Origin of the sequence: Aeromonas sp. R2-2 (assembly GCF_040908355.1) — a bacterium.
GTDB classification, from domain to species: Bacteria; Pseudomonadota; Gammaproteobacteria; order Enterobacterales; family Aeromonadaceae; genus Aeromonas; species Aeromonas veronii.
Genome location: NZ_JBFODQ010000103.1, coordinates 54,664 through 111,168 on the forward strand (window position 1 = coordinate 54,664; position 56,505 = coordinate 111,168).

At 57.6% G+C, this 56,505-nt stretch carries 49 protein-coding genes (2 of these 49 cut by a window edge); 24 read left to right on the forward strand and 25 right to left on the reverse strand.

Annotated elements, in window-relative coordinates; all coding sequences use genetic code 11:
* Window positions 1–1,041 carry the 5' portion of an amino acid aminotransferase gene (locus tag AB5Z09_RS22045; protein ID WP_323070134.1) on the reverse strand. Its footprint begins 156 nt before the window's first position, so 1,041 of the gene's 1,197 nt are visible here — the first part of the coding sequence; it begins with the start codon at window positions 1,039–1,041; the stop codon falls past the left edge of the window.
* 127 nt (window positions 1,042–1,168) lie between these two features.
* Window positions 1,169–1,444 (reverse strand): metal/formaldehyde-sensitive transcriptional repressor, encoded by a 276-nt coding sequence (locus AB5Z09_RS22050; RefSeq protein ID WP_368196293.1) that lies wholly within the window; start codon window positions 1,442–1,444, stop codon window positions 1,169–1,171.
* A gap of 71 nt (window positions 1,445–1,515) precedes the next feature.
* Between AB5Z09_RS22050 and dmeF the strand changes: the two genes are divergently transcribed.
* Window positions 1,516–2,481, forward strand: a complete 966-nt coding sequence (gene dmeF, locus AB5Z09_RS22055; protein WP_368196296.1) for a CDF family Co(II)/Ni(II) efflux transporter DmeF — start codon at window positions 1,516–1,518, stop codon at window positions 2,479–2,481.
* 47 nt (window positions 2,482–2,528) lie between these two features.
* On the opposite strand, the gene AB5Z09_RS22060 is transcribed toward dmeF, so the two are convergent.
* A complete protein-coding gene (locus AB5Z09_RS22060; RefSeq protein WP_108611855.1) occupies window positions 2,529–2,942 on the reverse strand; it encodes a hypothetical protein in 414 nt (137 codons plus the stop codon).
* A 262-nt stretch (window positions 2,943–3,204) separates the two neighbouring features.
* Between AB5Z09_RS22060 and pulA the strand changes: the two genes are divergently transcribed.
* Window positions 3,205–7,239 carry a pullulanase-type alpha-1,6-glucosidase gene (gene pulA, locus AB5Z09_RS22065; protein ID WP_368196298.1) on the forward strand — a complete coding sequence of 1,345 codons (4,035 nt, stop codon included), beginning with the start codon at window positions 3,205–3,207 and terminating at the stop codon, window positions 7,237–7,239.
* Window positions 7,240–7,434: 195 nt separating this feature from the next.
* Here the strand turns inward: pulA and AB5Z09_RS22070 are convergent, their stop codons facing one another.
* Window positions 7,435–9,888, reverse strand: coding sequence for a zinc/cadmium/mercury/lead-transporting ATPase (locus AB5Z09_RS22070; RefSeq protein ID WP_368196301.1), 2,454 nt, complete (start codon window positions 9,886–9,888; stop codon window positions 7,435–7,437).
* A 184-nt stretch (window positions 9,889–10,072) separates the two neighbouring features.
* Here AB5Z09_RS22070 and tpx point away from each other — a divergent pair, with 184 nt between their 5' ends.
* Window positions 10,073–10,573 (forward strand): thiol peroxidase, encoded by a 501-nt coding sequence (gene tpx / locus AB5Z09_RS22075; protein WP_005341463.1) that lies wholly within the window; start codon window positions 10,073–10,075, stop codon window positions 10,571–10,573.
* A 58-nt stretch (window positions 10,574–10,631) separates the two neighbouring features.
* On the opposite strand, the gene AB5Z09_RS22080 is transcribed toward tpx, so the two are convergent.
* Window positions 10,632–11,459: a transporter substrate-binding domain-containing protein gene (locus AB5Z09_RS22080; RefSeq protein ID WP_368196303.1), complete on the reverse strand. Its 828-nt coding sequence runs from the start codon at window positions 11,457–11,459 to the stop codon at window positions 10,632–10,634.
* A gap of 144 nt (window positions 11,460–11,603) precedes the next feature.
* Here AB5Z09_RS22080 and AB5Z09_RS22085 point away from each other — a divergent pair, with 144 nt between their 5' ends.
* Window positions 11,604–12,824: a DEAD/DEAH box helicase gene (locus AB5Z09_RS22085; protein WP_368196304.1), complete on the forward strand. Its 1,221-nt coding sequence runs from the start codon at window positions 11,604–11,606 to the stop codon at window positions 12,822–12,824.
* Between the two features lie 2 nt (window positions 12,825–12,826).
* On the opposite strand, the gene AB5Z09_RS22090 is transcribed toward AB5Z09_RS22085, so the two are convergent.
* From AB5Z09_RS22090 to AB5Z09_RS22100, 3 genes are all read right to left on the reverse strand, one after another.
* Window positions 12,827–13,612: a hypothetical protein gene (locus AB5Z09_RS22090; RefSeq protein WP_368196306.1), complete on the reverse strand. Its 786-nt coding sequence runs from the start codon at window positions 13,610–13,612 to the stop codon at window positions 12,827–12,829.
* Window positions 13,609–14,925: a sphingomyelin phosphodiesterase gene (locus tag AB5Z09_RS22095; RefSeq protein WP_368196309.1), complete on the reverse strand. Its 1,317-nt coding sequence runs from the start codon at window positions 14,923–14,925 to the stop codon at window positions 13,609–13,611. The genes AB5Z09_RS22090 and AB5Z09_RS22095 overlap by 4 nt, the downstream gene beginning before the upstream one ends.
* Before the next feature lie 203 nt (window positions 14,926–15,128).
* On the reverse strand, window positions 15,129–15,959 hold the full coding sequence (locus tag AB5Z09_RS22100) for a lysostaphin resistance A-like protein (protein ID WP_368196311.1): 831 nt from the start codon (window positions 15,957–15,959) through the stop codon (window positions 15,129–15,131).
* 120 nt (window positions 15,960–16,079) lie between these two features.
* Here AB5Z09_RS22100 and AB5Z09_RS22105 point away from each other — a divergent pair, with 120 nt between their 5' ends.
* Window positions 16,080–16,817: an ABC transporter substrate-binding protein gene (locus AB5Z09_RS22105; RefSeq protein ID WP_127006980.1), complete on the forward strand. Its 738-nt coding sequence runs from the start codon at window positions 16,080–16,082 to the stop codon at window positions 16,815–16,817.
* 68 nt (window positions 16,818–16,885) lie between these two features.
* Here AB5Z09_RS22105 and AB5Z09_RS22110 read toward each other — a convergent pair whose 3' ends face one another.
* Both AB5Z09_RS22110 and AB5Z09_RS22115 read right to left on the reverse strand, forming a co-directional pair.
* On the reverse strand, window positions 16,886–17,182 hold the full coding sequence (locus AB5Z09_RS22110) for a hypothetical protein (RefSeq protein ID WP_005340323.1): 297 nt from the start codon (window positions 17,180–17,182) through the stop codon (window positions 16,886–16,888).
* Between the two features lie 66 nt (window positions 17,183–17,248).
* On the reverse strand, window positions 17,249–17,623 hold the full coding sequence (locus tag AB5Z09_RS22115; RefSeq protein ID WP_026034971.1) for a YacL family protein: 375 nt from the start codon (window positions 17,621–17,623) through the stop codon (window positions 17,249–17,251).
* 209 nt (window positions 17,624–17,832) lie between these two features.
* Between AB5Z09_RS22115 and AB5Z09_RS22120 the strand changes: the two genes are divergently transcribed.
* From AB5Z09_RS22120 to AB5Z09_RS22130, 3 genes are all read left to right on the forward strand, one after another.
* Window positions 17,833–18,948 carry a sugar diacid recognition domain-containing protein gene (locus AB5Z09_RS22120; protein WP_005340325.1) on the forward strand — a complete coding sequence of 372 codons (1,116 nt, stop codon included), beginning with the start codon at window positions 17,833–17,835 and terminating at the stop codon, window positions 18,946–18,948.
* Window positions 18,949–19,066: 118 nt separating this feature from the next.
* A complete protein-coding gene (locus tag AB5Z09_RS22125) occupies window positions 19,067–20,329 on the forward strand; it encodes a GntP family permease (protein ID WP_368196313.1) in 1,263 nt (420 codons plus the stop codon).
* 9 nt (window positions 20,330–20,338) lie between these two features.
* Window positions 20,339–21,472, forward strand: coding sequence for a glycerate kinase (locus AB5Z09_RS22130; protein WP_368196314.1), 1,134 nt, complete (start codon window positions 20,339–20,341; stop codon window positions 21,470–21,472).
* A gap of 122 nt (window positions 21,473–21,594) precedes the next feature.
* Here AB5Z09_RS22130 and AB5Z09_RS22135 read toward each other — a convergent pair whose 3' ends face one another.
* Complete coding sequence (locus AB5Z09_RS22135) at window positions 21,595–22,074, reverse strand: MarR family winged helix-turn-helix transcriptional regulator (RefSeq protein ID WP_013723454.1); 480 nt, start codon at window positions 22,072–22,074, stop codon at window positions 21,595–21,597.
* A 163-nt stretch (window positions 22,075–22,237) separates the two neighbouring features.
* On the opposite strand from AB5Z09_RS22135, the gene AB5Z09_RS22140 reads away from it, so the two are divergent.
* Together AB5Z09_RS22140 and AB5Z09_RS22145 are read left to right on the forward strand one after the other, a co-directional pair.
* Window positions 22,238–22,765 (forward strand): hypothetical protein, encoded by a 528-nt coding sequence (locus tag AB5Z09_RS22140; RefSeq protein WP_368196360.1) that lies wholly within the window; start codon window positions 22,238–22,240, stop codon window positions 22,763–22,765.
* Between the two features lie 9 nt (window positions 22,766–22,774).
* On the forward strand, window positions 22,775–24,373 hold the full coding sequence (locus tag AB5Z09_RS22145) for a BCCT family transporter (RefSeq protein ID WP_005335834.1): 1,599 nt from the start codon (window positions 22,775–22,777) through the stop codon (window positions 24,371–24,373).
* A gap of 118 nt (window positions 24,374–24,491) precedes the next feature.
* Here the strand turns inward: AB5Z09_RS22145 and AB5Z09_RS22150 are convergent, their stop codons facing one another.
* Window positions 24,492–25,730: a multifunctional CCA addition/repair protein gene (locus AB5Z09_RS22150; RefSeq protein ID WP_368196315.1), complete on the reverse strand. Its 1,239-nt coding sequence runs from the start codon at window positions 25,728–25,730 to the stop codon at window positions 24,492–24,494.
* Between the two features lie 237 nt (window positions 25,731–25,967).
* Here AB5Z09_RS22150 and mutY point away from each other — a divergent pair, with 237 nt between their 5' ends.
* From mutY to mltC, 3 genes are all read left to right on the forward strand, one after another.
* On the forward strand, window positions 25,968–27,020 hold the full coding sequence (mutY, locus tag AB5Z09_RS22155) for an A/G-specific adenine glycosylase (RefSeq protein WP_042052456.1): 1,053 nt from the start codon (window positions 25,968–25,970) through the stop codon (window positions 27,018–27,020).
* Between the two features lie 8 nt (window positions 27,021–27,028).
* Window positions 27,029–27,301 (forward strand): oxidative damage protection protein, encoded by a 273-nt coding sequence (locus tag AB5Z09_RS22160; RefSeq protein ID WP_005335828.1) that lies wholly within the window; start codon window positions 27,029–27,031, stop codon window positions 27,299–27,301.
* A gap of 117 nt (window positions 27,302–27,418) precedes the next feature.
* Entirely contained in the window at window positions 27,419–28,522 is a 1,104-nt protein-coding gene (gene mltC / locus AB5Z09_RS22165) for a membrane-bound lytic murein transglycosylase MltC (protein ID WP_005354839.1), read from the forward strand.
* 85 nt (window positions 28,523–28,607) lie between these two features.
* Here mltC and AB5Z09_RS22170 read toward each other — a convergent pair whose 3' ends face one another.
* Complete coding sequence (locus AB5Z09_RS22170; RefSeq protein ID WP_368196316.1) at window positions 28,608–28,994, reverse strand: YgiW/YdeI family stress tolerance OB fold protein; 387 nt, start codon at window positions 28,992–28,994, stop codon at window positions 28,608–28,610.
* A gap of 254 nt (window positions 28,995–29,248) precedes the next feature.
* Between AB5Z09_RS22170 and AB5Z09_RS22175 the strand changes: the two genes are divergently transcribed.
* Entirely contained in the window at window positions 29,249–30,286 is a 1,038-nt protein-coding gene (locus AB5Z09_RS22175) for an SGNH/GDSL hydrolase family protein (RefSeq protein ID WP_219264740.1), read from the forward strand.
* Window positions 30,287–30,551: 265 nt separating this feature from the next.
* Window positions 30,552–31,589 carry a porin OmpA gene (gene ompA / locus AB5Z09_RS22180; RefSeq protein ID WP_120415394.1) on the forward strand — a complete coding sequence of 346 codons (1,038 nt, stop codon included), beginning with the start codon at window positions 30,552–30,554 and terminating at the stop codon, window positions 31,587–31,589.
* A 131-nt stretch (window positions 31,590–31,720) separates the two neighbouring features.
* Here the strand turns inward: ompA and AB5Z09_RS22185 are convergent, their stop codons facing one another.
* Window positions 31,721–32,743, reverse strand: coding sequence for a GGDEF domain-containing protein (locus AB5Z09_RS22185; RefSeq protein ID WP_019445736.1), 1,023 nt, complete (start codon window positions 32,741–32,743; stop codon window positions 31,721–31,723).
* 134 nt (window positions 32,744–32,877) lie between these two features.
* On the opposite strand from AB5Z09_RS22185, the gene rnr reads away from it, so the two are divergent.
* Window positions 32,878–35,277, forward strand: a complete 2,400-nt coding sequence (gene rnr, locus AB5Z09_RS22190) for a ribonuclease R (RefSeq protein ID WP_368196319.1) — start codon at window positions 32,878–32,880, stop codon at window positions 35,275–35,277.
* Between the two features lie 413 nt (window positions 35,278–35,690).
* Here rnr and AB5Z09_RS22195 read toward each other — a convergent pair whose 3' ends face one another.
* The 3 genes from AB5Z09_RS22195 to AB5Z09_RS22205 form a co-directional block, all read right to left on the reverse strand.
* A complete protein-coding gene (locus AB5Z09_RS22195) occupies window positions 35,691–36,200 on the reverse strand; it encodes a hypothetical protein (RefSeq protein WP_368196320.1) in 510 nt (169 codons plus the stop codon).
* Between the two features lie 421 nt (window positions 36,201–36,621).
* Window positions 36,622–37,296: a hypothetical protein gene (locus AB5Z09_RS22200; protein WP_368196322.1), complete on the reverse strand. Its 675-nt coding sequence runs from the start codon at window positions 37,294–37,296 to the stop codon at window positions 36,622–36,624.
* Between the two features lie 105 nt (window positions 37,297–37,401).
* Window positions 37,402–38,121 carry a hypothetical protein gene (locus AB5Z09_RS22205; RefSeq protein ID WP_268031672.1) on the reverse strand — a complete coding sequence of 240 codons (720 nt, stop codon included), beginning with the start codon at window positions 38,119–38,121 and terminating at the stop codon, window positions 37,402–37,404.
* Window positions 38,122–38,981: 860 nt separating this feature from the next.
* On the opposite strand from AB5Z09_RS22205, the gene AB5Z09_RS22210 reads away from it, so the two are divergent.
* A complete protein-coding gene (locus AB5Z09_RS22210; RefSeq protein ID WP_368196323.1) occupies window positions 38,982–40,313 on the forward strand; it encodes a tetratricopeptide repeat protein in 1,332 nt (443 codons plus the stop codon).
* A gap of 113 nt (window positions 40,314–40,426) precedes the next feature.
* Here AB5Z09_RS22210 and AB5Z09_RS22215 read toward each other — a convergent pair whose 3' ends face one another.
* Window positions 40,427–42,340, reverse strand: a complete 1,914-nt coding sequence (locus AB5Z09_RS22215; RefSeq protein WP_368196325.1) for a tetratricopeptide repeat protein — start codon at window positions 42,338–42,340, stop codon at window positions 40,427–40,429.
* 850 nt (window positions 42,341–43,190) lie between these two features.
* Between AB5Z09_RS22215 and rlmB the strand changes: the two genes are divergently transcribed.
* The 3 genes from rlmB to AB5Z09_RS22230 are packed head-to-tail and all read left to right on the forward strand — an operon-like array spanning window position 43,191 to window position 45,027.
* The gene (gene rlmB, locus AB5Z09_RS22220; RefSeq protein ID WP_368196327.1) at window positions 43,191–43,940 is read left to right on the forward strand and encodes a 23S rRNA (guanosine(2251)-2'-O)-methyltransferase RlmB; all 750 of its coding nucleotides are present in this window, start codon (window positions 43,191–43,193) and stop codon (window positions 43,938–43,940) included.
* A 2-nt stretch (window positions 43,941–43,942) separates the two neighbouring features.
* Window positions 43,943–44,515 (forward strand): Crp/Fnr family transcriptional regulator, encoded by a 573-nt coding sequence (locus tag AB5Z09_RS22225; RefSeq protein WP_368196329.1) that lies wholly within the window; start codon window positions 43,943–43,945, stop codon window positions 44,513–44,515.
* 56 nt (window positions 44,516–44,571) lie between these two features.
* Window positions 44,572–45,027 (forward strand): GNAT family N-acetyltransferase, encoded by a 456-nt coding sequence (locus AB5Z09_RS22230; RefSeq protein WP_069530022.1) that lies wholly within the window; start codon window positions 44,572–44,574, stop codon window positions 45,025–45,027.
* A 72-nt stretch (window positions 45,028–45,099) separates the two neighbouring features.
* Here AB5Z09_RS22230 and srmB read toward each other — a convergent pair whose 3' ends face one another.
* Window positions 45,100–46,323 carry an ATP-dependent RNA helicase SrmB gene (gene srmB / locus AB5Z09_RS22235; RefSeq protein ID WP_113739847.1) on the reverse strand — a complete coding sequence of 408 codons (1,224 nt, stop codon included), beginning with the start codon at window positions 46,321–46,323 and terminating at the stop codon, window positions 45,100–45,102.
* A gap of 119 nt (window positions 46,324–46,442) precedes the next feature.
* Here srmB and AB5Z09_RS22240 point away from each other — a divergent pair, with 119 nt between their 5' ends.
* From AB5Z09_RS22240 to brnQ (AB5Z09_RS22250), 3 genes are all read left to right on the forward strand, one after another.
* On the forward strand, window positions 46,443–47,153 hold the full coding sequence (locus AB5Z09_RS22240; RefSeq protein ID WP_252412551.1) for a tRNA1(Val) (adenine(37)-N6)-methyltransferase: 711 nt from the start codon (window positions 46,443–46,445) through the stop codon (window positions 47,151–47,153).
* Window positions 47,154–47,344: 191 nt separating this feature from the next.
* Window positions 47,345–48,649, forward strand: coding sequence for a branched-chain amino acid transport system II carrier protein (gene brnQ / locus AB5Z09_RS22245; protein WP_041236099.1), 1,305 nt, complete (start codon window positions 47,345–47,347; stop codon window positions 48,647–48,649).
* 452 nt (window positions 48,650–49,101) lie between these two features.
* Entirely contained in the window at window positions 49,102–50,379 is a 1,278-nt protein-coding gene (gene brnQ, locus AB5Z09_RS22250) for a branched-chain amino acid transport system II carrier protein (RefSeq protein WP_368196362.1), read from the forward strand.
* 73 nt (window positions 50,380–50,452) lie between these two features.
* Here the strand turns inward: brnQ (AB5Z09_RS22250) and AB5Z09_RS22255 are convergent, their stop codons facing one another.
* The 3 genes from AB5Z09_RS22255 to zur are packed head-to-tail and all read right to left on the reverse strand — an operon-like array spanning window position 50,453 to window position 51,597.
* Window positions 50,453–50,683 carry a hypothetical protein gene (locus AB5Z09_RS22255; protein ID WP_005335809.1) on the reverse strand — a complete coding sequence of 77 codons (231 nt, stop codon included), beginning with the start codon at window positions 50,681–50,683 and terminating at the stop codon, window positions 50,453–50,455.
* A gap of 4 nt (window positions 50,684–50,687) precedes the next feature.
* Window positions 50,688–51,149, reverse strand: coding sequence for a chemotaxis protein CheX (locus AB5Z09_RS22260; protein ID WP_005335807.1), 462 nt, complete (start codon window positions 51,147–51,149; stop codon window positions 50,688–50,690).
* Window positions 51,139–51,597 carry a zinc uptake transcriptional repressor Zur gene (gene zur / locus AB5Z09_RS22265; protein WP_005335805.1) on the reverse strand — a complete coding sequence of 153 codons (459 nt, stop codon included), beginning with the start codon at window positions 51,595–51,597 and terminating at the stop codon, window positions 51,139–51,141. The genes AB5Z09_RS22260 and zur overlap by 11 nt, the downstream gene beginning before the upstream one ends.
* A 137-nt stretch (window positions 51,598–51,734) precedes the next feature.
* Here zur and dusA point away from each other — a divergent pair, with 137 nt between their 5' ends.
* Entirely contained in the window at window positions 51,735–52,721 is a 987-nt protein-coding gene (gene dusA, locus AB5Z09_RS22270; protein ID WP_106844089.1) for a tRNA dihydrouridine(20/20a) synthase DusA, read from the forward strand.
* A 69-nt stretch (window positions 52,722–52,790) separates the two neighbouring features.
* Here the strand turns inward: dusA and AB5Z09_RS22275 are convergent, their stop codons facing one another.
* The 3 genes from AB5Z09_RS22275 to AB5Z09_RS22285 all read right to left on the reverse strand — a co-directional run.
* Complete coding sequence (locus tag AB5Z09_RS22275) at window positions 52,791–54,350, reverse strand: methyl-accepting chemotaxis protein (RefSeq protein WP_368196331.1); 1,560 nt, start codon at window positions 54,348–54,350, stop codon at window positions 52,791–52,793.
* Window positions 54,351–54,487: 137 nt separating this feature from the next.
* Window positions 54,488–54,787, reverse strand: a complete 300-nt coding sequence (locus AB5Z09_RS22280; RefSeq protein ID WP_216956401.1) for a hypothetical protein — start codon at window positions 54,785–54,787, stop codon at window positions 54,488–54,490.
* A gap of 118 nt (window positions 54,788–54,905) precedes the next feature.
* Window positions 54,906–56,505: the 3' portion of an ABC transporter substrate-binding protein gene (locus AB5Z09_RS22285; RefSeq protein ID WP_368196333.1), read on the reverse strand. The gene runs 5 nt beyond the window's last position; only the last 1,600 of its 1,605 coding nucleotides appear in the window; its start codon lies off the right edge, out of view; its stop codon occupies window positions 54,906–54,908.

Consider the following 56,505-nt stretch of genomic DNA (forward strand, 5'->3'; position numbering starts at 1 on the left):
CATGCCGCGCTGGTTGATGAAGTAGCTGAAATCGCGGCCCGGCACCTTGGCGCTCAGCACCTCGAACAGCTTCTGGCGCATTGCCTTGATGCGGGTGCGCATCTCGGTCACTTCATCGACCCACATGGCGTGCAGCTCGGGCTGGCTCATCACCGCCGCGGTGATCTGGCCACCGTGAGTGGGAGGGCTGGAGTAGTTGCGGCGTACGGTGGCCTTCATCTGGCCCAGCACCCGGCTTGCCTCTTCGGCATCTTTGCAGATGACCGACAGGCCACCGCAGCGCTCGCCGTAGAAGGAGAGGTTCTTGGAAAACGAGTTGCTGACAAAGAAGCTGACACCGGCGGCCACCATGGCGCGGATGGCGTAGGCGTCCTCTTCCAGTCCGTCACCGAAGCCCTGATAGGCGATGTCCATAAAGGGGATCAGGTTCTTCTCGACCACCAGAGTGATGACCCGATCCCACTGGGCGCGGGAGAGATCCACCCCGGTCGGGTTGTGGCAGCAGGGGTGCAGCAGCACGATGCTCTTGGCCGGCAGGGTGCTCAGGCAGTCGATCATCGCATCGAACTGCACGCCGCCAGTGGCCGCATCGTAGTAGGGGTAGTCATGCACCTTGATGCCGGCTCCCTCGAACATCGCCTTGTGGTTGTCCCAGGTGGGATTGCTGACCCACACCTCGGAGGTCGGGAAGTAGCGCTTGAGCAGATCGGCGCCAATCTTCAGCGCGCCTGAGCCACCGATGGTCTGGATGGTGGCGATACGTCCCGCCTTGACCGCTTCATGGTCGGCACCAAACAGCAGGTGTTGCACTGCGGTGCGGTAGTTGGCGGCGCCTTCCATCGGCTGGTAGGGGCGCGGGGCCGGGGCGGCTGCGCGCTGGGCTTCGGCCTGCTGCACCGACGGCAGCAGCGGAATGCGTCCCTGCTCGTCGTAATAGAGGCCGATCCCCAGGTTCACCTTCTGCTCGCGGGTGTCTTTGTGGAAGGTCTCGACTAGCGTCAGGATTGGGTCGCCAGCATAGGCATCGACGTGTTCAAACATGGGGGATCCTTGAAATTGACTGTCCAGTAAAACCGGCGGTCAGCCGGGCTGGACATCATGGCGCAAAGCTGGCGGTGGCTCAAGCCCGACGCTGGTCGAGCCTGAAGGGATGGTGCCGCGATCCTGCTTACTTCAAATAGGATCGCAGGACGCTGACCACCTGATCCAGATCCTCCAGCCGCTCGGCCGGGGTGGCATCGGGGGCGCCGAGATGCTCGCGCATATGCCCCTCCAGCACCTCCAGCATCAAGCCGTTGACGGCGCCGCGGATGGCGGCGATCTGCTGCAAGATAGCGGCGCAGTCGCTCTCCTGCTCCAGCGCGCTCTGCAGCGCACCGGCCTGCCCCTTGATGCGGCGCACCCGTGCCAGCAGCTTCTTTTTGTCGTGAATGGTGTGGGACATGACGGATCCTCTCGATCAATAAAACTATACTGGGGTATAGTATATTGCATCATCGCTCTCAGGAGAAATCCATGTCATCCCTCGCTCAATCCCACTGTCATCAACCCGTCATCCACGAGGGCAATCCGCTGGCCGAACAGAAGACCCGCTGGGCCGTATTGCTGACCGTCATCATGATGGTGGCGGAGATCGGCGGCGGCTGGTTCTACAACTCCATGGCGCTGTTGGCGGATGGCTGGCACATGAGCTCCCACGCGCTGGCGCTCGGCCTCTCGGTGCTGGCCTATCGCGCCGCCCGCCATTTTGCCCGCGACCACAGATTCAGCTTCGGCACCTGGAAGATCGAGGTGCTGGGTGGCTTCACCAGCGCTCTCTTGCTGGTGGGAGTGGCCGGGTTGATGCTGTTCGAGTCTGTGTTCCGGCTGCTCGATCCCAGCCCGATCCACTATCAACAGGCGATCGCTATCGCGCTGGTGGGGCTGCTGGTAAACCTCGCCTGTGCCTGGCTGCTCAAGGATGATCACGGCCACCATCACCATGGGCATGACCACCATCATGAGCATCACGACCACGATCATCATCATGACCATGACGATCAGCACGGCCATCAGGATCTCAACCTGCGCGCCGCCTATATCCATGTGCTGGCGGATGCGGCCACCTCGGTGCTGGCGATCCTGGCGCTGGTGGGGGGTATGTTGTGGGGCGCTGACTGGCTCGATCCGCTGATGGGCATAGTGGGTGCCGGACTGGTGGCCGTGTGGGCCTGGGGTCTGTTGCGTGACTCCGGTCGGGTGCTGCTGGATGCCGAGATGGATACCCCGCTGGTGGCGGAGATCCGCGAGGTCATCGCCGAACTGCCACAGACCGAGATCCGTGATCTGCACGTCTGGCGGGTAGGGCAGCAGCAGTATGCCTGCGTGCTCTCTTTGCTGATGGTCAATCCGCTACCGGCGCAGCAGATCCGCGAACGGTTGGCGATCCATGAAGAGCTGGTGCATGTGACCATCGAGATCGCCAGCGAACAGGATAAATAACGGGGGCCGTTGGCCCCCCTGGTTTCAGTGCCGTTGGTTCCCTGATGTCAGTGCGGCTGCCCGGTGATCTCATCCTGGGGCTTGTGTTGCCACACAGCGCCGAGCAGCAGCTTGAGCAGCAGTCCGGGCGGGTTGTCCAGCAGCTTGCCGGACTCCAGCAGCAGCTGACCATCGGCGCGAAACCCGAGGCTTGCATCTATGGTGCCATCCTCCGAGACCACCTGGAGCAGGCCATTGAGGGCGGAGCGTTCACCGGGCTGACAGCGCAGCCGCAGTTCGCGGGGTTCCCCCAGCAGGGTGAAGGCGCGGCTCAGCGGGGGCGAGTCTTCATAATCGGGCCAGTTGAAGAAGTGATACTGCTCGGCCAGGGTGCCAGCCTGCTGGCAAAACTGGTCGAACAGCTGCCCGATCGCCTGATACTCCTGATCGAGTCGTCTTGCCTGCTCTTCAATCCGTTTCATTGTTTACTCCTTGTCTATCCACTTGATCAGACATTGCTTTTCTGACCCCGTGACTGCCGTTTTCCAGATATGAGGCCAAATGGCCACGAGGTCTGTGAGCCGGATCGAAGTTTCAGTCTGAAAACGTTATCTTGTTGAAACTGGATGGTTTTTTTGCCTTTCCGCTCACATTTGAATCGATTGCCGCTGATTAATATGGCACCGCCTGGCAATGACCGGGTGCTCGACTATCGAGACTAACTACAGCGGGAATTATAAAAATATGGATATGAAAAAGACCAAAGTGGCGCTGGTAACAGCCTCACTGCTCGCGCTTTTGTCTGGCTGTAATGACAACAGCACATCTACTTCTACACCTGAACCTTCTGATGGACCTGTCGCTCGCTTGCCCAAGATGGATCCCCCCAAGGAGCTGCTGCAAGCAGGCCCCAACGAGGTAGTCATTGCGCTGGTGGATACCCAGTCGGCAGCCAAAGGGGCCAAGGCACCGTTTGACAGCCACAGCCTGCACCTTTGGAACAACGACGCCTGCAAGGCAACGGCTGATAGTGGCCTGAATACCGGGTGGGATGACAAGAGCAAGACACCGGCCACTGCCGACAGCTTTGGTCCGGCCTGGGTTGTTCCGCTCAAAAATGTGGAAGGGTGCATCAACTTTATCGCTCGCAACGGCGATCTGGCCAACCTGACCGGCAGCGATATGAAGGTGATCTTCAGTGAGCACCCGGATCGCACCGTGGCCATCGTCGCGGGCAAGAAAGATCTGTTTGGCAGCCGTGCCGAAGCCTTTACCGCCGCCTTTGGCGTGGCGGGGGCCAGCGCTCATTTGATCGATGGCAATACCCTGATTTGGCAAGGGGGCAAAGACAAGCCCCATGTTCGCCTCTATTACACCGACTCGGGCACCATCAAGGCCAATGCCGATGGGGTGTTCGATTTCCCCTATATCAGCCTGACCGCGACCAGCCTGACTGCCGAGCAGCAGGCCAAATATCCGCACCTCAAGGATGCGGCCGCCTTTGCCCTGCCTGCCGGGAAAGATCTCAAGCCCCTGCTCAAGGGGGAACTGGTGGCTATCGGCACCGATGCCGACGGTATCCTGCAGGGGGCGACCCTGGTGCAGAGCGCCGGCGCCCTCGATGCGCTCTATGCTCCCGAGGCGACCAAGCTGAGCTATGGCGCCGTGGTAGAGGGCAACCGGGTGACCTTCCGCCTCTGGGCGCCGACCGCCAAGTCGGTCAAGCTGGCCCTCTACAACGCCAGCCACCAGAAGAGTGGTGAAGTGGCCATGACTTTCGACAGCGCCAGCGGCAGCTGGAGTTACGAAGGGGGCAGCGAGCTGATCGGCCAGTTCTACCGCTACGACATGGAGGTCTACCACCCGCTGAGCCGCAAGGTCGAGCGCTACGAGGTGACCGATCCCTACTCCTTGAGCCTCGCGATGAACTCCGAGTTCAGTCAGGTAGTGGATCTCGACGATCCGGCCCTGAAACCGGAAGGATGGGACAGCCTCAAGGCGCCCCACAGCCAGCAGAACCCCGCCGACATCACTATTTATGAGGCCCATGTTCGTGACCTGACCGGTAACGATGCCTCCACCGATGAAGAGAAGCGCGGCAAGTTTGTCGGCCTGACCCAGCCCGACTCTGTACCGGTCAACCATCTGAAAGCGCTGGCAAAGAGCGGCGTCAGCCACCTGCACCTGCTGCCGGTGTTCGATATCGCCACCGTCAACGAGGACCCGGCCAAGGTGGCCAATCTCGGCGATGACTTCAGCAAGCTCTGTCAGGTCAATCCGGATGTGAAAACATCCAAATTTGGCGGCTATTGCGGTGGCGGTCAGACCGTGGGAGATGTGCTGGCCGACCTGCAAGGGGGCGACAGCAAGGATAATCCGCAGGTGCAGGAGCTCTCCGGCTATCTACGCGGCGTCGACTCCTTCAACTGGGGTTATGATCCCTACCACTACACCACGCCGGAAGGCTCCTACGCCACCAACGCCGAGGGCACCAAACGTATTCTGGAGTTCCGCGAGATGGTCAAGGCCATCAAGCAGAACATCGGCATGAACGTGGTGATGGATGTGGTCTACAACCATACCAACGAATCCGGGCTCGGCCCCAAGTCGGTGCTCGACAAGATCGTGCCCTGGTACTATCAGCGCCTCAATCCGGAGACCGGCTCGGTGGAGAACTCCACCTGCTGCTCCAACACGGCGCCGGAACACGCCATGTTCGCCAAGCTGATGGATGACTCTCTGGTCACCTGGGCGCGCGACTACAAGATCGACGCCTTCCGCTTCGACCTGATGGGCCACCATCCGAAAGATCAGATGGTGCAGGCGCTGGCCGCGGTGAAGAAGGTCAATCCCGAGATGTACTTCTACGGCGAGGGGTGGAACTTCGGCGAAGTGCAGGATGACAAGCGCTTCGTGCAGGCTACCCAGAAGCATCTGGGCGGTACCGGTATCGGCTCCTTCTCCGACCGCTTGCGCGATGCAGTGCGCGGCGGCAGTCCGTTCGACGGTGGTGATACCATTCGCAAGACCCAGGGCTTTGGCAACGGTGCCTTCGTCGATCCTAACGAAATGAGCAAGGTGGATCTGGCTACGGCCTTGCACCAGTCCGATCTGGTGCGGCTCGGCATGGCGGGCAACCTCAAGGAGTTCGTGCTGACCGACAAGGATGGCATGCCAAAGAAAGGCGCCGAGATCGACTATAACGGTCAGCCTGCCGGTTATGCCCAGGATCCGGTGGAAGTGCAGAACTATGTCGACAAGCACGACAACCAGACCCTGTTCGACAACCTGATCTACAAGGCACCTGCCGGAGCCGATCTGGTACGGATGCAGGGAGTATCGCTGGCGACCGCCATGCTGGGTCAGGGCATTCCCTTCACCCACGCCGGTGTCGAGCTGCTGCGTTCCAAATCCATGGAGCGGGACAGTTATGACTCGGGCGACTGGTACAACAAGGTCGACTACACCCTGGGCGACAACAACTTCGACAAGGGGTTGCCGCGCAAGGACAAGGATGGCGACAACTATCCACTGATTGAGCAGGTGCTCGGCAAGCATGCCAAGCCGGGCTCGGCCGAGATGGCGCAGATGGTGAGCTTCTATCAGGAGCTGGCGGAGCTGCGCAACTCCTCCCGCCTGCTGCGTCTGGGCAGCGGCGCCGAGGTGATCAAGCGGGTCGACTTCCGCAATACCGGCCCGGATCAGGTGCCCGGCCTTATCGTCATGACGGTGGATGATGGCGTCAGTGCCGGGGCGGATCTGGATCCGGCCATCGACGGTCTGGTGGTGATGATCAACGCCAGCAACCAGAGCCAGAGCATCGGCGACTTCCGTGATGGCAACGATCAGCCCATCGATCTGAGCGGTATGGTGCTTAGCAGCAAGCATCGCGCAGTCGACAGCATCGCCAGCGGCGCCGCCTATGATAACGGCCAGCTGACGCTGGGGGCCTGGTCTGCCGCCGTGTTCGTCAAGCCGCAGTCTGGTGCACAGGGCGCGGGCCTGCCGGTCAGCAAGAAGACCGACCTGAGCACCCTGCCACCGTTTGGCAACACCGCCGTTTATCTGAAGGGCTTCTTGGACCCCAGTTTTGTCGACAAGAATCCGCTGACATTTACCAGTAACTTCATGTACGAGTTCAGCGCAGAAGTGACGGCGGAGCAGCTTGGTAACACCAAATTGAAGGTGGCGGACTCTGGCTGGAGCATTAACTACGGCAGTTGCAACGCTGGTGACAAGCTGGTGGTCGGCACTCCGCTGACCCTTTGCAAGGGTGGGGATACCGGCAACATCGGGCTCGATCTGGCCAAGGCGGGCAGCTACAAGTTCGTGTTTACCGCCATGAACAAGGACAAGCCCACCCTGAGCGTCAGCTTCACCGAGCCGGTGCAGAGCTGCAAGGTACTGGACACGATGGCGGGCAATCCGCTCGGCTACAACCTGTTCGTCAAGGGTGAGCTCTCCGGCTGGGCCGCTCAGCCCCAGTACCAGTTGAGCTACAAGGGAATGGACGGCGATCTCGCCATCTATCAGGCAGCCTTCAACTACACAGGCAGCACCGAGTTCAAGGTCGCCAACGAGGACTGGAGCAAGGAGTACCTGCTCAACGGTGGCGGCGCGGTGAACGCTGAAACCGGCTATTCGTTCGCCTTCTCCAAGGGTGGCAGTGCCAATAACAGCATCACCCTGCCGCAGGGGCTGTGGAGTGTGCTGGTGAAGGTTGACCCGGCTGGCGTCAAGGCGGGTACTGCCGTCATTCAGGAGTGCAGCGTCAAGTAAGCAAGCCATTGAGTCCGGGGGATGGCTCGGCGCCCCTGGGTTGAATTCCACCTCGCCAAGGGTGGGATAACTCCGAGAGAGTAAGCAAAGCGCGACTGCCGACCGGCAGGCGCGCTTTTTCTTTTACGGGGAGCCGTGAGAAAAATGAGAGGAAAATGAAAAGCCGTCCCGGTTGGGGGACGGCTTTTGGCTGGCTTAGCGCTTGCGCAGCAGTCGCAAGGCGTTGGCGGTCACCAGCGCGGTGGCGCCGGTATCGGCCAGCACCGCAATCCACAGGCCGGTGATGCCGAGCAGGCTGGTGACCAGAAAGATGGCCTTCAGCCCCAGCGCCAGCGCAATATTCTGGTGAATATTGGCCAGTGCCGCCCGCGACAACCGGATCATCGCGGCGATGCCACCGAGCTGGTTGTGGGTCAGCGCCGCATCGGCGGTCTCCAGCGCCACATCGGTGCCGCCCCCCATGGCGATGCCGATACTGGCCCGCTTCATGGCGGGGGCATCGTTGATGCCATCGCCGATCATGGCAACCTTCCGGGTGCTGGCCAGCTTGGCGATCTCTTCTACCTTGTTCTCCGGCAGCAGACCGGCACGCCAGCCCATGCCCAGCTCGGTGGCGATCGCCTCGGCGGCACGGGGGTTATCCCCGGTTAACATGATGCTGTTGAGCCCGAGTCGGTTGAGCTCTTGCAGCGCGGCCGCCGCCTCCGGCCGGATCTGATCCCGCAGCGCCAGCAGGGCGACCGGCAGCGCCTTGTCGCCGCTGCTCTGGGAGAGCACCACGACGGTCTTGCCCTGCTGCTCCAGCGAAGCAATCCGGGTTTGCTGTTCCATATTCAGGGCCGCCACCCGGCTCGGTGCCAGCAGTTGCCACAGTTCACCGTTGATGCGTCCCTCAACGCCCATGCCCGGCAGGGCGCGCAAGTCGCGAGCCTCCGCCAGCGTCAGCCCCTGTTCAGTCGCGTTGGCTACCACGGCGCGGGCCAGCGGGTGGTGGGAGCCCTGCTCGATGGCAGCCGCCAGTGCCAGCAACTCGGTCTCCGGTTGGCCATTGAGGCTCACCAGTTCGGTCAGTTGCGGTTTGCCCAGGGTCAGAGTGCCGGTCTTGTCAAAGGCGACAGTGTCGATATGGGCCAATCGCTCCAGCGCGGCCCCGCCCTTGATTAGCGCCCCCTGACGGGTGGCGGCGGCCAGCGCCGAGGTAACCGCTGCCGGGGTGGAGATGACCAGCGCGCAGGGGCAGCCGATGAGCAGCAGCGCCAGCCCGCGATAGATCCACTCGTCCCAGCTCTGGCCGAAGGCAAGGGGCGGCACCAGCACCACCAGCAGGGCGATCAGCATCATGGCCGGGGTGTACCAGCGGCTGAAGCGGTCGATAAAGCGCTCGATGGGTGCGCGCTGGCTTTCGGCCTCCTCGATGAGGTGCAGAATGCGGTCGATGGCGTTGTTGCCGGGCTCGGAGACGACTTCAAGGCGCAGTACCCGATCGGCAGCCAGACTGCCGGCCGGCACCTTGTCACCCTGATGGCGCTCCACCGGAATGGATTCACCGGTCAGGGCGCTCTCGTCAAACGCACCGAGCTCATCGAGCAGGCGGGCGTCGGCAGGCAAGCGGGCACCCGGGGCGATTTCGATAATATCGCCGGGACGCAGCGCATCGGCAGCTACCTCTTCCCGCACCTCGCCCTCGGCAGTGGTACGGATCCGCAGCGCCTTGTCAGGCACCAGCGCCATCAGGGCGGTCACCCCGGCCCGGGCGCGTCCGGCGGCGTAGGCCTCCAGATGCTCACCCAGCATAAAGAGCAGCAGCACCATGGCCGCTTCGGCGGTTTCGCCGAGGAACAGGGCCCCTAGGGCGGCGACCGTCATCAGGGTCTCGATGGCGAAAGGGGAGCCGCTTTTGGTCAGTGCCCACGCCTTGCGGGAGATAGGCCACAGCCCCCAGAGGGTCGCCAGGGTAAAGAGCGGCTGACCGAACTCGCTCGGCAGCAGGGCGGCGACCAGCATCAGACTGGCCAGTGACAGGGGCTGCCAATATTTGCCCAGAAAGTTACCGAATAGATTGCCCTGCAGGGGCTGTTGTGACGCTTGCTTGCGGCCAGCTGCCTGCTTGTCAGCGCTTTCCCCCTTGAGCTGGAAACCAGCGGCCAGCACGGCGGCGGTGACGGGATCGGGGGAGAGGCCGGGGGCCAGATCCACCACCAGCTTCTCGGTGGCAAACAACACGCGCGCCTGTTGCACGCCGCTCACCCGGCTGACGGCGGTCTCGATCTTGCGGGCGCAGCTGGGGCAATCCATCCCCAACACCTGCCAGCTGTGGCGGCTGTTGCCTTGTACCGGTGCAACCAGCGGGTCGGCAGGGGGCATATCGTGCTCATGCTCATGCTCATGTTTATGATCGTGAGCTGGCGATAAGGGGGTGCTGCAGCACGCTTGATCGTGACAGCCCCCTCGGGGAGGCTCTTCATCCCCGGGGGATTCATTGCCGTCACGGGACGTGTGCTCATGAGGCGTCGGGGTTGAACAGCAACTGACGGGCGTGGTGTTGTCGCAGCAGTGGCTATCGTGGTGATGCTCACTCTGGCCGGGGGCCGCCTTGCTGACGGCTTTGATGGGGGCGGCGTGCTGATGATTGCAGCAGGATTTGCTCATGATGAGTCCCTCTTGATGGATCCCGCCCCTGCGAGATCCCTGATTACCGAGGAGGAGTCTAAACCTTGGTGTTAAGTCCAAGGTCAACCCCTTTATATCCCTTGTCTTCGCGGGTGTTTGTCTGGTCCCGCCGCCCCTATACTGATCACCCGGATTTTTACTACACCAATAAAGGACATAACACATGAGCAACTCAGTCACTCTGCAAGGCAACCCGGTCTCTGTCGCTGGTCACTTCCCGGTCGCCGGTGAGCAGGCCAAGCCCTTCTCCCTGGTGGCCAAGGATCTCTCCGACGTGACCCTGGCAAGCTTTGCCGGTCAGCGCAAAATCCTGAACATCTTCCCGAGCGTCGATACCCCGACCTGCGCGACCTCTGTGCGCAAGTTCAACGAGCAGGCCAGCGCGCTGGAGAACACAGTGGTGCTGTGCATCTCCGCCGATCTGCCGTTCGCCCAGTCCCGCTTCTGTGGCGCTGAAGGGCTGGACAAGGTAGTGACCCTCTCCACCCTGCGCGGTGCGGCCTTCATGGAAGATTACGGTGTGGCCTTCTCTTCCGGTCCGCTGGTAGGTCTGACCGCTCGCGCCATCGTGGTGCTGGATGGTGACAACAAGGTGCTGCACAGCGAGCTGGTCGCCGAAGTGGCCGACGAGCCGAACTACGCTGCGGCGCTGGCCGTGCTGTAAGGCTGCAAGCCATAAAAAATCCCGCTTCGGCGGGATTTTTTATGCGGGAATTGTCCGTTCAGGGCGTAGCGGGCGGGGTGGTCGCCGGTTCAGCCTTGGCGGTTGGGGAGGGTTGCCACTCCACATAGGGGCGGTGGATCTTCTCGTAGATCTCGGCCAGTTTGCCGGTGGCAGCCAGCTGAACGATGGCTTGCCGGAGAAATTCGTCCATCTCATCACCTGCAGCCCCTTTCTGGATGATGAAGACATCCTCGAAATCTCCGAAAAATTCTCGCCTGATATTGGTCAGCCCCAGCTGCTTGAGCATCAGGTCGGCCTCCTCTTGCGCCCAGACAAAGGCGTCGATACGGCCGCGTGAGAGCTTGCGCAGTGACTGCTCGATACTCATCGAGCGCTGCACCGGGAAGGGCATATAGTCGGGTACGGCCTCGATCAGCAGATCCCGTTTGGTGGGCACTATGCCATAGGCCATATCCGTGGTGACCGGATTGGCGGTATTGCTGTAAATCACATGGGCAACCTTGCCAAAACTGCGGGTGCTGAAGCGATAAGCCAGCATATCGATATCCCTGAGGTTGCGGATGGCGGGTAGCCCCAGATCAGCTTTGCCGGAGATCACCCCAGCCATGGCACGGGCGATGGGGTAGATAGTGATCTTGATGGTTACATCGGGGTAGAGATCATCGATGGCGTGTACCAGGTCGACAAAGGGGCCTGTCTTGTCGGCATTGATCAGCCCTGGCAGCTCGCCAAGGTGGGCATTGAGGATGCGCACCTGTTTCGGCGGCTCGGGGGTGGCGTCGTTTTCCGGAGTCTGCGACAGGCCGAGAGTCGCGCTGCCGAGCAGGGTGACCACGAGCAGCAGAAGGGGGATGTGTCTGGTCATGGCGAGTTTCTCTTGGTGATGGGTCAGCTAAAGTGTAGTCATCCGGTCGCCAGCGCCCCTCGGCCAGGCCATCATGGATAGGGTTTTACTTCTCGGCCCCCGCTCACTAGACTTCGCCTCCCACTTCTTTGTTGACGTAGCGCCATGACCTTTAGCGAACTTGCCCTCCATCCCGCTCTGCTTGCCTCTTTGCCCGCCACCTTGCAGACGCCGACCCGCATCCAGCAGCTGGCCATTCCGGCGGCGCTGGCGGGGCAGGATCTGCTGGCGCTGGCCCAGACCGGCAGCGGCAAGACGCTGGCGTTTGGCTTGCCGCTGCTGCAACGGCTGGATCCTGCCTCCAGCCAGGTGCAGGGTCTGGTGCTGGTGCCAACTCGCGAGCTGGCGATTCAGGTCACTGTTGCGCTTAAAGAGGGCGCCGAGGCGCTGGGGCTGCGCATCGTGACGTTGTGTGGGGGCGTTGCGCAGGAGCGGCAACAGGCCGAGCTGGCGCTGGGGCCACAGCTGCTGGTGGCGACGCCGGGGCGGCTGCGGGATCTGCTGACCCAACAGTTGCTGGGGCTGGATGGTTTGCAACTACTGGTGCTGGATGAGGCGGACCGCCTGCTGGAGATGGGCTTTGCTCCCGACATCAAGGCACTGCTCGGCTTTATTCCGGCGGATCGCCAGACCCTGCTCTTCTCCGCCACCTTGCCTGCCGAGCTGGAGGCGCTGGCCAACGGCCTGCTGCGCGAGCCTACCCGTATCGAGGCCAACCCCCTCAACAGCGTGGCGAACGAGATCGAAGAGCGGCTCTATCTGGTCAACAAGAGCAGCAAGGTCCCGGCGCTCATCAGCTTGCTCAAGGAGCAGGCGTGGCCGCAGGTGCTGGTCTTTATCAGTGCGCGGGATGATGCCGACGGGGTGGCCAGAAAGCTGGCCAAGGCGGGCATTGCGGTGGCCGCCCTCCATGGCGAGAAGGAGCAGGCGGTGCGCGAGCAGGCGCTCGGCGATTTCAAAGAGGGCAAAATTCGGGTGCTGGTGGCCACCGACCTGATGGCGCGCGGCATCCATGTGGAGGCGCTGCCGGTGGTGATAAATCTGGACTTACCCGCCAGCGCCCCTGTCTATGTACACCGCATCGGTCGTACCGCCCGGGCTGGCCGCGAGGGGCTGGCCATCTCGCTGGTTTGTCATGGCGAGAGTGACATGCTGCAAGCCATTCGCACCCTGACCGGCCGCGAGCTGCCGTTGGGCGATCTGGCTGGATTCCCGGTTACCGACCAGCCTGCCAGCGGGGAGGGCAAGCGCCCCCCTCGTGACAAGCAGGCCAATCGCCGTACTCAGGCCAAACGCAGCGTCAAGCAGTTCAAGGGCAAGCGCTGACCTCAGGGTTTGCCTTGCTCCCGCGCGAAGAGGTCACGACGCCACTGGCTCAACACCTCCTCCTTGTGTTGTTGCCACAGCGCAGGATCCATCTGCTGTTGGCTGATCGCCAGTTGCTGCTCCAGCTCGGCCAGCTCTCGCTGGTAGCGGCTGCGTTGATCGAGCTGCTGCTGGCGCGCCTCGGCAAACGCCAGCGTGGCTTCGACTTTCTCTGCGGGCAGGAAGTGATGGGCCAGGGTGGCCAGCTCCTCATCTCCCCACAGCTGACGAGCTTGCTGCAGGCGGGCATCCGGGTTGAACAGATCCATCGCCAGATCCGGATGATCCGCCGCCCACCGATCCTGCAAGTGGCTGAGGGTGTCCAGCCGCTCGGCCAGCGGCAACTGCTCGCTCTCCTGCGCCAGCTGATCCAGCGCCAGGGCATAGCGCCCTTGTAACAGGATCAGGCTTTCCCCCTCGCTCAGCCACCCGGCCTCTGTTGCTTCCAGATTGCTCACACGCTGCGCCAGCGGCAACTCGTTGTCGCTGATCTCGCTGGCAAGCTGGTTGATCAGTTCATCCGGCATCGCCTGCCAGCTGCTGGGCACTTCTTTGCTTTTGCCATCCATCCCCTCAGCTTTTGGTATGCGGGGAGGCGGGCTCCCCGGTTCTGCTGGCAACTGCACATCGGCCGGAGAGGGCGTCTCCGACCGTTCTGGCGATATCGGGGACTGCTCTTCCTGCCAGCCCAGATTCACCAGCAAAAGGGTCAGGGTAGCCAACGCCAGTATCCCGTAACGGCGAGTCATCGGCTGATCTCTCCCTTGACCGGGAAGTGGTCTGAGAGGTTGCTGGCGGGCCAGAGGCTGCCATCGCTGCTGCGGGGGATCCAGACCGTGTTGAGGTTGTGGCTGGCGCTGCCGTACTCCCGACTCACTACCAGATAGTCCAGATACTCGACGTTGGCGCCACCGGAGAGCGGGCCACCGGCATAGGGGTTGATCCTGGGATCGAAGGTGGCTTCGGTATAGCCGCCATAGGTGGGTTCATGGGCGTTCAGATTGGCCAGCATGTTGGCGTAGTCATCGGCAAACTTGCGTTTGTTGACGTTGAAGTCGCCGCCGTAGATGACGGTGTCCGTGGCTGGGATCTTGAGGCTGGCTGCCAGAGAGCGGATCTGACCAAACTGGATCTGGCGCAGCTTGCGGGCCTCGTCGGTGTCGAAGCTGGCGGTGTGGGTGGCGAACAGGTGCCACGCCTTGCCCCCCTTGATCACCTCGGCGTACATCACCCCCTTGTCGGCGAAGCAGTCAGTGCCGGTGCATTGGGGATATACCAGCTGGGCCTCCCGCACTATGGGATAGCGGCTGACGATCACCACGCCGCCGTCATGAATGTTGACCCCGGGCTTGTCGAGTACCTTGGTCTGGTAGGGGTACTCTTTCGCCAGCGCCTGTAAAAAGCCCTCGCGGCGGCCATCGAATACCTCTTGCAGCAGCAGGGCGTCATAGCCCTTGAGATAATCAGGCAGTAGGGTCAACCGCTCGCCGATGCTGGAGGCGATCACCGGCAGCGCCCAGACGTTGTAGCTGGCCACCTTGAGCCTGTTTTCTGCCGGTTCCGGTTGCTCCCGTTTTTGGGGGGGCGTGATCATATAGTGCAGATCGTCGTAGCGGCCGGTGAACTTGGCGGCAAAGGCCAGCTCTTGTGGCCCGGCAACGCGGTGGATCGCCCGATCGTTTTGCCAGCCGGATGCGCTGGTCGGCGTCTCGCCACCGTGCTGCAAGGTGGTGTTCCACCAGGTTCCCTCCATCAGCTGGTTGAGCCGATAGACGTCGCCACCTGCTGTGGTCACGCGGGTTTCGAACAGATAGCTCTTGCCCGCCTTGACCCCCTCATAGCGATTGAAGCTGAGTACCATGGCGCTCTCCCACGGGCCCAGCTCGGTGCGGTGCTGGCTCCACTGACTGCCGGGTTGCAACTGGCCGCTGCCGCTTTGGCGGATGTCGATCTGGAGCGGTTCAGGGCTGTTGTTGGTGAGGTAGACATCGGTATCGGCCAGTGCCAGTTGCGGGAACTGGCTGACCAGCAGCAGGGCGGCATAACTGAGGGTTTTCTGCATCACAGGATCCTTTTGGTTGCAGGGCAATGGAAAGTGACTGTTATGGCGAATGCAGAGGTCAGTTTGTTTACATTTTGGTTACAAGTAAATGAATTGGTTTTGTTTGGAGCTTTGTGGAAGTGTAAAGCGAGCGAGGCAGCACGCTTAAAGAGAGAGGGAAGAGCGAGGGAAGGCGCCCGTGTCGGGCGCCTTCACTTCAGGAGTTAGCGGTGGGCCAGCGGGTAGGTGAAGAGCGCCAGATGGGCGAAGTTGAAGGCGAAGTGGATCAGGATGGCCACGGAGAGTCGCCCGCTGAGCTGGAATGCCAAGCCGTAGCAGCAGCCTGCCAGGGTCGCAAACAGCGCCAGCAGCGGGCCACCGGGCAGGTGGATGGCTCCGAACAGTAGCGCAGCCACGACGATGCCAATCCAGGGGCGGTAACGTTCGGTCAGCCCCTGCTGGATCGCGCCACGAAACAGCGCCTCTTCCGCCACGCAGGTGAACAGCAGATTGTTGAGTGCAAACAGCCACCACCAGTGGGGCAGACCCACTTCCGGTTTCAGTGCTCCCAATTGCCAGGCGATGACCAGCAGGGTACCCAGCGGCAGCAGTAACAGGGCCAGCGGGCGCCAGCGGATTGCGCCCCCCTTGCCCAGCAGCATCGGGCAGGCCAGCAGCAAGCCAAAGAGCAGCAGCGGTTTGTCGAGGTTCAGATACATGTTGAACGGCACGCTGGCGGGGCCTGCCAGCGCCTGATCCAGCACCTTGAGATTGTTGAAGCCGGGGATGAGGTGCAGGGTCAGCGCAATCGCCCAGAGGATCAGCACCACTCTGGCCGCTATCGCCCAGCGGGCGGGGAGGGTTGGCGTACGCCACGCCAGCAGTAATCCTGCGACCGAGATCAGCAGGGCGGGTAGCGTCATTCGGTCAAGCCACAGTGCCAGCAGCAGGGAGAGTCCCAGCAGGGCAAAGGCGGGAAGACGCTGGCGGAAGAGGGCAAGCAGCACGGCCAGTGCCAGCGCGCCCCAGATAAATGAGTCGGGAAGGGGTAGCATTGGATCTCCTTGATCGAGGCAGGCGGCAACCTTAACAAGTGGGCGTTAGCAGGACAACCGCGCAGGAGGTGGTCGGATCCCTTCTCTATACTCATCAACAGGGTAAAGGGAGAGCAGCTGATGAAGCACTGTCTGTGGTTGTTGTGTTGTTGGTGTGTCTGGCTGCAGGCGGCACCCTTGCTGCTGGTGACCGGTGAGTTCACCCCCTATACCGGCAAGGCCCTGCCTGACGGCGGCGAGAGCACCCGGCTGGTGACGACCCTGCTGCAAGAGGCCGGGTATCGGGAGATCCAGGTCGACTACCTGCCCTGGCCCCGCGGCTATCAGTTGACCCGCAATGGGTTGGTTGCGGCCACCTTCCCCTACGCCTGGACTGCCGAGCGGGCCAAGCTCTTCCACTACAGCGCTCCCATTCATATTGATCGCCTCTCCTGGTTCACCTATCGGGGGAGCGAGACCATTCAGGCTGGCCGCTGGCAAGGGTTGCGTGTCTGTATTCCGCTGGGGTGGAGCACCAGCCATGCCGACGGGGTGATCAAGCGTTTCGGGCTGGATCTGCAGCGCCCCAAGACACTGGCACAATGTCTGCAACTGCTGGCTCGCAAACGGATCGATCTGCTGCCGATGAACGAGACGGTGACCCGGGATGCCAGCCGTCAGCTGTTTGGCGACCCCTGCCATCTGCAGGCATTGCCCCACTTTCGCCAGAGCGATACTTTTTATCTGATCATTTCACGGCAGTACCCGGAGGCCGCCAGCCTGCTTGAGCGCTTCAATCATGCCCTGGCTGCCGCCCGTGCCGATGGCCGCTATGACCAACTGATCTCCCGAGCCGGAAAGGGGATCGATTGCCGTTGAGAGTGCACGGCCGGAAAACAAAAAGCCGGAGCAGTGGCTCCGGCTTTCTTTTATGCCTTCAGGGGCGATTAGCGGCCTGATTCTGCGATCACGCGGGCGATGATATCGGCGCGCTTGCTGGCTTCCAGTTCGCCCAGGGCGATCAGGCCAGCCTTGAAGATGACGTTCTTCGGCAGGCTGACATCGTCCAGCGTGGCGATCGCTTCAACGTGCATGCCGTTCAGACGGCTGGCATCGCGCGGGCTCAGGTTGACCTGGGTGTTCATCACCTGCTTGCCTTTCTTCTTGGCAGGTGCAGCCGCTTTCTTGGTGGATTCCTGTTCTTCGTCTTCCGGCAGTTCGTCATCAAAATCGTAAATAGACATAGTCAATCCTGTTGAGTTAGGCAAAAGGGCACGTTTGCCCGACATAGTAATCCGACATTGGGTCAATCAGCCCATATCCTCGTTACGGATAAAGGCGCGCCAGGAGGTGAGCACCTGGGCAAAATCTTCCAGCCCGCACATGGCCAGCTGTTCATCATCGTAGTAGGCGAGATCGTCAAGATCCTCACCCAGCTCGATATTGAGGGCGTTGGCTTTCACCTCCGCCTCTTCATGGGTCAGCAGCAGGGAGTAGTCACCGCCGTTGAGCCGGTATTCGACTCGGGTGCGGTTGGAGAGCTGATCAATGATGGAGAAGAGCTCGTCGAGCTTCTCTTCATCCTTGCCAACCTCGTCGATTAGCCACTGACCGATGGCTTCATGGCCCATGGAGAACCGGGCGCGATAGCCACCAAACGGGTCGCGGCGAAATTCATAATCCATAGCACAGTCCAGATCGGAGGGATGGGCCATCACGGGCAGGCGGGTGCAAGCACGCAATTCCTGCTCCATGGCGGGGCACACATCGGGTAAAGTGGCCTATTCTAGCGATCCCCCTCTCGCTTGTCTTGATGATGTGGCATCTTTGCGCCCATGTGCCCTGAATCGCCTCGTGGTGACGTAGCCAGATCAGCCCCTTGTCCGGAGATGTTATGCAGCTAAACGATAACCTTGCCCGTCAGATCGTCGCACGGGCGATGAAGATCCTCTCCTTTTCGGTCAACGTGATGGACGAACATGGCCTCATCATTGCGTCCGGCAATCCGGAGCGGATCCATCAGCGCCACGAAGGGGCCGTGCTGGCATTGACCGAAAACCGGGTGGTGGAGATCAGCGAAGCGACTGCCCTGCAGCTCAAAGGGGTGCGACCCGGCATCAATTTACCCATCTCCTATCAGGGGGAGCTGATCGGGGTGATCGGTATCTCCGGCGATCCGGAGGAAGTGCGTGCTTACGCCGAGCTGGTGCGAATGACGGCAGAACTGATCCTGGAGCAGGCGGCGCTTACCGAGCAGTTGCAGTGGGACAAACGCCACAAGGAGGAGCTGGTGTTGCAGCTCATTCGGGGCGAGGGGCGAGTCGATCAATTGCAGCAGGCGGCCCGCTTTCTCGGACTGGAGTTGGCCCAGCCTCGGGTGGTGGCCGTGCTGGCGCTGGAGGAGGCCGATCCGGCGCGTCTGCGGGAGCTGGTTCATCAGCTGGAGAACCCGGAGCGGGACAATCTGGTCGCCATCAACGGGCTCGACGAGATAGTGGTGCTCAAACCGGCACAATTGAGTGATGGCGTCTGGCAATCGGCGCAGGAGCGCAGCCGGATCAAGCAGTTGCTGGCGCGCATTCCCCACTTCAAGGTGCATATCGCGGTGGGCGATTACTTCGCCGGGATCGACGGGCTGGCGCGCTCTTACCAGACGGCGCGAGATACCCTGCGCCGTGGCATGCGGCAGGCGCCGCGCAAACAGGTCTACTTCTTTGAGGACTACCGTTTGCCGGTGCTGCTCGGCAGTCTGGCGGACTCCTGGCAAGCGGATCAGCTGCGCACACCGCTGCAGAAATTGGCCCGAGAAGATGGCAAGGGGGCGCTGCAGAAGACCCTGCGCCACTATTTCTTGCAGGATTGTGATCTGCATCGCTGTGCCGAAGCCCTGTTCATTCACCCCAATACCCTGCGCTATCGGCTGGGGCGGATAGAGCAGATAACCGGGTTGAATTTCAACAAGTTAGACGACAAATTTTTGCTCTATCTCGGCCTTAATCTCGACTTGTGATTGTAAAATTAGACAAAAAACTACTTTTACATGACACGTTTTTTGGCTATTCAGCCAAAGCATTCTGATTGCAGATCTCCATAATGGCGGCCATTCACTCCCATTGAAGGTGTCCGTCATGATCCCGGTTACTGCCCTTGGCGCCATCGCGGCGCTCTCCATCGCCATCATCCTCATTTTGAAGAAGGTGCCGCCCGCTTACGGCATGATCGTGGGTGCCTTGGCCGGTGGCCTGATTGGCGGTGCCGATCTGACCCAGACCGTCACCCTGATGATCGGCGGTGCCCAGGGGATCACCACTGCGGTGATGCGGATCCTAGCGGCCGGTGTACTGGCGGGCGTGCTGATCGAATCGGGCGCGGCCACCACCATCGCCGAAACCATCGTCAAGAAACTCGGTGAAACCCGCGCCCTGCTGGCGCTGGCGCTGGCAACCTTGATCCTGACTGCGGTCGGCGTATTCGTGGATGTGGCCGTTATCACGGTCGCCCCCATCGCGCTGGCCATCGCCCGCCGTGCCGACCTCTCCAAGGCGGCCATCCTGCTGGCGATGATCGGCGGCGGCAAGGCGGGTAACGTCATGTCCCCCAACCCTAACGCTATTGCCGCGGCTGATGCCTTCCATCTGCCCCTCACCTCTGTGATGGCGGCGGGCATCATTCCGGGTCTGTTCGGTCTGGTGATGGCCTACTGGTTGGCCAAGCGGCTGAACAGCAAGGGCAGCAAGGTTGCTGCTGATGAAGTGGTGAGCTTTGCCGGTGCCAAGTTGCCGGGCTTTGCCGCCGCCATCAGCGCGCCGCTGGTCGCCATCCTGCTGCTGGCCCTGCGGCCGGTCGCCGGTATCGTGGTGGATCCGCTGATTGCACTGCCCCTCGGTGGTCTGGTCGGCGCCCTGATGATGGGTAAATTCCGCAAGGTGAACCAGTTTGCGGTATCCGGTCTCGCCCGTATGGCGCCGGTCGCCATCATGCTGCTGGGTACCGGTACCCTGGCGGGCATCATTGCCAACTCCGGCCTGAAAGATGTGCTGATCAGCGGCCTGACAGCCTCCGGTCTGCCTTCTTACCTGCTGGCGCCCATCTCCGGTGCCCTGATGTCACTGGCGACTGCCTCGACCACCGCCGGTACCGTGGTGGCCTCCAACGTATTCAGCTCAACCCTGATTGAACTGGGGATCAGCAGTCTGGCCGGAGCAGCCATGATCCATGCCGGTGCCACCGTGTTTGACCACATGCCCCACGGCTCCTTCTTCCATGCCACCGGTGGCAGCGTCCACATGGGGGTGGGTGAGCGCCTGAAACTTATCCCTTACGAAACCGCAGTCGGTCTGACCATTGCCACTGTCTCCACCCTGATGTTTGGCGTGTTTGGCCTCGCCTAAGGAATTGATATGAAAATTGTTATTGCCCCCGATTCATTCAAGGAGAGTCTGAGCGCCATGGCGGTGGCTGATGCCATCGAGGCCGGTTTCAAGCAGGTACTGCCGAACGCCACCTACGTCAAATTGCCGATGGCCGATGGCGGTGAAGGCACGGTGCAATCGCTGGTGGATGCCACCGGTGGCCGGATCCTGCCGGTCGAAGTGACCGCGCCCCTAGGTAACAAGGTGCAGGGCTTCGTCGGCCTGCTGGGTGATGGCGAGCGCGCAGTCATCGAGATGGCCGCCGCCTCCGGCATTCATCTGGTGGCGCCCGAGCAGCGCAATCCGCTGCTTACCTCCAGCTTCGGCACTGGCGAGCTGATCCTGGCTGCGCTGGAGATGGGGGTGAAACATCTGATCCTCGGTATCGGCGGCAGCGCCACCAATGACGGCGGTGCCGGCATGATCCAGGCGCTCGGCGGCAAGCTGCTCAAAGCGGATGGCTCTGCCATCGAGCTGGGTGGCGCCGGTCTTGCCGAACTCGCGACCATCGATCTGAACGGTCTGGATCCGCGCCTGAGCGATCTGATTATCGAGGTGGCGTGCGATGTGAACAACCCGCTCTGCGGCCCGAAAGGCGCCTCTGCGGTGTTTGGCCCGCAAAAGGGGGCGACCCCCGAGATGGTGGCGCAGCTCGATGCCAACCTCTCCCGTTATGCCGACTGCATTGAGCAGACCCTTGGCAAGCAGGTGAAGGATATTCCGGGGGCGGGCGCTGCCGGTGGCATGGGGGCCGCGCTGGTCGGTCTGCTTGGTGCCGAGCTCAAGCCCGGCATCCAGATCGTCATCGAAGCGCTGAAACTGGCCGAGGAAGTGGCCGATGCGGATCTGGTCATTACTGGTGAAGGTCGCATCGACAGCCAGACCATCCATGGCAAGACGCCAATCGGTGTCGCACGTTGCGCCAAGCAGTTCGGCAAGCCGGTGATCGGTATCTCCGGTTGCCTGACCGACGATTGCGGTGTGGTACATGATCACGGGCTGGACGCGGTATTCGCCGTGGTCAACCGCGTCATGTCCCTGCCGGAGGCGTTGGAGAGCGCCAGCACCAATATTCAACTCACTGCGCGCAACGTAGCGGCGCTCTATCGGTTGCCCCGCTGATATTTGAGTCGATGCCTGTTATCCGGGCATCGACCATCCCTTGCCCTATGCAGGTCTTTCTCAACTCATGAGAAATCCGGTTGCCCTTAGCACTTTTCGCCGACCCAACGAGGTCGGCTTTTTTATGCCTGCTCTTCGGTGAGGGGTCTGACGCTCAGCACCGGGGCCGCGTCGATTTCGTCTGCATTCATCATGGATGAGATGCGTTGCAGGGAGGAGAGCAGCAGGGTCTGTTCCCACGCTTCCAGCGCCTGAAAACGCTGGATGAAGCGCTCTTGCAGCGGGGTCGGGGCCTGGGCCAGCAGGGCGCGACCTGCGTCAGTCAGTGTCGCGTGAACCTTGCGCTTGTCGGTATTGCTGCGAACGCGTTGCACCAGTTGGCGGCTCTCCAATCGGTCCATGATGGTGGTGGCGGTGGCCTGGCTCATGTTGGTGTGATCGGCCAGCTGGCGCATGGAGATCTGTCCCAGCTCATCGATCCCTTTGAGCAGCAAGAGTTGCGGGGAGGTGAGCCCGGCTTCTTTGATCAAGCGCCTGGAGTGCATGTCGATGGCACGAATAATCTGGCGCAGGGCGACCAGCACTTCATCATGTTTTTCCATGGGATGTGCGTTATTGGAAGGCTATGGAGAGGCGCAAAATTTTCCGCCTAATTCGTCACAAGGTCAATATGGTTTTTGTTGTAATAATTTCTGCTCTAATTAATTTTGTGTTAGGTTGACGGGCATTTCACGGAATTCACCCTGACATTTGAGGAGCTAAATGATGAATGACGAGCTGGATATCAAGTCTCTGGTGGCCGAGTTACGTGTGGTCAGAGTGCGCTATGAACTGCCGGATACCTCGGCTTTTGTGCGCTATCAGCCTGCCTATGATGAAGACCCCAACAACCTCAAGGTACACCACTATGATGGTGAGTTACCCCTCTCTTGCAGTGAGACAGGTACTTTCAACCTAAAGGAGTTGGTGAATGAATTGCGCTACGCCTATGTGCTGGTGCACCTCTTTCCTGACGAAAGTGCCATGAACTTCTATCTGACCGGCCTCGATACCGGCTTGGCCCAGCTGGAGTTCATCGGTGGCTCTTACGACTTCAATCGCCTCTGGATCACCAGCGGTATCTCCAATCTGAGCGTCCCCATGGCCATCTTCCTTGGCAAGCGTCACGCGGTGAATGGCCAGCCCTCGGTTTCGCTGGTGGATCACCGCGAACAAGCAGCTGGCAAGCTGGTCTATCGTGCCATCGGCGGGGCCGGTGATCATGTGGGCGAAGACTTTTTCAACAACGACTAAGGAGGCTGGATGCGAGCAAGCAAAGGGCTATTGAAAGGCCTCAACCCGACTATGGCCATGACGGCCCTCACCGTGATCACCCTGTTTTTGCTGTTTGGCGTATTTGTTCCCGATACCGCGGCCGCCTGGTTTGTCGGTGCCAAGGATCAGATTATTGCCGGGTTCAAGTGGTACTACATTCTGGTGGTCGCCCTGTTCCTGTTCTTCGCTGTCTACCTGATGTTCAGCCGTTTTGGCAGCATCCGGCTGGGTGACGACGACCAGGTACCGGAGTTCGGCTACTTCGCCTGGTTCTCCATGCTCTTTAGCGCTGGCATGGGGATCGGTCTGGTGTTCTGGAGCATCGCCGAGCCGATGAACCATCTGCAGGGCAATCCGTTCATTACCGAAGGGATGACCCCGGAAGCGGCCCAGATCGCCATGCGCCTCACCTTCTTCCACTGGGGCCTGCACCCCTGGGCCATCTATGTGATCGTTGGCCTGTCGCTGGCCTTTTTCAGTTATCGTCGCAAGTTGCCGCTGGCGATCCGCTCTGTGCTTTACCCCATCCTCGGCGAGCGGATCTACGGTTTCTGGGGCCATGCGGCCGATGTGCTGGCCGTGTTCGGCACCGTGTTCGGGGTGGCGACCTCCCTGGGTCTGGGGGTCTCCCAGATGAATACCGGCCTCAACCAGATGTTTGGTATGGCGGTGTCGCAGTCCAACCAGCTCTGGCTGATTGGCGGTATCAGCCTGATCGCCACTCTGTCGGCGGTTTCCGGGGTCGGGCGCGGAGTGAAGATTCTCTCCGAGCTCAATATCTGGCTGAGCGTGTTCGTGCTCGCACTCTTTCTGGTGCTGGGGCCGACCACCTATATCCTCAACGCCTATGTACAGAACATCGGTGATTACCTGCAGAACATCGTCAAACTGAGCTTCTGGACCAACACCGAGGCCAACGGCACCTCGGCCTGGCAGTCGAGCTGGACGGCGTTTTACTGGGGTTGGTGGATTGCCTGGGCGCCGTTTGTCGGCATGTTTATCGCCCGTATCTCCAAGGGGCGTACTATCCGCGAGTTTGTGCTCGGTGTGTTGCTGGTACCCTCGCTGCTTGGCATGTTCTGGCTCACCGTGTTTGGCGGTACGGCGATGAATCTGGAGCTGTTTGGTGGTGGCGGTGTGGTGGCTGCGGTCAATCAGGATGTGACGCTGGCGCTTTACAAGACGGTCGAACTGCTGCACTGGGATACCTTCGGCTGGATCGCCAAGGCCGTGCTGACCCTGCTCATCTGCACCTACTTCATCACTTCCAGTGACTCGGGCACGTTGGTCATCACCACCCTGCTCTCCATCGGTGATCAGGAGCCGCCGGTGCTGCACCGCGCCGTATGGGGTCTTGGGCAGGGGCTGGTTGCTGCTATCCTGCTGGTCTCCGGCGGCCTGGCAGCCTTGCAGGCGGCCAGCATCATAGCGGCGCTGCCTTTCTCGGTGATCATGCTGGCGATGTGCTATTCGCTGATGCTGGGGCTCAAGCAAGAGAGCCAGCGCCAGTTTGAGTATCGTCAGAACCTCAAGCGCCACGATGGCTCATCCCATATGAGCCTGATGGAGCGAATTGGTCCGGCATAACGGCACCAGCAGGGGTTAGCGTTCCCTCACATATCAATCAGGATGCAAAACGGCCGCCCTGGCGATGCTCTCCTTGCGGAGCTCATCATCAGGGCGGCCGTCTGTTATGGGGCCGAGGTTACTCCTCGATAAAGGTCCACTCATCCTTGATGCGGCTGATGGCATCAGTGCGCTTTTTGGCCAGCTGCTCCTTGATCTCTTCCCCTTTGAAACCGGCCGCCACTATCTCTTTCACCGGCACCGCCTGGGCGGCAGCCAGCGCTTCTGCCACATAGTCCGGCTCGGCGTAGACCCGTTCCTCGAAACCTGTGCGGCCGTGGAAGTCGGCGCGGCAGGCATCCAGCAACTGGGCAAAGCGCTCGGGGCGACGCCAGGCATCAGCCTTGTCGAACACCTTGAGCAGGGTGGCGGGTTTGAGCTCAAAGGCGATGTGGATGTGGGTATGCAGATCGCTCACCAGCAGCGCCAGCTCCCGGCACTCATTGGGTACCCGGAACCGCTCGCACAGGGCACGAATAAGCGGCAGCCCCTTCTGGCCATGACCGTGATGGCTTGGCCAGAACTCCTTGGGGGTTACTCCCTTGCCAAGGTCGTGGCAGAGGGCGGCAAAGCGGACGGTCAATTCCGGGGAGATCCGGCACGCCTGCTCCAGCACCATCAGGGTGTGGATGCCGGTGTCGATCTCCGGGTGCCACTTGGCCGGGGCGGGGACGCCAAACAGCGCATCAATCTCTGGGAACAGCGCCTTCAGGGCGCCGCACTGGCGCAGCACCTCGATAAAGATCTGCGGGGTCGGCCCCAGCAGCACTTTTTCCAGCTCCTTCCAGACTCGCTCCGGCGTGAGGTGGGCCAGCTCGCCAGCGGCCGTCATCTCGCTCATCAGGGCGAGGGTTTCCGGCGCTATGGTAAAGCCCTGAGCGTGGAAGCGGGCGGCGAAGCGGGCGACCCGCAGGATGCGCAGCGGGTCTTCGGCAAAGGCGGGGGAGACGTGGCGCAGCAGCCGTTTTTCCAAATCCTCGATGCCACCGTAGGGATCGTGGAGTTGGCCCTGATCATCTTCGGCGATGGCGTTGATGGTGAGATCCCGGCGCAGCAGATCCTGCTCCAGCGTCACATCGGGGGCGGCGTGGCAGACAAAACCGGTGTAGCCCTGACCCTGTTTGCGTTCGGTACGGGCGAGGGCATACTCCTGCTGGGTTTTGGGGTGAAGAAACACGGGAAAGTCGCGACCGACCTGGGTAAAACCCTGCGCCAGCATCTGTTCCACGGTGGCGCCGACCACCAGATGATCCCTGTCGCCCTGCGGCAATCCCAGCAGGCGATCCCGCACTGCGCCCCCAACCAGATAAGTCTGCAAACCGTCTCTCCCGTCATCAATCGTGGGGCCGAGTATATCGTCTTTGTTACCGCTTTGCTGCCTGACCACCACCTGCCCGCAGCGCCAGTCAGCGCGGCTTTGACTTGGGCGTGACGAGGCCTTACGCTGCCGCACCAGACAGCTGGCGCTGTGCTGCGGGATGACTTTATGCCCGCTCAGGCCAGATGAGCCGAAGGAACCGCAGAGTTCCCCATATATCAACGACATGAGAACAACGTGAATCAATCAACCTTCGCAAGCCGGGTTCTGGAGTGGTACGAGCTTCATGGCCGCAAAACCCTGCCCTGGCAGCAGGAGAAGACCCCTTACCGGGTCTGGGTCTCGGAGATCATGCTGCAGCAGACCCAGGTCGCCACAGTCATCCCCTATTACCAGCGTTTTATGGCGCGCTTCCCCGATGTTGTGGCGCTGGCCGATGCCCCTGTCGATGAGGTGCTGCACCACTGGACCGGGCTTGGCTACTACGCCCGGGCCCGCAACCTGCACAAGGCGGCCCAGCAGATCCGCGATCATCACCACGGCCTCTTTCCCGAGCGCTTTGACGAGGTGATGGCGCTGCCGGGCATTGGCCGTTCTACCGCCGGGGCCGTGCTGTCGCTCTCTCTTGGTCAGCCTCATGCCATCCTTGATGGCAACGTGAAGCGGGTACTCACCCGCTGGCTGGCGCTGCCGGGCTGGCCTGGCCAGAAACAGGTGGAGAACGAACTGTGGGAGATCGCCATCCGGCTCACCCCCAAGCTGGGGGTGGCGCAATACAATCAGGCAATGATGGATATCGGGGCCACTATCTGCACCCGCAGCAAGCCTGCCTGTGATCGCTGTCCGGTGCGGGCCGATTGCCAGGGGCTGTCGCAAGGCAAGCCTACCGCTTATCCCAACAGCAAGCCCAAGAAGAGCATTCCGGCCCGCGATGGCATCATGCTGCTGATCCGTCACGGTGATGAGCTGCTGCTGGAGAAGCGGCCGCCACAGGGGATCTGGGGCGGGCTCTACTGCTTCCCGCAAGTGGCCTCGCTGGCGGAGGTGGATGGTCTGCTGGCGTCCCTTGGCCTGAGCCATCACGGTTATCGGGAACTGGCCGGTTTTCGCCATACCTTCAGCCACTTCCATCTCGATATTCAGCCGTTGCTGATTGACATTGATGAGGCGCAGCCGCTGCGGCTCATGGAAGCAGATAACCGACTCTGGTATAACTTACGCCATCCTGCCGAGGTGGGGCTGGCGGCCGCCACGGCCCGTCTGCTCGCCTATCCAGAGTTACAACCATAGAGGTCAACATGAGCCGTACTGTATTTTGCCAACGCCTGAAAAAAGAGGGCCCGGGTCTGGATTTCCAACTCTATCCCGGTGAGCTCGGCAAGCGGATTTTTGACAACATCAGCAAGGAAGCCTGGGCCGAGTGGCAGAAGAAGCAGGTGATGCTGATCAACGAGAAAAAGCTCAACATGATGAATCTTGAGCATCGCCAACTGCTGGAAAAAGAGATGGTCAGCTACCTGTTTGATGCAGGTGAAGTGCAGATCGAAGGTTACACCCCGCCTGCCCAGTAAGCTCTCCGGCTGTTGTACGTGTGAACAGGTGCGGGAATGGCGCCACACTGGCGTGACCGCTCCTGAAGTCGCAGCAAATGAATGATGGGCAGCTCTGCTGCCCGGTTTGAGGATCCTATGGGCCGAATTTTTTGGCTGCTGTGCACCCTGCTGTTTCTCTCTGCCTGCTCATCTTCCCCCAAGCCCAGCGGGAGTGAGGATGACGATCTGGTCAACGGCAAGGACATCCGCGGTTTTGAACACATGATCAGCGCGCTCTCCCATAACGTTAACGAGATATGGGGGCGGGAGGCGCTGTTTGCGGGCAAGTTTGACTACGTAAAATACACGGATCAGTACAAGAGCCGGGCCCACATCGACTTCTCCAGCGGCCACATCATGGTGGAGACGGTCTCGGGCATCGATCCCCGCGCTCACCTGCGTCGCGCCATCATCGAGACCCTGCTGACGCCGGACGATCCGGCCGAAGTGGATCTTTACTCCGATCGGGAAATTCTGACCGGCGGCGAGCCTTTCCTCTACGGTCAGGTGCTGGATAATCAGCGCCAGCCAATCCGCGCCTCCTGGCGCGCCGAGCGTTATGCCGATTACCTGCTCAACACGGCGATGAAGAAGCGCACTCTGGGTATTCGCACCATCTTCTTCGTCGATATACCCATGGTGGCCAACCATGAAGATCGACGGGGCTACAAGTATGCGGGGATCATCCGGGAAGCGTCGCGCAAATACGGCGTGCCGGAGAGCCTGATCTATGCGGTGATCAAGACCGAGAGCAGCTTCAACCCCTATGCAGTGAGCCATGCCAACGCTTATGGCCTGATGCAGGTGATCCCGGCCACTGCCGGTCGTGACGTCTATGTGCGGGTCAAGGGCAAGAACGGCCAGCCGACCCGGGAGGAGCTGTTCAACCCGGCCTACAACATCGATGTCGGTACCGCCTATCTGCACCTGTTGCAGACCGTCTATCTGGCGGATATTCAGGATCCGCGCTCCCGTCGCTATGCGGTGATCTCCGCCTATAACGGTGGCGCTGGCGGGGTGCTCAATACCTTCTCCAGCGATCGCAAGGCGGCGCCGGGCCGGATCAACCGGCTCTCCCCCGAGGCGGTCTATCAGGTGTTGACCGAGCAGCATCCCAAAGAGGAGGCGCGCCGTTACCTCTACAAGGTCAATCAGGCCGAGAAGGGGTTCAAGAGAGCCTTTGCCAGTCGGGCCGGTTAAGCGGTGACGCTGGGTTAACCATGCAAAAGGGCGCTTGATATCAAGCGCCCTTTTAACGTCTGGCCAGTTCGTCGTTGAAGTGGCCTTATTTGGCGATAAAGCCGCCCTTGGTCTGCGGGGCCGCGCCCACTTTCTCCAGGGTTTTCACTTCCACTTCGGTTTTGTTCCAGCTGTGGTCCACTTCACCACGGATGCGGATCTGATCATCCGGGCCCACTTCGGTGCCACGCCACACATCCTGATCCACTTCGACCTCCACTTCACCGCTGGCATCGCGGAACAGATAGTTCTCGCCGCCCAGGTGCTTGACCAGTTTCCCTTCCAGGGTGGCCCAGCTGTCATCGGCCAGATCTTTCAGTTGAGCAACGGAAACCTTGTTCTGCTCTTGCGGGCCGATATAGGCCGCCATGGCAAAAGAGGAGACAGACATCAGGGTCAACAGTCCGATTACGCTTGCGCTTGCCTTGTTCATTTCATACTCCTGTCGTTGGTATGGGGGCATTGTGCCGGGGGGGGCGTGAAACAAGCGTGAAAGAAATAGGCTGGTGTGATTGTCTGTTTTGTTAGCGCAAGCGATTTCATCGGTGGCGGAACATGTGTGATTTCATCTGGAACTGTAATCTGTCGCCTTCACCAGAAGTCAGTGGCAGCAGACTCTTCCCATGCCTGTCGCCACTCGAGGAGAAGTCCGCAGGTCTCACCTGCTTAATCGAAGAGCATAACAATATGAAAAAATGGCTTGTTTGTTTATTGGGGTTAATGGCATTGACCGCGCAAGCGGCAGAGGGACGCCAACCTTTTTCCCGGGTCGTGATGTTTGGTGACAGCCTCTCCGATACCGGCAAGATGTACAAGAAGATGCGGGGGTATCTCCCCTCCAGCCCACCCTACTTCAACGGGCGCTTCAGCAACGGCCCGGTGTGGTTGGAGCAGTTGGGTGACGAGCGTTTTCCCGGTCTGGTCGTGGCCAACGAGGCGGAAGGCGGTGCAACCGCGGTGGCCTATAACCATCTGGGCGCCCTGAACGGCTGGCTCGGTTTCTGGTCCTGGGATCCCAAATATCAGGTGATCAACAACCTCGATTACGAGATCGATCAGTTCCTGAAAAAGGACAAGTTCCGCCCCGATGATCTGGTGGTGATCTGGGTCGGTGCCAACGACTATCTGGCCTATGGCTGGAACACCGAGCGGGATGCGGATAGGGTGATCGATACCATCCGGCTGGCATCCAACCGGTTGGTGCTCAACGGCGCGCAGCAGATCCTGCTGTTCAACATTCCTGATCTGGGGCAGACCCCGTCAGCCCGCAGCATGAAGGTGGTGGAGAAGGTGCGCCATGTGGCCAGCTACCACAACCAGAAGTTGCAGAACCTCACTCGCGAGCTGGCTCCCCTTGGCATCGTGAAGCTGTTCGAAGTGGACAAGCAGTTTGACGAGATGATGCGCGATCCTCAGCAGTTCGGGCTGAGTGACACAGAACACGCCTGCTACGGTGGTGGCTATACGTGGAAGCCGTTCTCCGGCAGCGCCGCCGAGGTGGCTGCGACCCCGGCTTTGAGTGTCGCCGAAAGAGTGGCTATTGCCGGTAACCCGATCCTGGCGCAGGCGGTGGTGAGCGGGCAGGCAAAAGGGCGAGCTGCGACTCTTAACTGCGATGAGCATATGTTCTGGGATCAGGTGCATCCGACCAGGACGGTGCACAAGGTACTGAGCCAGCGTGTTGCTGACTTTATCGATCAGCACTACGAGTTTGTTCGTCACTGATATCGCTTCGGGCCAGCATGTTGCTGGCCTTTTTTCCCTTTCAGCCCTCATCTGTGCGTCTTTTTGCGTCACATCCAGTTCAAATAACAAACGTTTGTTGCTGTTTTTGTAACGTGGTTGCGTTAGAGTGTTTTTTGTTAATTGATATCAGTGACTTGAAAATAGGCTAACGTTGATATGCTGCGATCGCTTTTGGGTGGTTGCACCTATAAGACGAGGTGATATCAATCAACCTCCTCCTACATAAAGTTGCAGAGGCTCAAACATGAAAAAATCATTGATTACCTTGCTGGTTACCGGCTTGCTGGCTGCCAATGCCCAGGCTGCCGGTCAAGACAACACCTGGTATGGCGGTGCCAAACTGGGTTGGTCCAACTTCTACGGCATTGATGAAAGCAATGCCCTGACCCTTGGCAATGAGACCAACGATGCCTTGGGGGCAGGCGTGTTTGGCGGTTATCAGATCAACCAGAATCTGGGGCTGGAGCTGGGTTACGACTATCTGGGCAAATATAAATACGACGCAGTGAAGAGCGGTGCAGCTTTTAGCGATGAGGTGACTGCACAGCTGGCTCAACTGACCCTGAAACTGGGTTTCCCGGTTACCGATAATCTGGATCTGTATGGTCGTGTCGGTGGCGGTTATGGCTGGGCTGATACCAAGAGCGATGTCTACAAAGATGACAGCCGCTTTGTCATGGTCGGTGCACTGGGTGCCGAGTATGCGTTCAATCTCGACTGGGCCGCTCGCCTGGAGTACCAGTACACCACCCCGTATGGCAGCCGCGATGATACCGGTCTGAGAATGGATAACGGCCTGCTCTCACTGGCAGCGGTTTATCGCTTTGGTCAGGTTGCCCCTGTGGCGCCCGCCCCGGCTCCGGAACCTGCTCCTGCACCTGTGATGGTTGAGAAGCAGTTCACCCTGAGCTCCGATGTGCTGTTTGACTTCAACAAGGCGACCCTCAAGCCAGAGGCCAGTCAGGCACTGGATAGCCTCTATAGCCAGATTGAAGAAGCACGACCCAAAGATGGCGTGGCAACCGTAATTGGTCACACCGACCGTATTGGTTCCGATGCCTACAACCAGAAGCTCTCCGAGCAGCGTGCCCAGACCGTTGCCAACTATCTGGTTGGTAAAGGAATCCCGGCCGCCAAGATCAATGTGGAAGGGCGTGGTAAATCCTCACCGGTTACCGGCGACAGCTGCGTCAGCAAGTCCAAGCGTGAGCTGATCGTCTGCCTGGCTCCGGATCGCCGTGTTGATGTGAAAGTCGAAGGTGTCAGCGAGGTGCAGGAGTAATCCTTCACACTGAGCAGCGTTCCACTGGGGCTGGAATGAACAGCCCCTGTCGGAGCAAGAGAGACCAAAAAGCCAGTCAGTTGATCTGACTGGCTTTTTACATTGGCATTGCGGTCGGGCAGGGGACTAAATCAGGAAGGGAGCGGCATCACCCGGTTGCGCCCCAGCTCCTTGGCCTTGTAGAGCAGCTTGTCGGTACGTTCGACCAGACAGTCTGCGCTCTCCTGACCGTTGAACTCACCCACGCCAAACGAGGCTGTGATGTGGTCGATGCGGCGGCCCGATTTGCGATCCAGAATCGACATCCGCTCGATAGCGCGGCGCATGCTTTCCGCCATCTGTCTGGCCAGCGCCAGCGAGCGATGGGGGACCAGCATGGCGAACTCCTCCCCACCCAGCCGATAGGCGGTGACTCCCTCCTTGCAGGCATCGCGCAGCCGTTTGCTGAAGGCGCGCAGCACCTGATCGCCGAGCAGGTGCCCATATTCGTCGTTGAAGTTCTTGAAGCGATCGATATCAGCAAGGATCAGCGAGAAGGGGTGCTGGCTGCGGATCAACCCCTCCAGCTCCAGATCGAAGGCGCGGCGGTTGAGCAGGTTGGTGAGGGCATCCTCGTTGGCCAGTTTGCGTGTCTCGTTGAGCGCGGCCCGCAGCTCTTTGATCTCTTTCTCCGCATTGCTGAGCTGGTTGCGAAAGTGCATGGTGGACATGCGCACATCCCGCGATTCGCGCACCAGCTCCCGCAGGATCCCCATGGTGTCTTCCAGGCTGAAGCCCTCGTCATCAATGCGGCTGAGCTTGTCAAAACTCTTGTCGAGCATCTCCTGAAACATGCCGGTATCGGAGATGGCGTCCTGCATGGAGTGGCCGAGCTCGTTGGCCATGGCGGCGAGGCTCAGTTTCATCGCCTCCATCTGCTTTTCGTCCTGAGCGGCCAGATACTGGTGATAGAGTCGCTCGCAGGTGGTGAGCGAGCAGGTTCCCTGCATTTTGACTGCCTGATCAATCGCCTGGTTGAGCTCGGGCATGCTGGCCGAGACATAGTTGTACCACAGGTGGTAATTGTCCGGCGTCGTGGGGATCTGGTACTTGATCATCAAAGGGACCGCTTGTTTGAGATAGGCGGCGGATTGGGCAAATGTGTCCTTACTCATGAGTTCTGTGTCTCATCATGCCAGCGAACTGAAGATAGTATGACAGAGAGATTGGCCAAAAGGCAGCCGATGGATGCCATTCGCCCCCCCCTCCGATATAATGGCACCGTTACCACCTACCCTAAGGCCTGCTTATGTCTCAAAAAGATCCTTTCCTCGAACGCGAGGCCGAAAAATACGATAACCCCATCGCCAGTCGCGAGTTGATCCTGGAACTCATCAAGGGCCATGAAAAGCCCATGTCCCGTGAAGAGTTGGCCAAGGTCCTCAAGCTGAAAGATGAAGAGCCGTTGGAAGCCCTGCGTCGTCGTCTGCGCGCCATGGAGCGTGATGGACAACTGGTATTCACTCGCAACCAATGTTATGCCCTGCCGGATCGCCTGAATCTGGTCAAAGGTTATGTAATCGGCCACAAGGATGGCTTCGGTTTTCTGCGTCCGGAAGGTGGTGGTCCGGATCTGTATCTGAACAACCGAGAGATGCAACGCCTGATGCATGGCGATTACGTGCTGGTGCAGCCGACCGAGATCGACCGCAAGGGTCGTCAGGAAGCGCGTCTGGTGCGCCTGCTCAAGTCCCGTGAGGCAGACATTGTCGGCCGTTACTTCGTCGAGAATGGCGTTGGTTTCGTGGTGCCGGATGACAGCCGTATCGGCCAGGACATCATCATCCCGGAAGGGGAAAACAAAGGGGCTCGCCAGAGCCAGGTCGTGGTTGTGCGCATCAATCAACGCGCCACCTCCCGCATCAATGCCGTCGGCACCGTACTGGAAGTGCTGGGCGAGAACATGGCGCCGGGCATGGAGATCGAAATTGCCCTGCGTACCCACGGTATCCCGCACACCTGGCCGGAAGAGGTGACCAAAGAGGTTGCCGGTCTCGGCGAACAGGTGCCGGAGAAAGCCAAAGAGGGCCGCATCGACCTGCGCGCCCTGCCGCTGGTGACCATCGACGGCGAAGATGCCCGCGACTTCGATGACGCCGTCTTCTGTGAAGCCAAACGCGGTGGCGGCTGGCGCCTGTGGGTTGCCATTGCTGACGTCTCCGCTTACGTGAAGCCCGGCACGGCGCTGGATGCCGAAGCGTATCAGCGTGGCAACTCCGTCTACTTCCCTGAATTCGTGGTGCCCATGCTGCCGGAGGTGCTCTCCAACGGCTTGTGTTCCCTGAACCCGCAAGTTGACCGTCTCTGCATGGTGTGCGAGATGACCATCTCCGCCGCTGGCCGCATGTCCGGCTACAAGTTCTACGAAGCGGTAATGAACTCTCACGCCCGTCTGACCTACACCAAGGTTGCCGCGATCCTCGATGGCGATCCCAAGTTGCGTCAGCAGTATGATCCGCTGGTGGGCCACATCGAAGAGCTGAACAACCTCTACAAGGCGCTCAAGCATGCCCGTCACCAGCGTGGCGCGGTGGAGTTCGAGAGCGAGGAGACCCGCTTTATCTTCAACGCCCAGCGCAAGATCGACCGCATCGTGCCGCTGGTGCGCAACGATGCCCACAAGATCATCGAAGAGTGCATGATCCAGGCGAACGTCGCCGCAGCCCGTTATATCGAGAAGAACGAAGCCTTTGCCCTGTTCCGGGTCCACGACCGTCCGGGCGAAGAGCGTCTGACCGGTTTCCGCGATTTCCTGGCCGAACTGGGTCTGGAGCTCAAAGGCGGCCTCGAGCCCGAGCCGAAAGACTTTGCCGAGCTGGCTGCCAAGTTTGAAGGGCGCCCGGATGCGGAGCTGCTCTCCACCATGCTGCTGCGCTCCATGCGTCAGGCCATCTATCAGGCTGACAACATCGGTCACTTCGGTCTGGCGCTGAAGTCCTACGCGCACTTCACCTCGCCAATCCGTCGCTATCCCGACCTGATCCTGCACCGTGCGATCAAGTATCAGACCGCCAAGGAGCAACAGGGCAACCTGCGCCACAAGTGGACCCCGAGCGGTGGTTATCACTACCAGCTGGAAGAAGTGGACCCGATGGGCGAGCACTGCTCCATGACCGAGCGCCGTGCCGACGATGCGACCCGCGACGTGGCCGACTGGCTCAAGTGCGAGTACATGCTGGATCACGTAGGTGACGAGTTTGACGGCGTCATCGCCAGCGTCACCGGCTTTGGTTTCTTCGTCCGTCTGGCGGAGATCCACATCGATGGTCTGGTGCACGTCAGCACCCTCACCAACGACTACTACCAGTTTGATCCCCTGCACATGCAGCTGATTGGCGAGAACTTCCGCCGTCGCTACCGTCTGGGCGACAAGGTGCGGGTCAAGGTGATGGGCGTCAATCTGGATGATCGCAAGATCGACTTCGTGATGGTGGAAGAGCCCCTCAAGATCACCGGCAAGAACGCCAAGCAGGCGGTTCGCAAGATGGCCGAGATCAAGAAGGAGAAGGCCAAGAGCGCCGAGCGCCACGAAAAGCGCAAAGAGAAAGATGGCAAGGAGAGCGGCAAACCCGCCAAGGGTGGCCGCGCCAAACCGAGCAACAGACGACCGGGCAAAAAAGCTCGCGATAAGGTGAAGGCCAAGGGGTAAGCCCTCGGCCTATGGCTTGGGTCTGGCGACCTGGGGCTAGGCTGTAAGGGGCTGATGGCCCCGCGTTATCTTCGCCAGCGCCTGATAGTCCTGGCGACGAAAAAAATCCGAACCCTGTTACCGGGGTTCGGATTTTTTTTATGGTCAGCGAAAAGGGGAGGGACTTAGATTCTGGGCGGAGCTCGGCCAAGATCCGTGCTTATGGCTAGGAACAAAATCCCTGCGCGATGCCACTCTATTGGCCGCTACGCGGCGCTCAGAAAGGTGGGTGTCCCATTTTTTATACACGGTCGGAAATATCGTGGCGGCGGTAAGCAGGAGTGGACATGATGTGATGATTTTTACGTTAACGGGGCGGGTATTGTACTGAATTCCATCAGTTCAAGACGACAGCCCCTAAACAGTTTGTTAAATTACTGCTCACGACTAAGGTAAGTAGCTAAAGATAGCATTACTAAAGCCAAAGTCGTCACCACCTGTAGGTTAACTAGCGCACTTTCGAAATAACAGCCTGATTGATGAACTCTAGAGATGGTAGCAGTGCCTATAGATTCCAAAACGGAAGTTCCAACATTAGCCTCTAGGTTTGAGTTAACACTGGAAAAAATGTAGTAAACTGCCCCGAAATTCAACACGTTTTCAATGTAACTACAGAGTGCGAGTCTAACTCTGTCGTATTTATCAAGATCTGAGTTAGTTTCTTTATTCTTTGATAATACATCCTTAGTAAAGGCATATGTTATCTCAAAACTTCTTGAGATAACCCTAAATATTACAGCCGCAATAATTACTCCACCGTAGGGTACTTGCTTAAGCTCAAACCCACAAAATTCCATAACTGTGAGTAACACAAGTATCAAGACAGAAAGGAATAAGTTCCCCTGATTAGATCTATAGATGAACATACCTTTTAAGTACTTCACACAACTACACCGATCATCAACAGTACAGGTTTGCTGTTCTCTAAACGGTACTATCATTGCTTTGATAATTTTCGCAAAGGTATAACCACTCGATAGCTAAACTGAGAAAAGGAATCGAATTGCGAAACTATCTATAGAAACGTTTAAGTACTTACGTGGAATAGAATACATTCCGTAAATTTTAACGAATAAATCGAGAAAGACTGATAATAGAAAACCGATGGCAACTTCTGCGTACGGAATTGGTAACTGCTGTATTTGTGAACCCGAAACCATCAGTACAACAGCTAATGAAATCATTACGACTATCATAGATACCTTAATAGTAATTTAATGCTTTGCTAATTGGCTGCCACAGCGTAGCGTAGGCAGTCCAGTGCAGGTCACGCTTTTTGTGGCCGGAACGAAATTAAGCAATTTGTTATGTGCATACTCGTACGTTGACGAGCTTTGATGTATTGACAACCACCTCAAACTCGCAAGTTTGGTTTGAGAAATACACATGCTGTTTGGATATGTCAGCACAAAGTATTAACCGCTTGGCTCCTTCAAACCACTGCTGCCCTTGATAGTGCAAAAAGGCAAAGTTATGAGCTATTTGTTTGTTGGTCGTCCATGACTGCCCATATTTTTGCGACTCAAACTCTTGGCTATCAGTGCCTCTATATAGGCTTACAATATCTGGGAGTGCATCTATATCATTCGGCTCAAGCACTTCATCAAGAATTACTTTGGGATACCAATTTTCATTTTCTTGTCGTGTAAATAATTGATGTAAACCACCATAAGAGTATGAGCAGAAGGCGTGACGTAATGAGTCCAGAACAACTTTTGCTTCCTCGTTAGAAAATTTATCCATCAAGTCCGTTGCGTACTGGTTTATTGTATTTTCCGCAGGACTAGCATCGAGTAAGAGGCTCTCATGCTGCCATGTCGATGAACTTTGGCCGATTATGGCATAAATAAATTCTTCTATAGCCCCTTCAATCTCACTCCTATGAGTAGCGACTCCCTCTTCATCAAGCTTTTCGATTATTGATTGCAGGTCGATCTTCATGGATTGCAAAATGAAACTTTCTGCCTTTTCGGATAGCACAGACTTTCCTCGCGTAACTAGCACATAACGTTTGGTTAAGGGGCCGGCTTTAGCCGGTCCCAGTGAGCGAAGCGAACGGTTTGAACTACTAGTTAGATGTACTTCTTATTCATCGGTAATCATGCCGATACTTCTAAGTAGCAACCGGCCAAGTGGACTTGCTTCACGGTAGCTCACAGCAGGTTTTCCAGTGAACTTGTCGTATTCTGGCGTTCCTTCACGATTCTTCTTTATTCGCTCTGATACTAGCCCAAGACGAACTAGGTGATCTTTGTAACTTTGCTGCAGCGCATGATCATCCCGTTCCTCTTGGCTTGAACCAATAACTGCTGTTACAGGCTCGAACACTCCAGCGTGAAGTTTGCGAAACTCTTTATCTCCATCTATTACGGGTACGTGATAGAAACGAAGCCAGAGAACCTCGGTGTCATTGAGCTCACCGAGAATACGCATCAAATGCTTAGATTCGGCGTGTTTAACGGCGTCCGATGTCAAACTACTTGTTACTAGTGAGGCAAGATACTCTCGACGTCCCTCGCTGATGGCGCGAGAAGCCTGCCGCAAAGACTCTTCAAGCAGATCCGTGAATTCCTCATCATCTAGCTCAGAGCGCACTCTAGTCTCTTCCAACTGCTCAATTCTGACTTGCAGCTTGAATGCGAAGTCAGCTATGCGATCAATTCTCTGGTTCGGAATTATTGCACCAGCAACCTCAGCAAGTAGAGAACCAGCAAAGGGGACAACGCCTAGGGCCGCCTTAGCACCAGAGGTGACGTAGTCGATTGCTTGGGTTTTGAGCTCATCTGGGAGACTGTCGCCTGACATTGGGACTCCTCGTGGTGCATCTAACAGTGATTAGATGGAAGGCGGTACTAATCCGTTAGCAGAGAATTCCATATAACTCCGTAACATCTTTATCGCCGCCAAGTGAAAATTATCATTAAATCATAATGTTACCAGCTTGCTTCTCGTACTGAGAGTATTCGCTTGATTTCCTCTTTTTTCGCCATCATTACGACTGTATAAAAAACAGTGCGTGGATTGCTTAAGGACGGCGCGACCAAACCACGGTTGCGTGAACAGCTCAGAAATGAATATAAGGCCGCCACCATGTTCAGTGCTCGCGCCACTTGCTGATCCATTCCATCAGGCAAGGCTACCGCCCCTGAATTTCAGCCTCCAGTCTGCTGCTGTTTACCTGCGTGGTTTCGCTGGCCTGGCTCATGGGTAACTCCGACGAGACGGTTGCCAAACGGCTATGGTAGCGAGCGCCGCCGTGGAAAAAAGAGGGAGATGATGGTTTCCTGAGCAAGATCAATAAATTAATCGTTATGAGCTGTGTTGAGCAACAACGAAAGGGCTGAGCTCCAAGGGCTGAAATTGTAACTCCTACCGTTTTGTGCGCCGCGTAGCGAGCCCACTTAGCTACGGTCGGGTACGGTGTTGTCCCCACTGCAACCAGCCGCAGATGGGGCATGGATGCCCCATCTGCCAGAATGGTGGGTGTCCCAATTTCGTTTTATTAGCTAACGCTGCATTAAGGTGTGAGCAGCGCTTGGCTATACTTGAGCGAAGCGAAACTGCCAAGCGTTGCGAATCACTCTTAAATACTTTGTTATGTGTGTTGTGTTTAGTATAAATGAAGCTTAACATACAGTTATAGAGTTTAGATTTAGAGTTCAACAATGTATCGCGTTATAGTTACAATTCTTATTTCTTTCATCTTCCAGAATTTTGCGATTGCAGAAGAAACAACAAACGCCACCAAAAACAACCTTATCTCTGCGCAAAATTCAGATAATGGCAGTGTGCAGGGCTCAGAAATAAAGGCGCAAGAACCTTTTAATTCATATGTGGATGCAACTTATCAACTATATATTCTGGAACGTATAAATAAATTAGAAATACAACAAAATGGAACAGCCATGAACATACCTGCATGGTTGATGAATCAGCAAAATCAAGTACTTTCACGAGTAGCTTCTTTAGAAGAGAATAAAGCTAGCGTAGAGCGATTGCATGAGGCTGAGCTGTTAAGTGTTAAAGCTACAACAAAAATCGAAAACATAGAGTACTGGATCAGTATTTTTCTTGCGCTTGCAGCTCTAGTTACGTTGGGTGGTGGTTATTTTGCTTATAATAAAACCATTTCTAGCGCAAAAGAAGCCGTAAATAAATGGTTAAAAGAACCCCACAACCCAATAATTGAACAAATTAAAGAAGAACTCCGTAAAAAAGGAGATGCAGAGTTAGCCAAACTTCTCAGTGACCCAGAGTTTCTTAACCGCATTCAAAAAGCAGAGACAACGAGCGTCAACAATACAGAGTCCCTACAAAGCCTAAAACATACTGTAGATCGATACAACACTGCTGTTATTAAATTCAGCCAGGAAAATTATAACGAGACATTGAAAGAGCTGGAAAAATTGAACATTAATACAAGCTCTCAAACAGAACTCGCAATAAAGACAGAAACCCTTTTAGCGCAGACTTACTTCAAACTTGGTAATGCAGAAATAAGTAACGATATTTATGAGGGGTTGTTGGCTAAAAACCCATTGGACAAACTAGGCTCCGTAGAAAAGGAGCTCCTTCTAAAGGCTATCATAAATTACGCAATAAGCTTAAATGAACAAAAACTATTATCTCGTTCAAATGAAACACTGAAGCTGATCCCATTAAACTCAACCGAATTCCCGCAAATCATATCTAAAGCTTATAGTTTGCTTTCTAATAATTACGTTACTAGTGCTAACTTCGATTCTGTAGTAACTCTGAAACAACAAGCAGATAATTACTTCTGCAGCCTTTCTGAGACGGAAAAGAATAAAACAGTAGCAGACTTTGCAACGGTGAAGTTGAACACTGGTGTCGCATATGCACAGAAAGGAGACAAGGAACAGGCTAGGAAAATATTCAACGAACTTAGGAGTGATTACATTAACAGCACTCACCCTGAACTTCGTACGGTTACGAATAAAGCCAGCTTAGGTCTTGCCAAATTAAGGTCAGATTAGCAACACATAACGCCACCTTAAGCGGCAAATTGTGGTTGGCTAAAATAGAAAGCGAAGCGAACACAGCCAGCTATAATTTGTCCGCTTCAAGGTCTTGTTAGCAGTCAATATGCTTAGTTACACTCCAGCCCGACCACAATAAAACTTTCTTTCTGCTTGGAATCCTCATGGGTAATTAATAGCAGGAACCACCCATCAAAACATTCAACGAAAGAACGATATCCTTTGTTATCGCTTTGATCGGTTTTTCCATATATAGAATAGTGCTCCAAATAAATTTTAATTTCACAATGGTCGGATTTACCTTTCACATAGCCGCTTGCGGGAACAAATAAATCTATAGGCTGGCTCAGTCTAATAGCATTAACTGCATTTTTATAAGAATTTAGTTCGGTATAATATTTCATGACGAGAGGAAGCGCAGTTTTTTCAGTATTCATAACACCAATAGCAATTCGATCTTTACTTGGTTTTGGAACATAGACCTCAAGATCATCATAATTCACCAAATATGATGACCCATTTATATTTTGTATTGAAATAACTAAAGTTCTTTCCCAGCCGATATCAACAATTCCTAAAGACTTGTTTAAATCAAGCTCAGATAGTTCCTTTTGATAATGGAATACCAAAAGCCCAAACCCCAGTGGGTCACCTTTCTCTATCAGACACAAAGCCAAGCCTAAGTTCGCGACGATGTTGTCCGGGGTATTAAGCAAGCACCGTTCAAATAGTTTACTTGCTTTATCTACCTCCCCATAAAACCGTTTTATTTCACCTTTTTGAGACAATGCTTCTGGAAGCCCAGGTTCTAGAAGCAAGGCAATATCAATATGTTTAGCTGCCTCGGAAAATACACCTTTATTAAAATAGCAAACGCCAAGGTTTAAATGCGGATAGCTGAACTTAGAATTCAGCTCTATTGATTTCTCAAAGTAACATATCGCATCATCAATATTTTTCAAATTTAGGTAGGCGACACCGACATTATAAATAATGAAAGGATCAGTGTTATCTTGGAATTCCGCGCTTTTCAATAGTTCCAAAGCGAAATCGTTATCACCTTTCTCAGCAACTAAAGTCCCCTTTACTGCTAAAGCCATGGGGTATATAGGATTAACCTTTAAAGCATCATTGCAATAGAGTATGGCATCATCTACTTTGCCCAATAATTGCAAAATACCCGCACATTTCATATACAGCTTTTCAGATTTTACTGTCTTAGATAATTCTACATATTCTCTTAAGGCCCCTTTGTAGTTGCCATCAATGAGCAAGCCTTCTGCCTTACTAACTTTTGAATTAACACTTGCTAGAATTTCATCCTGATTTAAATCCAAATTTTCTAGGAAGTTTAACGACGCACCCCCTTCCTTCTTGAAAGTTAATTTTTTAGAGTGTTTTTCAAAAATGCTTGTAGCGTCGGTGATTTTTATATACCCCCTATCGCATCGACTCTCATATATGAGGAATGCCAACTCTTTTAGGCATTCGTCACCATCTAGTAGAAGCGAGTTCTCAATACCCCATTCAATTATCTCTAACTTAATTATTTCCTTAATCTTATCTTCAGGGATAACGTCGACATTCCAGGCTCTAGAAAATTCGCTGACATTTTCAAATGCAATACCATTTCGTTTTAGAATCTTTCTAAAGTCTGATGATACTGATATCTTAGAAACGTTATCCTCGTTAGAGGATTGATTATTTGTGAATTGCTTCAAGTAAGAAAGGAATGTCGACAAGCTTTTATTTTTTGATGGTCCTATAATAATTTGATCTTCTGAAGTGTACTTATTAACAAGTGGTATCGATAGCTCTTCATATTTGACCTGAACATTAATTTTTTTCCTGTCGTCAAACAGCAATGAAAAGTCATCATCTGTTTCTATCCCGATAGAATTGAATCCACTCACATTAAAGTGCCTTAGCAAATAAAACGCCGCGCAAAGGTCTTGGTAAGCAAACCCTTTAGAAGAGTTACTTCCACCTGTTTTTATTTTGCTAAAGTAATCCTTATTGTTCATACAAAATTTATCCTAAATCTACTTACCGAAAGACTGCTAACAGTGATTAGATGGAAGGCGGTACTAATCTGTTAGCAGAGCATTCCATATAACTCCGTAACATCTTTATCGCCGCCAAGTGAAAATTATCATTAAATCATCATATTACCAGCTTGCTTCTCGTGCCGAGCGCATTCGCTTGACTCCCTATTTTTGCACCACGGTTACTACTGTGTGAGAAAACAGTGCTCAGGGACGTCTTGGAAAGCGTCGCCTCATCACGCCTGCGTGAACAGGTCAGAAATGAAAATGAGGCCGTCACCATTTTGGGTGGGTCGTTGTGGGCAGCTCTTGCTGATCCATTTTATCAGGCAAGGCTACCGCCCCTGAATTTCAGCCTCCAGTCTGCTGCTGTTTACCTGCGCGGTTTCGTTGGTCTGGTTCATGGGTGACTCCGATGAGACGGTTGCCAAACGGCTATGGTAGCGAGTGCCGCCGGGGAGGGAAGTGGGGGATGATGGTTTTCTGTGCAAGATCAATAAATTGGTCATCCTGAGCCGTGTTGAAGTCGAACATCAACAAGGAAAGGGCAGATCTTCAATGAACTGAAATTGGGACACTCATCGTTTTGAGTGCCGCGCAGCGGCTAACAAGCCATGATTGGCTTGTCGCTATGTGCCACGGAAGAGCTCGATATAGCGGTAGGCGTTTGGCCGAGCAGCTTCCTCCTCCCTAGATGCCGGTCTCTCTGGTATGATGCGCCATCATTTAGCGACCGGTGACGACGCCAGCATCATGGTGGTCAGGCTGCCGGTAGGGCCATTTTTCTCCGGAGCGCACTGGGTGCGACCCGACACCACGGATCTTGAACATGAGCAGTGAACTGATTTACGGCATCCACGCCGTGGCCGCCCTTCTTGAGCGCGAGCCGGAGCGTTTCATCGAAGTGTGGGCCCTCAAGGGGCGCGATGATGAGCGGCTGCAGCCCCTGCTGGCGGAGCTGGATGCGCTCGGCCTCAAGGTGCAGAGCGTGAACCGCAAGACGCTCGACGACAAGGCGGAGGGCAACAATCACCAGGGCATCATGGCCCGGGTGAAAGAGGCGCCGAAGCTCGCCGAGCACGATCTGGCCAGCCTGCTGGACGAGTTGGCGGCACAACAGAGCCAGCCCTTCCTGCTGGTGCTGGATGGAGTGACCGATCCGCACAATCTCGGCGCCTGCCTGCGCAGCGCCGATGCTGCCGGGGCTCATGCTGTCATCGTGCCGCGCGACAAGGCCACCGGCCTGACCCCGATCGTGCGCAAGGTTGCCTGTGGCGCGGCCGAAGTGGTGCCGCTCATTCAGGTCACCAACCTGGCCCGCACCCTGCGCGAGCTGCAGGAGCGCGGCGTCTGGATTGTCGGCACCGCTGGCGAGGCCGATCACGACCTCTATCAGGCCAAACTGACCGGCCCGATGGCGCTGGTGATGGGTGCCGAAGGTAAAGGTATGCGTCGCCTAACCCGCGAACATTGCGACGAGCTGGTGAGCATCCCGATGGAAGGGGCGGTATCCAGCCTCAACGTCTCGGTGGCAACCGGCGTTTGCCTGTTTGAAGCCGTGCGTCAGCGTCGCGGTTAATCATGCTGACTGACAGCCCCCCCTTCGATTGGGCGCAGGTCGCAGATAGAGAGGAGGCCGCGCGCCTCCTCTCTTTTGCCCGCCCGCTGACCCTCAGCCCGAAAAGCTGCCTCTGGCACGCCGGTGACAGCCCGGATCTGCTGGTCAGGGTGGAGCAGGGGCTGCTGCGGGCCAAGCTGGTGCTGGAGGATGGCCGCGAGTACATCAAAGAGTTCTATTGGGAGGGGGACGAGTTTCTCGACTTCCACCACCTGCTCAGTGGCGAGCCAGCCCGCTACAGCGTGGAGGCGCTGGAACCCTGCCATCTGCAGCTGTTCAGTCTGGCCGACTTGCGCCAGCTGCCCGGCTGGCCGCGCTGGTACCAGCACCTGCTGGAGGTGCAGCTGCGCATCAAGGAGGAGAAGGAGCAGTTGCTGCTGACAGGCAGCCCGCAGGCGCGCTATCAGCACTTTCTCGACAGTTTTCCTGCACTCGATGCCAGAGTGCCAGACCACCAGATTGCCGCCTATCTCGGTATCACGCCCATTAGCCTGAGCCGCATTCGCAAACGGCTGAAAGAACTTAACAAAGGTTAATGCAGGGCGCTGGTGCCGCGATTATGCTGGCAGGCCGAACTGATAAGGAGTTGCCGATGAACTGGATCCTGAAACCCTGGTCTGAACTGACCACTGACGAGTTGTATGAGTTGCTGGCGCTGCGGGCCGAGGTGTTCGTGGTGGAGCAGACCTGCCCCTTTCAGGATCTGGACGGGCTCGATCGCCGCGAAGGGGTCTGGCACCTGCTCGGCTATCAGGGCGATCTGTTGGCCGCCTATGCGCGGATCATGGCGCCCGGCATCGGCGACGAGAGCGGTTCTGCCATCGGTCGGGTGGTGACCTCACCCAAGGCGCGCGGCGGCGGTCTCGGTCACCAGCTGATCAGCGAGGCGGTCAAGGCGTGCGAGGCGCGCTGGCCGACCCACAGCATTTGGCTGGGGGCGCAGGCCCATCTGCAAGGCTTCTATGGCCAGCACGGTTTTGTGGCGGAAGGGGAAGGCTATCTCGAAGATGATATCCCCCATATGGGGATGCGCAGAGTGGTGGCATAACCACTCGTCAGAGTGATTCAGAATGCAGAAGGGCCATCCCGCGGGATGGCCCTTCTCTTTATCGCCAGGCGATCACTTCTTCTTTTTCTTCTTGGCGGACTTCTTCTTGTCGACCGGCTTTTTCTTCTTCACCGGTACCCGCGCTTCCTTGTGTTTCGGGCGCAGCTCGTCGATCACCCGGCGCTTGAGGCGCTCCTCGGTGTAGCGCTCGATCTTGGCGACCATCGCCATGTCGTGGGCTTCCACCAGGCTGATGGCACAGCCACGGTTGCCAGCGCGGCCAGTACGGCCGATCCGGTGGACGTAGACATCGGCGCCGTAGGGCATGTCGTAGTTGATGACATGGCTGACGTTCGGCAGGTCGATGCCGCGGGCGGCGACGTCGGTGGCGATCAGGAAGGGTACTTCCCCTTCGTGGAACTTGCGGATCGACTCGATACGCTTGCTCTGCTCCATTTCGCCACGGATCCAGGCGCAGGAGATGCCTGCCGCCTGTAGCTGGCCGGAGAGCTCCGCCAGACGCTCGCGGGTCTTGACGAAGATGATGGCTTTCTGGGTTTCCGAATCTTTCAGGATATGGGTCAGCAGCGCCAGCTTGTGGGCGGCGTCATCGGCCAGATGGATCCACTGGGTAATGGGGCGACGTTCGCTGCGGGGAGGCTCGGCATGCAGCTCCACCGGATCCTTGAGGATCTCGTTGGCGAACTTCTCAAGGCCAGCCCCTTCCAGGGTGGCGGAGAAGAGCATGGTGTGCTTGCGGTAGCGCGCCTCTGCCACGATGCGGTTCACATCCTTGATAAAGCCCATGTCCAGCATGCGGTCCGCTTCATCCAGCACCAGCACTTCGATGTCGTGGCTCTCGAACTCCTCTTTCTCGATGTATTCGAGCAGACGGCCCGGGGTGGCGACCACGATGTCGGTGGTTTTGGTCAGGGCAGGCAGCTGCTCTTCATGGCTGACGCCGCCGATGATGGTCTCGATGCTGAGGTTGGTGTGAGCCGCCAGCGCCTTGGCGTGGGCGGTCACCTGCAGGGCCAGTTCGCGGGTCGGGGTCAGGATCAGCATGCGGCAGGGGCCCGGCTTGCGGCGCGGGAAGTCCAGCAGGTGCTGGAGTGCCGGCAGCAGGAAAGAGGCGGTCTTGCCGGTACCGGTCGGTGCGGATGCCAGAATATCGCGGCCGTCCAGGGCTGGCTCCAGCACCATCTGCTGGATGGTGGTGGGGCGGGTGAATCCCATCTCGGCCAAGGCCCGGTTGAGGGCTGGGTGCAGGTCGAAATCATCAAAGGACTGGCTCATGGCAATACTCGGTCATTAAGGAAACGGCAGATTATAGGCGATTATCTCGTCGGCTCCTATTGGTGAGTGTGTCTTAGCCGCTATAATCGCCCACCATTTTTGCAGATGACGGGGGCCAGATGGGACGTAGTCGCGGATTTACCTTCAAACAGTTCCATATCAATCACGATCGCTGCGCCATGAAGGTGGGCACCGATGGCATTTTGCTCGGTGCCTGGGCGCCGGTCGAACAGGCGCGTCGAGTGCTCGATATCGGCACCGGCAGCGGCCTGATCGCCCTGATGCTGGCCCAGCGCAGCAGATCTGACTGCCGTCTCGATGCGGTCGAACTGGATATTAATGCGGCCAGCCAGGCGCGGGAGAATGCGGCTGCTTCTCCCTGGGCCGATCGGGTGACCGTCATAGAGAGTGCCATTCAGGATTATCAGGCCGACCCTTATGATCTTGTCGTCTCCAACCCTCCCTATTTCTTGGCAGGCCAGTCATTTAGCGATCCGGCGCGGGCGTTGGCCCGCCATACCGGCGCCCTCGACAGCCACGCATTACTGGCGGCCTGCGATCGTTTGCTGAGCCCGAACGGGCAGGTGGCGCTGGTGCTGCCGACGGCGATGGCCGATGAAATTTTATGCATTTCGGCGAATTATGATCTGCATGGCATTTGTTATACAGCTGTTATCACCAGAGAGGGTAAAGAGGCAAATCGTGTTTTATTGCTACTTGGCAGAGGATTAAACAGGTGTGAGAGGGGTGAAATTGTGATCCATTCTGCTGACGGGGCCTATTCCGACAGATATATCCAACTGACCAACCCCTTCTATTTGAAGATGTAAATTTCGTCTTGAACTATTTTTTCACGCCATTATGCTGGTTCCAGATCGAGCGCCCGCTCCAGACCAGCTAAAACCACTGGTTGCGATGAAAAAACATGCGGGGCTCTTTTTTTATACCCCCTGAACACACCCGGTCAGCGACCGATAAAAACTATAACAAGCAATAATTTACAAGACAGACGAGGTTGAACTTGACGAAATCACTCACATTGTCCGATGTACTCGGATTAGGGTTTATGACCTTCGCCTTCTATCTGGGCGCCGGTAACATCATTTTCCCGCCGTTGGCCGGTTACATGGCTGGTGAGCACCTCTCCCTGGCGATGTTTGGCTTCCTGGTCACTGCCGTGGGTCTCCCTCTGGTAACTATTCTGGCCGTGGCGAAAGCCGGTAACGGTTGGGCTGGCATGACCAAACTGCTGCCTGCCGGTGTCGCGACTGCGCTGGCCGTTGCCATCTATATCATCATAGGCCCGGCCTTTGCCGCGCCCCGTACCGGTCTGGTTGCCTACGAAATGGGCCTCAAGCCGTTCATCGGTGATATGGGGCAGGCGGGTCTGGCGGCCTATACCGTGATCTTCTTTGGTGTGGCCATTCTGGTCTCCATGAACCAGGGCAAGCTGATGGACGCCATCGGCAAATACCTGACTCCGGTACTGATGCTGCTGCTGCTGACTCTGGCGGTCGGGGTATTCGTAGCGCCGCAAGGCTCCATGCCTGACGCGTCCGGTGACTATCAGAACAGCCCCTTCGTGAAAGGGATCCTGGAAGGCTACAACACCATGGACACCCTGGCGTCCCTGATGTTTGGTGCCCTGATCGTCGACCTGCTGCGCCAGAAAGGCATCAATGATTACAAGAGCCAGTTCAAGTATCTGGCCATTGCCGGCCTCATCTCTGCCGTTGGTCTGAGCGTGGTGTACGTCTCCCTGTTCCAGCTGGGTAACACGGCCGCCGGTGTGGCGACCGATGTCAGCAACGGTGGCGCCATCGTCAACGCTTACGTACTGAGCCTGTTTGGTCAGCCGGGTCAGTTCATTCTGGCGGCCATCATCACTCTGGCGTGCTTTACCACTGCAGTCGGTCTGATCTCCGCCTGTTCCGATTTCTTCCACAATCTGACCGGCATGGCTTACAAGAAGCTGGTGGTGTTGCTGGGCGTTATCTGTGCCGTGGTGGCCAACGTGGGCCTGAGCCAGTTGATCAGCCTCTCCATTCCGGTGCTGGTTGCCATCTATCCGGTTGCCGTGGCGCTGGTACTGGTCACCTTCCTGAAGGGTTATTTCGGCCGTCCCCGTCTGGTGTTCCGTGGCGTGTTGATGGTTGCCTTCCTGTTCGGTTGCCTGGATGGTCTGGGTGCTGCCGGTATGAAGATGGATGCGTTTGCCTTCCTGCCGCTGTTCGACAAGGGTCTCGCCTGGCTGATGCCGACCCTGCTGGCCTGCGTAGTTGGCGTGATGGTGCGTCCGACCGAGATGGCTGCCGAAGCTGCCTGATCACGCCTGATGTGATATTGCCAAGAGCCTGCCCCGTGCAGGCTCTTTTGTTTTTTTGTGAGCCTCGCTTCTCGCCTCGCTTTACACTGCCGTAGTTGTCCCCGTGCTCAGATAGCATCTGAGCAGCCGTATCTTGCCGCTATAACCCGTTCCCCTCTTCTTGCCTCCCATACGCCACGTGTGACACCTGTTTATGGAGCGCCGAGTTGTTCGGCGATTAATTCTGCAGCAGTAAATTGTTTCAAGATATTAATTGGTGATTGAGATCGAACTCCTCTTCTTTATGCTAAAGGTGGTGCGCCTCATCCGGTCCGCGGGCCGTGTGGGGGCGAGAGGTATTGTTACCGGTTATCTGCCAGGCAGTGGGTGCAATCAATAACAAGCTGATAAGGCAGATGAGGTTGAGTTTGACGAAATCATTGAAGTTGTCCGACGTATTCGGATTGGGATTTATGACGTTTGCCTTCTATCTGGGGGCAGGCAATATCATTTTTCCGCCGCTGGCCGGTTTTATGGCCGGTGAGCATCTGCTGGCCGCCATGTGCGGCTTTCTGCTGACGGCGGTGGGTTTGCCGCTGATCACCCTGATTGCGGTGGCCAAGGGGAGCTCGGGGGGAGGCGCGAGTGGCTGGACCGGAATGACCCGCTATCTGCCCGCCGGGGCGGCGACGGCGCTGGCCATCGCTATCTATATCATCATGGGGCCCGCCTTTGCCATTCCCCGCACCGGTCTGGTCGCCTACGAGATGGGGCTCAAGCCCTGGCTCGGCGATGCCGGTCATGAGGGGTTGCTGATCTACACCCTGAGTTTCTTTGCGCTGGTGATCCTGGTGGCGCTCGATCGGGGCAAGCTGCTCGATGCGGTTGGCAAGTATCTGACCCCAGCCCTGATGGCGATGCTGCTTATTCTGGCGGTCGGGGTCTTTATGACGCCGCAGGGCACCATGCCTGATGCCAGCGGTGAGTACATAGATGCAGCCCTGACCAAAGGAATGCTGGAGGGGTACAACACTATGGATACCCTGGCCTCCCTGATGTTTGGCGCCCTGATCATCGGGTTGCTGCGCCAGAAGGAGATCGAGGATTATCGCAGCCAGTTCAAATATCTGACCATCGCAGGCTTGATCTCGGCGGTCGGGCTGTCGGCTGTCTATATCTCGCTCTTTCAGCTGGGCAACAGCGCCGGTGGGGTGGCGAGCGATATCAGCAATGGTGGGGTCATCGTCAATGCCTACGTCCTGAGTCTGTTTGGTCAACCGGGTCAGTTTATTCTGGCTGCCATCATCACCCTGGCTTGTTTTACCAGTGCGGTCGGCCTGCTCTGTGCCGGTGCCGACTACTTCCATGGCCTGACTGGCTGGGCCTATCGCAGCTGGGTGATCCTGCTGGGGGCGCTCTGTGCAGTGGTGGCCAATGTGGGGCTGAGCGAGCTGATTGGCCTCTCCATCCCGGTGCTGGTGGCCATCTATCCGGTGGCCATCGCGCTGGTGCTGGTGACCTTCCTCAAGGGATGGTTTGCCCAGCCACGGCTGGCGTTTCGCGGCGTGCTGACGGTCGCCTTTCTGTTTGGTTGCCTCGATGGGCTGGGGGCTGCCAGGATGGCGATGGACGGCTTTGCCTTCCTGCCGCTGTTCGACAAGGGGCTTGCCTGGCTGCTGCCGACTCTGTTGGCCTGCATTATCGGCATCCTGGTGCGACCAAGCAGTAAGCTGGCTGCCGAAGCGGCTTGATTCAGAAACAACGAGATAGCAAAGAGGCCAGCAGCTGCTGGCCTCTTCTGTTTCTGCCGGATCCGTTACCGGATCAGATTTGCGGGCCTTTCGGCTTGGGTTTGCCCTCCAGACCATACCAGTGGGTTTCTACCCGTCCGGCATGCCACTCGAAGGTGCCCCAGGGCTGCTTGGCTTCCCAGCGCGGGAAGTTGATGAGCACCCGATTATCTTCGTACTTGTAGAGGGAGGTGCTGATCTGAATGTCCGACAGGATCAACAGCAGGGCCCAGCAGATGAAAATCCATTTCAATGCTTTCCACATAGGGTTACTCGAAGCAGATTTCGATAGTGGCGCGACCGAAATCCGATTCGAACGGCATCATGATCTTGGTGCCATCGGCACGGTGGGTAATGGTGTGGTTGGGGCCGGAGACGATGATGGGGGTAGCCATGTCAAACTCGTAGCCCTTCTCGCCCAGCATCCGCTTGGCACCGCCGGTCACCATGTTGGTGATTTCACCGACCATGTCGGTCACCTCTTCGTTGATGTTGGCGGGAGCTTCCCCCAACATGCGGCGCATGATCTCCAGCGCCAGCCCCTTCTCGAAGCTGATGGAGAGGGAGCCACGGGTCTGCGGGCCGACCATGCCGATCAGGCCGGAGACGTCGCCGCGCGCCAGCTCATCCATCTTGCGTTTCGGTTTGCCCGGTTTGAGTTCCAGCTGTGCCATGGTCGAGAGCACATTGAGCAGGGATAGCAGGAACGGATTTACAAAATCAGCCTTCATGATGACTTCCTACAGTGGGCGTACAACGGGCACATTGGCCATGTGCCTCTATCGTCTTATTGGTAATAGTAAAACCATGCAAGTGGGCCTGCTCGGAAAACGCGCTATCGATCGCCGTATCGTGAAGCTCGACCACATCGCCGCACTCGTCGCAGATCAGCAACTGCATCGGGTGAGCGTGATCGAAGTGGCAACAGAAGATAAACGCGTTGAGAGATTCCACCTTGTGAGCAAAGCCCTGTTCGAGCAAAAAATCGAGTGCCCGATAGACGGTTGGCGGCTTGGCATTGGCTTCGGTTTGTTGCAGCTGGGCCAACAAATCATAGGCGCTGATGGCGTTGCCGTGTGCCGCCAGCAGGCGAAATACCTGACGTCGGGTCGGGGTGAAGCGGATCCCTCGCTGTATACAGAGTCGCTCGGCTCGTTGTAAAAGTTGGTCTTGATTCATGATCGCGCAGATACCCTTTCTATTAGCCGGATACTATCACAGGGCCTCGCATGGCGCGGCGACAAAATTCATTTTCTGGGGCTGCTTCACGTTGTGATAAAATCCGCCCCTTTCTTTAGCCAACCCGGATGATTTTTATGCAGGCGCAGCGTTTTTCCATCGCCCCCATGCTCGACTGGACCGATCGGCATTGCCGTTATTTTCATCGACTGATGAGCCGCCAGACCTTGCTCTATACCGAAATGGTGACCACCGGTGCCATCATCCACGGCAAGGGGGATTATCTGGGTTACAGCGAGCAGGAGCACCCCATCTCCCTGCAGTTGGGTGGCAGCAATCCGGCCGATCTGGCGCGCTGTGCCAAGCTGGCCGAGGAGCGCGGCTATGACGAGGTGAACATCAACGTCGGCTGCCCCTCCGATCGGGTGCAAAACGGTCGCTTTGGTGCCTGCCTGATGGGGGAACCGGCGCTGGTGGCGGACTGCGTCAAGGCGATGCGCGATGTGGTCGATATTCCGGTGACGGTGAAGACCCGTATCGGGATCGACGATCAGGACTCTTACGAGTTTTTGCAGGCCTTTATCGAACAGGTGCGCGATGCTGGTTGCGATACCTTTATCGTCCATGCCCGCAAGGCGTGGCTGAGCGGCTTGAGCCCCAAGGAGAACCGCGAGATCCCGCCCCTCGATTATCCTCGGGTCTATCGGGTCAAGCAGGATTACCCGGATCTCACCATCGCCCTCAACGGCGGCGTCACCTCCATGGAGCAGACTCTGGAGCACCTGCAACACGTCGATGGCGTCATGATGGGGCGCGAAGCCTATCAGAACCCCTACATTCTGGCGCAGGTGGACAATCTGGTGTTCGGCCAGAACAACGCCGTGCCGAGCCGCCACGAAGTGGTGCGGATGATGCTGCCCTATATCGAGCAGGAGCTGGCCAAGGGCAACTACCTCTCCCACATGACCCGCCACATGCTGGGATTGTTCCAGAATATGCAGGGGGCCCGCGCCTGGCGCCGTCACCTGAGTGAGAACGCCTGCAAGCCGGGGGCGGATATTCAGGTGGTGCTGGATGCCATGGCCAAGGTGCCGGAGTTTACCGCCAGCGAGACGGCCGAATAAGCCAGTTGTGCCAAGGCAAGAGCAGCCAAAAAGCGCGTCAGTTGACGCGCTTTTTTTATTACTGTCGCTTCAATATCTGAACTGGTTGATCAGCCGCGAGAGGTCCTGTAGCCGCTCTACCAGCAGGGTGATGCCATCTAGCGCCTGCCTGCTGTTGTCGGCGGTGTGGCTGGCCAGTTGGTGGATCTGGTGTACCCCTTCATCGAGGGTCGCCGTGACGTCGGCCTGCTGGCTTACCGCCTGGGCGATCTCGTCGCTGGTGCGGGTTACCTGCCCCAGCATCCGGTTGATCTGGGTGAGCACGTCGGCGGTGGTGCCCGCGTGCTGCTGGCAGCGTACCGAGGTCTGCGCCCCTTGCGTCATCCCCTCCGACAACTGTCGTGTAGTCTGTTGCAGCGCCTGGATCATCTCGTGGATCTCGCTGGTTGAGGCTCGGGTCTTCTGAGCCAGCGCCCTCACTTCGTCCGCCACCACGGCAAAACCGCGCCCCTGTTCGCCCGCCCGGGCGGCCTCGATGGCCGCATTGAGGGCGAGCAGGTTGGTCTGGTCGGCGATTTGACTGATCACCTCCAGAATACCGCTGATCTTCTGGCTGTCGCTGGTGAGCTGGGCCAGCACGGCATGGTTGGCATCGAGCTCCTGATGAAGTTGGTTGACGGCGGATCGGGTGGTCGCCAATGCTTGCAGCCCCTCGTCGGAAACCTGCTGTACCTCTATAACCAGATTGCTCGCCTCATGGGCACTGTGGGCCACATCGCGAATAGAGTGGCTCAACTCGGTGATGGCGGTCGCCAGCTGCTCGCTGTGGGCGCGCTGCTGCTGCAGATGAGTATCAATGGTCTGGATATTGCCCCGGTCATCTTCGGCTGCCTGCAGGATCTGCTGGTTGGTGTCGGCGCTGCGCCCGACCACAGCCTTGAGCTCGGCCTGCTTCATCCGCAGGGCCAGTTCGACGGCCGCCAGGGTGTCGCGCCGTCGGGTGTAGAGCACCTGACAGAGGCGGGTTCCCTTGTCTTGATCGGCAAGGGTGAGCAGATGAGCCAGCCGTTGCTGCAATCGCCAGCCGTGGGTTGCCTGTGCCAACAGCAACAAGGCGGTGGGCAGCAGCCATAACAGGTTGCCGGTGGCAAAGGTAGCAAGGGTGGTGAGCAAGGCAGAAACGGAGAGCCAGAGGGTCAGCTGACCCGGTTCAAAGTGAAAGCGGCTCAGCCAGGGAAGCGCCTTGCCGCTGCGCAACAGGCCATAGAGCTGCTCGGCCCAGGCCACATCGCTGGCGGCGGGTTTGGTGCGCACCGACTGGAACTCGACGATCTCCTTCTGCGCGTTGAGGATCGGGGTGACGTAAGCGTTTACCCAATAGAACTGACCGCTTTTGGCGCGGTTCTTGACCAGCCCCATCCAGCTTTTACCCTGTCGCAGCCGCTGCCACATGTCGGCGAAGGCCACCTTGGGCATGTCGGGGTGTCGCACCAGATTGTGGGGTGCCCCTTCCATTTCGGCCGCACCATACCCGGCCACATCACAGAAGTGCTGGTTGGCATAGGTAATATGACTGGCGGGATCCGTGGTCGAGATGAGTGCGATGTTGTCGGGGAAGTGTATCTCCCCCTCCTGATGGAGTTTGGTCATGTGTCGTTCCTGAAAAAGCCAAATAACTGATAAATATATTTTTTATTGTCGTTCTCAGTTAATCATTCTAAGGCTCTTCAGTGACCCGAACTTGGCTTGGGTCAATTAATCAACACAATGAATTGATGAAGTGAGGGTCAGCTGGCCGGTGTGAAATCGTGGACTTCGCCGCTTCTCGGTTTAAAGCGCGGATCGCTATCTTTGTAGCTGCGCACCAGCTCCATCGTCTTGCAAAAGCTGGTCTGCTTGTCGTACTCCTGACGAGCCAACTCGATGGCCCGTTCGGCCCGGCGCCGCTCCATCTTGTCAGACTTGCGATCGCTGAACTGTTGCTGCTGATGCAGCATCCAGCCGACAAACTCTTGCTGGCATTGGGATTCGCTACTGGCCTGCGCAGGCAGGGTCCACAACAACGAGAGCAGTATCAAATAACGCATGTCTGACTGGGTATTGAAGATTAATTGAACAGAAGGGGCGGCATTTTAGGCTGGAAATCGGGATGTGAACAGTATCAATAGCGAGGCCCCGCAGGGCCTCGCATCGTTGTGGCCGGTCTCAGTGTTTGACGAGGTACAGCTGGCGGCTGTAGGCCACATCTTCCGGGTTGTTGATGGGGTAGCCCTTGAGCCATGGCTTGATGAGTCGGGCATTGGTGTACTGGTAGATGGGGGCGATGGGGGCTTGATCCAGCAGGATCGCCTCCGCCTCGCCAAACAGCTTGCTGCGGCTGGCGGCATCCTGAGTGCTGGCCGCCTCTGCCAGTAGCTGGTCATAACGGGCATTGGCAAAGCCAGCCATATTGCCGCTGTGACGAGAGCCCCACAGGCCAAGGAACGCTGAAGGGTCGTTGTAATCTGCGACCCAGGAGGAGCGGATCACCTCGAACTGACCGCTCTGGCGACTGTCGAGATAGGTTTTCCACTCCTGGTTGGTCAGCTCGACCTCGGCGCCCAGCTTCTGCTTCCACATGCTGGCGATGGCCAGTGCCATCTTCTTGTGAATTTCCGCAGTGTTGTAGAGCAGGGTCAGCTTGAGCGGCTTGTCCGGGCCGTAACCGGCCTCCTTGAGCAGGGCCTTGGCCTTGCTGTCCAGCGCCGGTTGGCTGCTGGTGGAGAGCAAGTTGGCGGCCGGGGTAAAGCTGGCGGTCACATCCGGAGTGAAGTGATAAGCCGGTTTCTCGCCAGTGCCGAGCACTTTGTCGGCGATCAGGGCGCGGTCGATGGTGTAGGAGAGCGCCTTGCGTACCCGCACATCGTTCAGTGGTGCCTGATGGGTATTGAAAGCGTAGTAGTAGGTGCCGAGCTGATCCGGGGTATAGACCTCATTCGGGATCTGCTGCTTCAGCTTGTCGTACTGCTCCTTGGGGAAGGATTCGGTGATATGCAGATCGCCCGCCAGATAGCGGTTGGTGGCCGCGCTCTCCTGATTGATCGGCATGAAGATCACCTTGGTCAATACGGTATGGGCCCGATCCCAGTAATATGGGTTGGGGGTCAGCTCCAGCTTCTCGTTGACCACCCGGTTGTTCAGCACAAAGGCACCGTTGCCCACCAGTTTGCCGGGTTGAGTCCACAGGTTGCCGTACTGCTCGATGCTGGCCTGATGGAGCGGCGACAGGCTGGGGTGGCTCAGCAGGTTCAGGAAGTAGGGCACCGGTTGGGAGAGGATCACCTGCAGGGTGCGGTCATCGAGGGCCTTGACCCCCAGCTCGCTGGCAGGCAATTTGCCAGCGACTATCTCGTCCACCTTGTCGAAACAGGCCAGTTGGGCAAACCAGGCGAAGGTGGCAGCCTCTTTCGGGTCGACCAGCTTGCGCCAGCCGTAGACGAAGTCGCCTGCCTTGACCGGATCGCCGTTGGACCAGCGCGCATCCGGGCGCAGATGGAAGGTAAAGAACTGGTTGCCCTTGTTTTCCCAGCTGGCCGCCACCCCGGCAACCGGTTTGCCATCCGGCCCCTGGGTCAGCAGCCCCTCGAACAGATCCCGCAGTACCTGCAACTCCGGCAGGCCGACCAGCTTGAGCGGGCTCAGGCTCGCAGGTTCATCCTTGAGGTGGCGAACGACAATCTGCTCGGCGGCGAGTTGTGTTCCGGCGGGAATATCGGCAGCCTGGACAGCAGCACAGCCCAGCAGGGCCAGCAAGGGGGTCCATCCT

Excerpts from the sequence above, each read along its gene's own strand:
- AB5Z09_RS22050 (WP_368196293.1), bottom strand. The coding sequence starts at position 1,444 with ATGTCCCACACCATTCACGACAAAAAGAAGCTGCTGGCACGGGTGCGC.
- dmeF (WP_368196296.1), top strand. The coding sequence starts at position 1,516 with ATGTCATCCCTCGCTCAATCCCACTGTCATCAACCCGTCATCCACGAG.
- AB5Z09_RS22060 (WP_108611855.1), bottom strand. The coding sequence starts at position 2,942 with ATGAAACGGATTGAAGAGCAGGCAAGACGACTCGATCAGGAGTATCAG.
- pulA (WP_368196298.1), top strand. The coding sequence starts at position 3,205 with ATGGATATGAAAAAGACCAAAGTGGCGCTGGTAACAGCCTCACTGCTC.
- AB5Z09_RS22070 (WP_368196301.1), bottom strand. The coding sequence starts at position 9,888 with ATGAGCAAATCCTGCTGCAATCATCAGCACGCCGCCCCCATCAAAGCC.
- tpx (WP_005341463.1), top strand. The coding sequence starts at position 10,073 with ATGAGCAACTCAGTCACTCTGCAAGGCAACCCGGTCTCTGTCGCTGGT.
- AB5Z09_RS22080 (WP_368196303.1), bottom strand. The coding sequence starts at position 11,459 with ATGACCAGACACATCCCCCTTCTGCTGCTCGTGGTCACCCTGCTCGGC.
- AB5Z09_RS22085 (WP_368196304.1), top strand. The coding sequence starts at position 11,604 with ATGACCTTTAGCGAACTTGCCCTCCATCCCGCTCTGCTTGCCTCTTTG.
- AB5Z09_RS22090 (WP_368196306.1), bottom strand. The coding sequence starts at position 13,612 with ATGACTCGCCGTTACGGGATACTGGCGTTGGCTACCCTGACCCTTTTG.
- AB5Z09_RS22095 (WP_368196309.1), bottom strand. The coding sequence starts at position 14,925 with ATGCAGAAAACCCTCAGTTATGCCGCCCTGCTGCTGGTCAGCCAGTTC.
- AB5Z09_RS22100 (WP_368196311.1), bottom strand. The coding sequence starts at position 15,959 with ATGCTACCCCTTCCCGACTCATTTATCTGGGGCGCGCTGGCACTGGCC.
- AB5Z09_RS22105 (WP_127006980.1), top strand. The coding sequence starts at position 16,080 with ATGAAGCACTGTCTGTGGTTGTTGTGTTGTTGGTGTGTCTGGCTGCAG.
- AB5Z09_RS22110 (WP_005340323.1), bottom strand. The coding sequence starts at position 17,182 with ATGTCTATTTACGATTTTGATGACGAACTGCCGGAAGACGAAGAACAG.
- AB5Z09_RS22115 (WP_026034971.1), bottom strand. The coding sequence starts at position 17,623 with ATGGATTATGAATTTCGCCGCGACCCGTTTGGTGGCTATCGCGCCCGG.
- AB5Z09_RS22120 (WP_005340325.1), top strand. The coding sequence starts at position 17,833 with ATGCAGCTAAACGATAACCTTGCCCGTCAGATCGTCGCACGGGCGATG.
- AB5Z09_RS22125 (WP_368196313.1), top strand. The coding sequence starts at position 19,067 with ATGATCCCGGTTACTGCCCTTGGCGCCATCGCGGCGCTCTCCATCGCC.
- AB5Z09_RS22130 (WP_368196314.1), top strand. The coding sequence starts at position 20,339 with ATGAAAATTGTTATTGCCCCCGATTCATTCAAGGAGAGTCTGAGCGCC.
- AB5Z09_RS22135 (WP_013723454.1), bottom strand. The coding sequence starts at position 22,074 with ATGGAAAAACATGATGAAGTGCTGGTCGCCCTGCGCCAGATTATTCGT.
- AB5Z09_RS22140 (WP_368196360.1), top strand. The coding sequence starts at position 22,238 with ATGAATGACGAGCTGGATATCAAGTCTCTGGTGGCCGAGTTACGTGTG.
- AB5Z09_RS22145 (WP_005335834.1), top strand. The coding sequence starts at position 22,775 with ATGCGAGCAAGCAAAGGGCTATTGAAAGGCCTCAACCCGACTATGGCC.
- AB5Z09_RS22160 (WP_005335828.1), top strand. The coding sequence starts at position 27,029 with ATGAGCCGTACTGTATTTTGCCAACGCCTGAAAAAAGAGGGCCCGGGT.
- mltC (WP_005354839.1), top strand. The coding sequence starts at position 27,419 with ATGGGCCGAATTTTTTGGCTGCTGTGCACCCTGCTGTTTCTCTCTGCC.
- AB5Z09_RS22170 (WP_368196316.1), bottom strand. The coding sequence starts at position 28,994 with ATGAACAAGGCAAGCGCAAGCGTAATCGGACTGTTGACCCTGATGTCT.
- AB5Z09_RS22175 (WP_219264740.1), top strand. The coding sequence starts at position 29,249 with ATGAAAAAATGGCTTGTTTGTTTATTGGGGTTAATGGCATTGACCGCG.
- ompA (WP_120415394.1), top strand. The coding sequence starts at position 30,552 with ATGAAAAAATCATTGATTACCTTGCTGGTTACCGGCTTGCTGGCTGCC.
- AB5Z09_RS22185 (WP_019445736.1), bottom strand. The coding sequence starts at position 32,743 with ATGAGTAAGGACACATTTGCCCAATCCGCCGCCTATCTCAAACAAGCG.
- rnr (WP_368196319.1), top strand. The coding sequence starts at position 32,878 with ATGTCTCAAAAAGATCCTTTCCTCGAACGCGAGGCCGAAAAATACGAT.
- AB5Z09_RS22205 (WP_268031672.1), bottom strand. The coding sequence starts at position 38,121 with ATGTCAGGCGACAGTCTCCCAGATGAGCTCAAAACCCAAGCAATCGAC.
- AB5Z09_RS22210 (WP_368196323.1), top strand. The coding sequence starts at position 38,982 with ATGTATCGCGTTATAGTTACAATTCTTATTTCTTTCATCTTCCAGAAT.
- AB5Z09_RS22215 (WP_368196325.1), bottom strand. The coding sequence starts at position 42,340 with ATGAACAATAAGGATTACTTTAGCAAAATAAAAACAGGTGGAAGTAAC.
- rlmB (WP_368196327.1), top strand. The coding sequence starts at position 43,191 with ATGAGCAGTGAACTGATTTACGGCATCCACGCCGTGGCCGCCCTTCTT.
- AB5Z09_RS22225 (WP_368196329.1), top strand. The coding sequence starts at position 43,943 with ATGCTGACTGACAGCCCCCCCTTCGATTGGGCGCAGGTCGCAGATAGA.
- AB5Z09_RS22230 (WP_069530022.1), top strand. The coding sequence starts at position 44,572 with ATGAACTGGATCCTGAAACCCTGGTCTGAACTGACCACTGACGAGTTG.
- srmB (WP_113739847.1), bottom strand. The coding sequence starts at position 46,323 with ATGAGCCAGTCCTTTGATGATTTCGACCTGCACCCAGCCCTCAACCGG.
- AB5Z09_RS22240 (WP_252412551.1), top strand. The coding sequence starts at position 46,443 with ATGGGACGTAGTCGCGGATTTACCTTCAAACAGTTCCATATCAATCAC.
- brnQ (WP_368196362.1), top strand. The coding sequence starts at position 49,102 with ATGACGTTTGCCTTCTATCTGGGGGCAGGCAATATCATTTTTCCGCCG.
- AB5Z09_RS22255 (WP_005335809.1), bottom strand. The coding sequence starts at position 50,683 with ATGTGGAAAGCATTGAAATGGATTTTCATCTGCTGGGCCCTGCTGTTG.
- AB5Z09_RS22260 (WP_005335807.1), bottom strand. The coding sequence starts at position 51,149 with ATGAAGGCTGATTTTGTAAATCCGTTCCTGCTATCCCTGCTCAATGTG.
- zur (WP_005335805.1), bottom strand. The coding sequence starts at position 51,597 with ATGAATCAAGACCAACTTTTACAACGAGCCGAGCGACTCTGTATACAG.
- dusA (WP_106844089.1), top strand. The coding sequence starts at position 51,735 with ATGCAGGCGCAGCGTTTTTCCATCGCCCCCATGCTCGACTGGACCGAT.
- AB5Z09_RS22275 (WP_368196331.1), bottom strand. The coding sequence starts at position 54,350 with ATGACCAAACTCCATCAGGAGGGGGAGATACACTTCCCCGACAACATC.
- AB5Z09_RS22280 (WP_216956401.1), bottom strand. The coding sequence starts at position 54,787 with ATGCGTTATTTGATACTGCTCTCGTTGTTGTGGACCCTGCCTGCGCAG.